This is a genomic window from Mesorhizobium sp. M1006, from assembly GCF_040318825.1.
In the GTDB taxonomy this organism is placed as follows: Bacteria; Pseudomonadota; Alphaproteobacteria; order Rhizobiales; family Rhizobiaceae; genus Mesorhizobium.
Map to the genome: position 1 here is coordinate 1 of NZ_JAMYMZ010000033.1, position 56,565 is coordinate 56,565.

50 protein-coding genes, 1 tRNA gene and 2 pseudogenes (1 of these 53 only partly in view) are annotated in these 56,565 nt (G+C 63.3%); 32 read left to right on the forward strand and 21 right to left on the reverse strand.

Features of this window, described 5'->3' with window-relative positions; all coding sequences use genetic code 11:
• Nucleotides 1–76 precede the first annotated feature (76 nt).
• Nucleotides 77–445: a four helix bundle protein gene (locus tag NKH60_RS24715; RefSeq protein ID WP_352616662.1), complete on the reverse strand. Its 369-nt coding sequence runs from the start codon at nt 443–445 to the stop codon at nt 77–79.
• 34 nt (nt 446–479) lie between these two features.
• A complete protein-coding gene (locus NKH60_RS24720) occupies nt 480–1,913 on the reverse strand; it encodes a glutamine synthetase family protein (RefSeq protein WP_023677442.1) in 1,434 nt (477 codons plus the stop codon).
• Between the two features lie 169 nt (nt 1,914–2,082).
• Here NKH60_RS24720 and NKH60_RS24725 point away from each other — a divergent pair, with 169 nt between their 5' ends.
• A complete protein-coding gene (locus NKH60_RS24725) occupies nt 2,083–2,799 on the forward strand; it encodes an HAD family hydrolase (RefSeq protein WP_352616665.1) in 717 nt (238 codons plus the stop codon).
• A 32-nt stretch (nt 2,800–2,831) separates the two neighbouring features.
• Here the strand turns inward: NKH60_RS24725 and NKH60_RS24730 are convergent, their stop codons facing one another.
• Entirely contained in the window at nt 2,832–3,221 is a 390-nt protein-coding gene (locus NKH60_RS24730; RefSeq protein WP_352616668.1) for an ANTAR domain-containing protein, read from the reverse strand.
• Between the two features lie 425 nt (nt 3,222–3,646).
• On the opposite strand from NKH60_RS24730, the gene NKH60_RS24735 reads away from it, so the two are divergent.
• Complete coding sequence (locus NKH60_RS24735; RefSeq protein WP_352616670.1) at nt 3,647–4,114, forward strand: RidA family protein; 468 nt, start codon at nt 3,647–3,649, stop codon at nt 4,112–4,114.
• A 65-nt stretch (nt 4,115–4,179) separates the two neighbouring features.
• Here the strand turns inward: NKH60_RS24735 and NKH60_RS24740 are convergent, their stop codons facing one another.
• On the reverse strand, nt 4,180–4,422 hold the full coding sequence (locus NKH60_RS24740; protein ID WP_023719402.1) for an SMc00767 family acetate metabolism repressor: 243 nt from the start codon (nt 4,420–4,422) through the stop codon (nt 4,180–4,182).
• Nucleotides 4,423–4,500: 78 nt separating this feature from the next.
• On the reverse strand, nt 4,501–5,790 hold the full coding sequence (gene aceA, locus NKH60_RS24745; RefSeq protein ID WP_352616673.1) for an isocitrate lyase: 1,290 nt from the start codon (nt 5,788–5,790) through the stop codon (nt 4,501–4,503).
• Nucleotides 5,791–6,028: 238 nt separating this feature from the next.
• On the opposite strand from aceA, the gene NKH60_RS24750 reads away from it, so the two are divergent.
• The 8 genes and pseudogenes from NKH60_RS24750 (at nt 6,029) to NKH60_RS24785 (ending at nt 14,168) form a co-directional block, all read left to right on the forward strand.
• Entirely contained in the window at nt 6,029–7,480 is a 1,452-nt protein-coding gene (locus tag NKH60_RS24750; protein ID WP_352472710.1) for a helix-turn-helix domain-containing protein, read from the forward strand.
• A gap of 253 nt (nt 7,481–7,733) precedes the next feature.
• Complete coding sequence (locus NKH60_RS24755; RefSeq protein ID WP_352873664.1) at nt 7,734–7,889, forward strand: hypothetical protein; 156 nt, start codon at nt 7,734–7,736, stop codon at nt 7,887–7,889.
• Nucleotides 7,890–7,904: 15 nt separating this feature from the next.
• Nucleotides 7,905–8,576, forward strand: a pseudogene (locus NKH60_RS24760) (DUF2167 domain-containing protein); the annotation flags it as partial.
• A gap of 182 nt (nt 8,577–8,758) precedes the next feature.
• Nucleotides 8,759–9,712: a DMT family transporter gene (locus tag NKH60_RS24765; RefSeq protein WP_352472708.1), complete on the forward strand. Its 954-nt coding sequence runs from the start codon at nt 8,759–8,761 to the stop codon at nt 9,710–9,712.
• 352 nt (nt 9,713–10,064) lie between these two features.
• Entirely contained in the window at nt 10,065–11,162 is a 1,098-nt protein-coding gene (locus tag NKH60_RS24770; protein WP_352472707.1) for a polyamine ABC transporter substrate-binding protein, read from the forward strand.
• 73 nt (nt 11,163–11,235) lie between these two features.
• On the forward strand, nt 11,236–12,375 hold the full coding sequence (locus NKH60_RS24775; protein WP_023677452.1) for an ABC transporter ATP-binding protein: 1,140 nt from the start codon (nt 11,236–11,238) through the stop codon (nt 12,373–12,375).
• 9 nt (nt 12,376–12,384) lie between these two features.
• Nucleotides 12,385–13,353 (forward strand): ABC transporter permease subunit, encoded by a 969-nt coding sequence (locus tag NKH60_RS24780; protein ID WP_352450936.1) that lies wholly within the window; start codon nt 12,385–12,387, stop codon nt 13,351–13,353.
• The gene (locus tag NKH60_RS24785) at nt 13,350–14,168 is read left to right on the forward strand and encodes an ABC transporter permease (RefSeq protein ID WP_023677454.1); all 819 of its coding nucleotides are present in this window, start codon (nt 13,350–13,352) and stop codon (nt 14,166–14,168) included. Before NKH60_RS24780 ends, NKH60_RS24785 begins: the two co-directional genes overlap by 4 nt.
• Nucleotides 14,169–14,180: 12 nt before the next feature.
• Here the strand turns inward: NKH60_RS24785 and NKH60_RS24790 are convergent, their stop codons facing one another.
• On the reverse strand, nt 14,181–16,031 hold the full coding sequence (locus NKH60_RS24790) for an AsmA family protein (RefSeq protein ID WP_352472706.1): 1,851 nt from the start codon (nt 16,029–16,031) through the stop codon (nt 14,181–14,183).
• Nucleotides 16,032–16,213: 182 nt separating this feature from the next.
• Here NKH60_RS24790 and NKH60_RS24795 point away from each other — a divergent pair, with 182 nt between their 5' ends.
• Nucleotides 16,214–18,172: an acetoacetate--CoA ligase gene (locus tag NKH60_RS24795; RefSeq protein ID WP_352616684.1), complete on the forward strand. Its 1,959-nt coding sequence runs from the start codon at nt 16,214–16,216 to the stop codon at nt 18,170–18,172.
• Nucleotides 18,173–18,453: 281 nt separating this feature from the next.
• On the opposite strand, the gene NKH60_RS24800 is transcribed toward NKH60_RS24795, so the two are convergent.
• A complete protein-coding gene (locus NKH60_RS24800) occupies nt 18,454–22,200 on the reverse strand; it encodes a PAS domain S-box protein (protein ID WP_352873668.1) in 3,747 nt (1,248 codons plus the stop codon).
• Between the two features lie 253 nt (nt 22,201–22,453).
• Here NKH60_RS24800 and NKH60_RS24805 point away from each other — a divergent pair, with 253 nt between their 5' ends.
• Together NKH60_RS24805 and NKH60_RS24810 are read left to right on the forward strand one after the other, a co-directional pair.
• Nucleotides 22,454–22,912: a phasin gene (locus tag NKH60_RS24805; RefSeq protein ID WP_254819298.1), complete on the forward strand. Its 459-nt coding sequence runs from the start codon at nt 22,454–22,456 to the stop codon at nt 22,910–22,912.
• Between the two features lie 339 nt (nt 22,913–23,251).
• Nucleotides 23,252–23,328: transfer RNA gene (locus tag NKH60_RS24810), tRNA-His, on the forward strand.
• Nucleotides 23,329–23,389: 61 nt separating this feature from the next.
• Here NKH60_RS24810 and NKH60_RS24815 read toward each other — a convergent pair.
• A complete protein-coding gene (locus NKH60_RS24815) occupies nt 23,390–24,298 on the reverse strand; it encodes a LysR family transcriptional regulator (RefSeq protein ID WP_352616690.1) in 909 nt (302 codons plus the stop codon).
• A 137-nt stretch (nt 24,299–24,435) separates the two neighbouring features.
• On the opposite strand from NKH60_RS24815, the gene NKH60_RS24820 reads away from it, so the two are divergent.
• From NKH60_RS24820 to NKH60_RS24835, 4 genes and pseudogenes are all read left to right on the forward strand, one after another.
• Nucleotides 24,436–25,188 carry an SDR family NAD(P)-dependent oxidoreductase gene (locus tag NKH60_RS24820; protein WP_352616693.1) on the forward strand — a complete coding sequence of 251 codons (753 nt, stop codon included), beginning with the start codon at nt 24,436–24,438 and terminating at the stop codon, nt 25,186–25,188.
• A gap of 92 nt (nt 25,189–25,280) precedes the next feature.
• Nucleotides 25,281–26,010 (forward strand): annotated as a pseudogene (locus NKH60_RS24825) (SDR family oxidoreductase).
• A complete protein-coding gene (locus NKH60_RS24830) occupies nt 26,010–26,354 on the forward strand; it encodes an Atu4866 domain-containing protein (protein ID WP_352472700.1) in 345 nt (114 codons plus the stop codon). The pseudogene NKH60_RS24825 and the gene NKH60_RS24830 overlap by 1 nt, the downstream one beginning before the upstream one ends.
• 511 nt (nt 26,355–26,865) lie before the next feature.
• Entirely contained in the window at nt 26,866–27,120 is a 255-nt protein-coding gene (locus tag NKH60_RS24835) for a DUF768 domain-containing protein (RefSeq protein ID WP_023719384.1), read from the forward strand.
• A gap of 62 nt (nt 27,121–27,182) precedes the next feature.
• On the opposite strand, the gene NKH60_RS24840 is transcribed toward NKH60_RS24835, so the two are convergent.
• From NKH60_RS24840 to NKH60_RS24850, 3 genes are all read right to left on the reverse strand, one after another.
• On the reverse strand, nt 27,183–28,310 hold the full coding sequence (locus NKH60_RS24840) for a DmpA family aminopeptidase (RefSeq protein WP_352616697.1): 1,128 nt from the start codon (nt 28,308–28,310) through the stop codon (nt 27,183–27,185).
• A 28-nt stretch (nt 28,311–28,338) separates the two neighbouring features.
• Nucleotides 28,339–29,904 carry an exodeoxyribonuclease VII large subunit gene (xseA, locus tag NKH60_RS24845; RefSeq protein WP_352616699.1) on the reverse strand — a complete coding sequence of 522 codons (1,566 nt, stop codon included), beginning with the start codon at nt 29,902–29,904 and terminating at the stop codon, nt 28,339–28,341.
• 70 nt (nt 29,905–29,974) lie between these two features.
• A complete protein-coding gene (locus tag NKH60_RS24850; protein WP_023680469.1) occupies nt 29,975–30,931 on the reverse strand; it encodes a LysR substrate-binding domain-containing protein in 957 nt (318 codons plus the stop codon).
• 234 nt (nt 30,932–31,165) lie between these two features.
• On the opposite strand from NKH60_RS24850, the gene NKH60_RS24855 reads away from it, so the two are divergent.
• Entirely contained in the window at nt 31,166–31,456 is a 291-nt protein-coding gene (locus NKH60_RS24855) for a DUF1127 domain-containing protein (protein WP_352616701.1), read from the forward strand.
• A 176-nt stretch (nt 31,457–31,632) separates the two neighbouring features.
• On the opposite strand, the gene NKH60_RS24860 is transcribed toward NKH60_RS24855, so the two are convergent.
• From NKH60_RS24860 to NKH60_RS24875, 4 genes are all read right to left on the reverse strand, one after another.
• Complete coding sequence (locus NKH60_RS24860) at nt 31,633–32,694, reverse strand: DUF937 domain-containing protein (RefSeq protein WP_352873672.1); 1,062 nt, start codon at nt 32,692–32,694, stop codon at nt 31,633–31,635.
• Nucleotides 32,695–32,796: 102 nt separating this feature from the next.
• Nucleotides 32,797–34,170 carry a glutamate--cysteine ligase gene (locus NKH60_RS24865; RefSeq protein WP_352541776.1) on the reverse strand — a complete coding sequence of 458 codons (1,374 nt, stop codon included), beginning with the start codon at nt 34,168–34,170 and terminating at the stop codon, nt 32,797–32,799.
• 185 nt (nt 34,171–34,355) lie between these two features.
• Nucleotides 34,356–35,090 carry a 16S rRNA (uracil(1498)-N(3))-methyltransferase gene (locus NKH60_RS24870; RefSeq protein ID WP_352472734.1) on the reverse strand — a complete coding sequence of 245 codons (735 nt, stop codon included), beginning with the start codon at nt 35,088–35,090 and terminating at the stop codon, nt 34,356–34,358.
• A 32-nt stretch (nt 35,091–35,122) separates the two neighbouring features.
• On the reverse strand, nt 35,123–35,770 hold the full coding sequence (locus NKH60_RS24875; RefSeq protein ID WP_352616707.1) for a hypothetical protein: 648 nt from the start codon (nt 35,768–35,770) through the stop codon (nt 35,123–35,125).
• Between the two features lie 74 nt (nt 35,771–35,844).
• Here NKH60_RS24875 and NKH60_RS24880 point away from each other — a divergent pair, with 74 nt between their 5' ends.
• Together NKH60_RS24880 and NKH60_RS24885 are read left to right on the forward strand one after the other, a co-directional pair.
• A complete protein-coding gene (locus tag NKH60_RS24880; RefSeq protein WP_352472693.1) occupies nt 35,845–36,543 on the forward strand; it encodes a type 1 glutamine amidotransferase in 699 nt (232 codons plus the stop codon).
• Between the two features lie 287 nt (nt 36,544–36,830).
• Nucleotides 36,831–36,971: a hypothetical protein gene (locus tag NKH60_RS24885; protein WP_292664785.1), complete on the forward strand. Its 141-nt coding sequence runs from the start codon at nt 36,831–36,833 to the stop codon at nt 36,969–36,971.
• A 28-nt stretch (nt 36,972–36,999) separates the two neighbouring features.
• Here the strand turns inward: NKH60_RS24885 and NKH60_RS24890 are convergent, their stop codons facing one another.
• The 3 genes from NKH60_RS24890 to NKH60_RS24900 are packed head-to-tail and all read right to left on the reverse strand — an operon-like array spanning nt 37,000 to nt 39,805.
• Complete coding sequence (locus NKH60_RS24890; RefSeq protein WP_352616719.1) at nt 37,000–37,770, reverse strand: metallophosphoesterase; 771 nt, start codon at nt 37,768–37,770, stop codon at nt 37,000–37,002.
• Between the two features lie 38 nt (nt 37,771–37,808).
• Complete coding sequence (locus NKH60_RS24895; RefSeq protein WP_352773966.1) at nt 37,809–38,945, reverse strand: alpha-hydroxy acid oxidase; 1,137 nt, start codon at nt 38,943–38,945, stop codon at nt 37,809–37,811.
• Nucleotides 38,946–39,001: 56 nt separating this feature from the next.
• Nucleotides 39,002–39,805, reverse strand: coding sequence for a FadR/GntR family transcriptional regulator (locus NKH60_RS24900; RefSeq protein WP_352616712.1), 804 nt, complete (start codon nt 39,803–39,805; stop codon nt 39,002–39,004).
• A 212-nt stretch (nt 39,806–40,017) separates the two neighbouring features.
• Between NKH60_RS24900 and NKH60_RS24905 the strand changes: the two genes are divergently transcribed.
• The 6 genes from NKH60_RS24905 to NKH60_RS24930 all read left to right on the forward strand — a co-directional run bounded on the left by NKH60_RS24905 (nt 40,018) and on the right by NKH60_RS24930 (nt 47,255).
• Nucleotides 40,018–41,352: a DUF3422 family protein gene (locus tag NKH60_RS24905; protein ID WP_352472690.1), complete on the forward strand. Its 1,335-nt coding sequence runs from the start codon at nt 40,018–40,020 to the stop codon at nt 41,350–41,352.
• 136 nt (nt 41,353–41,488) lie between these two features.
• Complete coding sequence (locus NKH60_RS24910) at nt 41,489–42,985, forward strand: FAD-linked oxidase C-terminal domain-containing protein (RefSeq protein ID WP_352472689.1); 1,497 nt, start codon at nt 41,489–41,491, stop codon at nt 42,983–42,985.
• Nucleotides 42,986–43,209: 224 nt separating this feature from the next.
• Nucleotides 43,210–44,466, forward strand: a complete 1,257-nt coding sequence (locus tag NKH60_RS24915; protein WP_352472688.1) for an FAD-binding protein — start codon at nt 43,210–43,212, stop codon at nt 44,464–44,466.
• Nucleotides 44,463–44,846 (forward strand): DUF4870 family protein, encoded by a 384-nt coding sequence (locus NKH60_RS24920; protein WP_352472687.1) that lies wholly within the window; start codon nt 44,463–44,465, stop codon nt 44,844–44,846. The genes NKH60_RS24915 and NKH60_RS24920 overlap by 4 nt, the downstream gene beginning before the upstream one ends.
• 68 nt (nt 44,847–44,914) lie before the next feature.
• Entirely contained in the window at nt 44,915–46,216 is a 1,302-nt protein-coding gene (gene glcF, locus NKH60_RS24925; protein WP_352472686.1) for a glycolate oxidase subunit GlcF, read from the forward strand.
• Complete coding sequence (locus NKH60_RS24930) at nt 46,188–47,255, forward strand: hypothetical protein (protein WP_352618475.1); 1,068 nt, start codon at nt 46,188–46,190, stop codon at nt 47,253–47,255. The genes glcF and NKH60_RS24930 overlap by 29 nt, the downstream gene beginning before the upstream one ends.
• A 9-nt stretch (nt 47,256–47,264) precedes the next feature.
• On the opposite strand, the gene NKH60_RS24935 is transcribed toward NKH60_RS24930, so the two are convergent.
• Together NKH60_RS24935 and NKH60_RS24940 are read right to left on the reverse strand one after the other, a co-directional pair.
• Complete coding sequence (locus NKH60_RS24935) at nt 47,265–48,185, reverse strand: bifunctional 5,10-methylenetetrahydrofolate dehydrogenase/5,10-methenyltetrahydrofolate cyclohydrolase (RefSeq protein WP_352618472.1); 921 nt, start codon at nt 48,183–48,185, stop codon at nt 47,265–47,267.
• Between the two features lie 261 nt (nt 48,186–48,446).
• Entirely contained in the window at nt 48,447–49,181 is a 735-nt protein-coding gene (locus tag NKH60_RS24940) for a L,D-transpeptidase (RefSeq protein WP_352472683.1), read from the reverse strand.
• 222 nt (nt 49,182–49,403) lie between these two features.
• On the opposite strand from NKH60_RS24940, the gene NKH60_RS24945 reads away from it, so the two are divergent.
• A complete protein-coding gene (locus NKH60_RS24945; RefSeq protein ID WP_352472682.1) occupies nt 49,404–50,039 on the forward strand; it encodes a DNA-3-methyladenine glycosylase I in 636 nt (211 codons plus the stop codon).
• A gap of 4 nt (nt 50,040–50,043) precedes the next feature.
• Here NKH60_RS24945 and NKH60_RS24950 read toward each other — a convergent pair whose 3' ends face one another.
• Nucleotides 50,044–50,295 (reverse strand): hypothetical protein, encoded by a 252-nt coding sequence (locus tag NKH60_RS24950; protein WP_352472681.1) that lies wholly within the window; start codon nt 50,293–50,295, stop codon nt 50,044–50,046.
• Between the two features lie 432 nt (nt 50,296–50,727).
• Between NKH60_RS24950 and hisS the strand changes: the two genes are divergently transcribed.
• The 5 genes from hisS to NKH60_RS24975 form a co-directional block, all read left to right on the forward strand.
• On the forward strand, nt 50,728–52,287 hold the full coding sequence (gene hisS / locus NKH60_RS24955; RefSeq protein ID WP_352472680.1) for a histidine--tRNA ligase: 1,560 nt from the start codon (nt 50,728–50,730) through the stop codon (nt 52,285–52,287).
• Between the two features lie 171 nt (nt 52,288–52,458).
• Nucleotides 52,459–53,577 (forward strand): ATP phosphoribosyltransferase regulatory subunit, encoded by a 1,119-nt coding sequence (locus tag NKH60_RS24960; RefSeq protein WP_352618468.1) that lies wholly within the window; start codon nt 52,459–52,461, stop codon nt 53,575–53,577.
• On the forward strand, nt 53,574–54,275 hold the full coding sequence (gene hisG, locus NKH60_RS24965) for an ATP phosphoribosyltransferase (protein ID WP_352618466.1): 702 nt from the start codon (nt 53,574–53,576) through the stop codon (nt 54,273–54,275). Before NKH60_RS24960 ends, hisG begins: the two co-directional genes overlap by 4 nt.
• A gap of 408 nt (nt 54,276–54,683) precedes the next feature.
• Nucleotides 54,684–56,450, forward strand: a complete 1,767-nt coding sequence (locus NKH60_RS24970) for an AMP-binding protein (RefSeq protein WP_352618464.1) — start codon at nt 54,684–54,686, stop codon at nt 56,448–56,450.
• 85 nt (nt 56,451–56,535) lie between these two features.
• Nucleotides 56,536–56,565 carry the 5' portion of a calcium:cation antiporter gene (locus NKH60_RS24975; RefSeq protein ID WP_352472676.1) on the forward strand. It continues 1,074 nt past the right edge of the window, so 30 of the gene's 1,104 nt are visible here — the first part of the coding sequence; it begins with the start codon at nt 56,536–56,538; its stop codon lies off the right edge, out of view.

The window sequence follows — 56,565 nt, forward strand, 5'->3', positions numbered from 1 at the left end:
GCTCGTTTGCGAGAAGGCTCGTAGTCGAGTAGGGGAGTAGGGGAGTAGGGCAGTAGGGCAGTAGGGCAGTAGGTGTCTATTCAGCCGACAGCTTGCGGATCAGAAGCCGCAAGAGCTTTCCTACGCTCTCGCTGTGGGGCATCAATGACTCGACCGCCTCGCGAGAGGTAATTCCAACCCTTTGCGCGATTAAAAGGTGTGTCTCCAGTTCCTTGAGTGATCCCTGGGCGATCCTGAGAAACTGCTGGTAGGAAGCTCGGCTTTCTCGGCCGTAACGCTCGGCGATGTTGGCGGGCACCGACGTTGCTGCCCGACGCACCTGACCCGTCAGCCCGTAGATCTCGTCTTTCGGCCAAGTCCTTGTCACCTGGTAGATTGCAACTGTTAGGTCCATGGCTTGCTGCCAAACGATCAGATCCCTGTACGATGCGATCTTGTCCGTCATCCTTGCCCTACTCCCCTACTGCCCTACTCCCCTACTACACATTCAGCAGCAAATACTCCCTCTCCCACGGGCTGATCACTTCCATGAAGGTTTCGAATTCCGCTCGCTTGATCGCCGCATAGGTGGCGGCAAATGACTTGCCGAGCAGCGCGCCGAGTTCTTCGTCTGCCTCGAACAGGTCGACGGCTTCGAGCAGGCTGCGCGGCAGGTCGATCTGGTCCTCGTTGGCGGTCGTCAGAACCGGCGGCTCGGCCTTGATCTTGTTGGTCATGCCGATCAGTCCGCAGGCAAGCGATGCCGCCAGCGCCAGATAGGGGTTGGCGTCGGAGGAGGGGATGCGGTTTTCGACGCGCCGCGCCGCCGGGTCGGAGCGGGGCACGCGGAAGGCCGTGGTGCGGTTGTCGTAGCCCCATTTGTTGTTGACCGGCGCCGAGGCCGACTGCGTCAGCCGCCGGTAGGAATTGACATAGGGCGCAAACATTACCAGCGCGTTGGGCACATGTTTCTGCATGCCGCCGATGAAGTGGAAGAAGGCGTCGGTCTCCGAGCCGTCCTCCGCCGAAAAGACGTTCTTGCCGGTCTTCTTGTCGATGATCGACTGATGGATATGCATGGCCGAACCGGGCTGCCCTTGGATCGGCTTGGCCATAAACGTGGCGTAGATCTCGTGCTTGAGCGCCGCCTCGCGGATGGTTCGCTTGAACATGAACACCTGATCGGCGAGCTCGATCGGATCGCCGTGACGCAGATTGATTTCGAGCTGGCCGGCGCCCTCCTCGTGGATCAGCGTGTCGATCTCCAGGCCCTGGCTTTCGGAGAAATGGTAGATGTCGTCGATCAATTCGTCGAATTCGTTAACCCCGGCGATCGAATAGCCGGCGCCGCCGCCGATCGGCCGCCCCGATCGACCTACCGGCGGGGTCAGCGGATAGTCCGGATCGGGGTTCTTGCGCACCAGGTAGAACTCGATCTCGGGTGCCACGACCGGCCTCAGTCCACGCTTGTCATAGGCGGCAAGCACGCGCTTCAGCACGTTGCGCGGCGTGAACTCGACCGAGCGGCCGTCCTGATGGACGAGGTCGCAGATAACCGCCGCAGTAGGGTCCTCCTCCCACGGCACCACCGTCAGCGTCGAGAGGTCAGGCATCAGCTTGAGGTCGCCGTCGTCCTCCGGATAGTGGAAGCCGTTGCCGTCCTCCGGATAGCCGCCGGAAATCGTTGTCATGAACACCGCCGAAGGCAGCGCCAGCGAGGTGTTGGAGGTGAACTTCTTCGATGGCATCATCTTGCCGCGCGCAACCCCGGCCTGGTCGGGTGTGATGCATTCGATATCTTCGATGCCGCGCCATTCCAGCCAGGCGCTGACTTCCTTCCAGTTCTTGACGCCACGTTGGTTTTTCACGAAGGCAGGCGTGCGGGCGCGTCCTCCGCGGCTCGACGGACGGACTTCCTTTTTTGCAGGCGGCATCAATCACCAGATTTGTTGCAGATTGTGGAGTATAGCCGTTGCCGGCGACGAAAGGGAAGGGGAGCCGGCTGGCGTCCGCCTCGACTAGCCGGGGAAACACAACGACTTCCGGATAAAAACATCCTGGTCTAGGGTCGGCGTCCCGCAACGCCGCAATTGAAGACGTCGAATGCAACACAGCCGCAAACTGACAACGATCGGCTTCGATGCCGACGACACGCTGTGGCAGAACGAACAGTTCTTCCGCGTGACCGAGAAGCGCTTTGCCGCACTGCTCGCCGATCACGCCGAGGAGGACCGGATTTCAGCAAGATTGCTGGAGGCCGAGAAGCGCAACCTCGCGGTCTACGGCTTCGGCATCAAGGGGTTCACGCTGTCGATGATCGAGACGGCGATCGACGTCACCGACGGCCAGGTGCGGGCCTCGACTATCGCCGAAATTCTCGCCGCGGGCCGCGAGATGCTCAGCCATCCGATCGAGCCGCTTCCGCATGCGCGCGAAACCGTGGAAAAGCTGGCCGGCGCCTACCGCCTGGTGCTGATCACCAAGGGCGACCTGTTCGACCAGGAACGCAAGCTCGCGCAATCCGGGCTGGGCGAGCTGTTTGATGCCGTCGAGATCGTCAGCGACAAGAGCGCGGCCACCTATAGCCGCATCTTCAGCCGCCACGGCGACGGCCCGGAAAAGGGCATGATGGTCGGCAACTCGCTCAAATCGGACGTCGTGCCGGCCATCGAAGCCGGCAGTTGGGGCATCCACGTTCCGCATGATCTGACCTGGGTGCTGGAACATGTCGAGCCGCCGGTCTCGGCACCACGCTTTCGCCAGATAGCCAATCTCGGTGAACTGCCGGGCTTGATCGAGCGTATCGGCGAGATTGATTGATCAGATCGGCAGCCGAGGCATCACGGTAGGCGTCAATTGCGGCTAATTGCGATCAGCCGGTCGATCACCGGCTGCAGCCGTTCGGTGGTGATCGGCTTGACGACCACTGCATCGATGACGCTGGACAGGCCCAGGCTCTCCGGCGTGCCGGTCTTGACTGAAAGCAGGATCACCGACGGAAGCGATCTGCCTGACGCCCTTCGCAGTGCATCGATACCCGACAGCAAGGCGTCGCAGTCCCCATTCTCCGCACCGCCGTCGAGAACGACAGCCCCGGGAATCAGCGCGTGCAAGGCCTTTGCCGCGCTTTCGGGAGATTCCGAGATCGGTTTGAGGCCGGACCGCTCCACGATTTTTGAAACCACGATGCGGTTGATCGGTGATTTTCCGACCACCAGCACCCGCGAGAAATCCGGGAGCATCCGCGTCTCCACGTCCCGGCTGACGAAAGGCAGCTGTTTTGCAGTCTCGATGTCGCGATTCGCAGGGCACATGGCGGGGCAGGCCGTTGTTCAATGTTTCAATGCAGGGTTGAAACTCGAGAGGTAATTGGCGTGAGATCACTGCTCATGTCAAGCTCAAATGGCGTATCAGGAGAATATCGCAAGAAATATTAAAATTAAAATTAAATGCTTTTCTTTGCCGCCGCTCGAAAGGAGAAGTCGCCACCACAACCGGGCAGGCTCAGCTAAGTTTGGCTGTGCAGCGCGAACGCGTCAACTAGCAGCTATAGCCAGATTGACGAAAGGTTGGATGAAGTCGAGGCAAGTCTGTCGCAAGCTTGTCGCATCGCCTCGCCGGACTACCCTTCCTCGTTGGCTACGCACGTCTCTTTGATCGACGGGAGATGACAATGGAACTCGTGACTCACAAGAAATTCAAAAATGGCCGGTTGATGCCATGGGGAAAGGGTACGGTCGTTACCGGCGCGAAGGGGTTTGTCCACCTTTCCGGAAACACCGCGACGGCCGAGGACTACGATCCGATCGGCAAAAGCGGCGGCGGCGCCATTGGCGATGCAGCGGCACAGTGGCGCACAATTCTCACCAATATCAAATCAGACCTGGAGGAGCTTGGCAGTGCGCTCGAGCATCTCATCAGGCTGACCTTCTTCGTTAAGGGACCGTTTCCCGATGGCGGCGTTCTGAGCTCTCCCAATTTTCGCCTGGACGTCTTGGACGAATTCTTTGCGGTGCACTGCCCGAAGCACTGCAGCTACAACAACCCGCCGCCCTCGGAAGTTATTGGCGTTGCAGCGCTTGCGCAGCCTGATCTTGTCATTGAAATCGTTGCACTAGCGGCTCTGCCGGATTAGGCAGGGCCGCTGCCTGCGAGGTGCGATAGCCCGCGTTCAAAAAAGGCGCGGTGCGGTAGAATTCATCAGTCGTGGCTCCGCTGCGTGACGATGACCGGGATCAGCAGATCGCCCCAATTGCCGTCGCCGCCATGGTGCCGTGCCGAGCGCACCAGTTCGACCGAGACGCCGGCCTCGACCGCCTTCATCACCGACTGATTGAGCCTGTGCAGATCGTTCGCCAGCATGCGGATGGTCGCCTGCTGGTCGACATTCATGCTGGTGGCCTGCTCTTCGGCCCGTTCCTTGACGCGGCTTATCGATGCCATTGGTCTTCTCCCTGTGTTGCCATGCCTGTTGTGTTGCCATGCCCGCTTGGGCGTTCCCTCTGTTTGTCTGCTGTCCCGCTATTCCGCCGCCGGCCTGAATTGGGCGTGCTCGGTCGATCCATGCATGGCCGTGGTCGAAGAACGGCCACCGGTGATCGCCATCGAGACGGCGTCGAAATAGCCGGTGCCGACCTCGCGCTGGTGCTTGGTGGCGGTGTAGCCATTGGCTTCCGCGGCGAATTCCGCCTCCTGCAGTTCCGCATAGGCTGCCATCTGCCGCTCCTTGTAGCCGCGAGCGAGCTCGAACATGCCGAAATTGAGCTGGTGGAAGCCGGCCAGCGTAATGAACTGGAACTTGTAGCCCATGGCGCCGAGTTCCTTCTGGAACTTCGCTATCGTCGCGTCGTCGAGATTCTTCTTCCAGTTGAAAGACGGCGAGCAATTATAGGCAAGCAGCTTGCCTGGATGATGCTTGCGCACACCCTCGGCAAACGTCCTGGCCTGCGCCAGATCTGGCTTTGAAGTCTCACACCAGATCAGGTCCGCATAGGGCGCATAGGCGACGGCGCGGGCGATGCAGGGCTCGATGCCGTTGCTGACATGGTAGAAGCCCTCCGCAGTGCGGCCGGCGCCATAATCGACGAAAGGTCGGTCGCGTTCGTCGATGTCGGAGGTCAAGAGCTTCGCCGCTTCAGCGTCGGTGCGCGCCACGACCAGCGTCGGCGTGCCCATGACGTCGGCGGCAAGCCGCGCCGCGTTGAGGTTGCGGATGTGTGCGGCGGTCGGGATCAGCACCTTGCCGCCGAGATGGCCGCATTTCTTCTCCGAAGCCAGCTGGTCCTCGTAGTGGACACCGGCCGCACCCGCCTCGATGAATGCCTTCATGATCTCGAAGGCGTTGAGCGGCCCGCCGAAGCCGGCTTCGGCATCGGCGACGATCGGCGCGAACCAGGTGTCGACCGACAGCCCCTTGCCTTCCGAAGTCTCGATCTGGTCGGCGCGCTGTAAGGTGCGGTTGATGCGCTTGACCAGCTCGGGCGCGGCATTGGCGGGATAAAGCGACTGGTCCGGGTACATGGCGGAAGCGGTGTTGGCATCGGCGGCGACCTGCCATCCCGACAGATAGATCGCTTTCAGCCCCGCCCGCACCTGCTGCATCGCCTGGTTGCCCGACATGGCACCCAGCGCGTTGACGAAATCTTCTTCATGGATGAGCTGCCACAGCCGGTTTGCCCCCATTTCGGCGAGGCTCTGCCGGATCTGCACCGAGCCGCGCAGCCGCTTCACCTCCTCCGGCCAATAGGGCCGTTCGATGCCATCAAAGCGACCTTGCGGCGCCGACGGGACAAGGTTGTAAAAGTCGGTCATTGGTCACTCCAGGCGGTTTTGATGCCGGTTTTCGGAAGGCGTCGCAGAGGAAAAATGCGTGCCCCATGTGTGACATCATTTACATGCCGGCACGACGCAAGCGAGGTAAACCTCCAGGTTAGCCAGAAAATAAGAGAAAACCTGTGTTGTGTTTGACGGATGAGAGCTGTAAATTTGTCATGATTGTAAAACGCCGCCATGCCATCAGCGGATGTAAATTTCTGTCAAGGGCAGTCGATTGGCCGACCACAAAATCTTTGCCGGGCCGCGCATTCGTCGCATCCGCAACGCCAAGGGGCTGACCCAGACGGCGATGGCCGAAGGGCTCGGCATCTCGCCGTCCTATCTCAATCTCATCGAGCGCAACCAGCGGCCGCTGACGGTGCAACTGATCCTGAGGCTGGCAACCGTCTACAAGGTCGACCCACATGAATTGCAGGGCGAGGCGAGGGGGTCGGTCGCCGATTTGAAGGAAGTGTTTTCAGATCCGTTGCTGGCCGGCGAACTGCCGGGCGACCAGGAACTCATCGAGCTTGCCGAGGCGGCGCCAAATGCTTCCGCCGCTGTCATAAAGCTGTTTCGCGCCTATCGCGAGCAGGCCGAGCGATTGTCGGATATCAACGAGCTGCTCGCGCGTGAGGGCAAGGCCACCGCCCTCTCCGGTGCCAGGCTGCCGATCGACGAGGTGCATGAGATTTTCGAACGCCGGCCGAACCATTTTGCCGCGCTCGAAGAGGAAGCCGAGGCATTCACGTCGGTGCTCGATCCCGGCGACGATCTGTTCAGTGCGTTGAAGGCTTGGCTGCGGCGTGAATTCGGCATCGTCGTCAAGGTACTGCCGGTCGCCACCATGCCCAACTGGCGGCGTCGCTATGACCGTCACTCGCAGCGCCTGTTCCTGTCCGAGCGGCTGTCGCCATTCGATCAACTGCGCGAGGTGGCGATGGAGGCCTGCCTGATCCGCATGAGCGTCGCTGTCGCCGCCGAGATCCAGGTGCTGAAGCTGACCACCGACGAAGCCCGCCGGCTGGCGCGTTTCGAGCTCGGCCGCTATGCCGCGCACGCGCTGATGATGCCCTATCAGCCTTTTCATGCGGCGGCGGTCCGCGCCCGCTATGACATCGACATGTTGCGGTCGCGCTTCGGCGTTTCGTTCGAGCAGGCGGCCAACCGGCTGACCACCCTGCAGCGGCCGGGTGCGCTGGCTGTGCCGTTCTTCATGCTCGAGGTCGACAATGCCGGCAATCGCTTCCGCAAGGCGGGCAGCCACGGCTTTCCGCAAAGCCGCTTCGGCGGCGGCTGTCCGAAGCTGCCGGTCCATGCCGCCTTCGCTCAGCCCGGCCAGATCCTGGTCGAGGCAGTGGAAATGCCAGATGGCGCAGCGTTTCTCTGCATTGCCCGCACGCTCGAGGGGCCGCAGGGCTCGTTTGCCGAGCGCCCGCGGCGCACGGCGCTGTTGCTCGGCTGCGACATCGGTTTTCGCGACGAGGTCGTCTATGGAGCGGCATTGCCGGGGCCGGCCGCCATCGGCAAGACCGGACAGAGCGCCGCTGCGCTGGCTACGCCGGTCGGCCCTGCCTGCCGGCTGTGCGAACGCATCGGCTGCCTCGCCCGCGCCGAGCCACCCGTTACACGTCCGCTCGGCCTCGACGAGATGGTCACGGGACTGTCGGCGTTCGATTTCCAGTGATTCGGCTCCAGCAATATTGCGGCTGAATCTTCGACCAAAGGACCTCATCTGTTCCTGCGGCGGCAACCAGTAAGCTGGTTCGCGGTTGCCGGCCAAAATATTGGTTCGGCCAAAATATTGATTCAGCCGAATATTGATTCAGCATTGACGGTACGGTATCAAAAAAAAGAACTGCGCAACGGTCGGGGGATCAATGATGGGCAGGACAGTTTTTTGGCTTGGCTTGGCGCTCGCGTTTTCCCCCGATCCCGCATTGGCTGAAAAGTCCTCGGATTTCTTCAAGTCCTATCAACAGTATAATGATGCCGGCAAGGCGTTCCTGGACAAGATCGATCCGAAGACCGGCGCGATAAATCTTGCCGAAGGCATCCATCTCGACCTCAAGGACAAGTTCTATTTTCTGGACTAGAAGGACACGCTCTCCGTCCTCACCGAAGCCTGGGGCAATCCGCCCGACTCTGGTTCCGATGCCCTCGGCATGATCTTTCCAGTCTCCCATGATCCCATTGCCGACAACAATTGGGGGATAGAGCTGCGCTGGGAAAAGATCGGTTACGTCGACGACAGCGACGCCGCGTCCATCGATTACAATGAACTGCTGCGCAACATGCAGTCAGACACTCTGTCCGGCAACGATCAGAGGGTAAAGGATGGCTATGCGCCCATTACGCTGATCGGCTGGGCGTCGCCGCCGGTTTATGACGCGGCCCACAAGCGCCTGCACTGGGCCAAGGAGCTGCAATTTGGCAACGATGCCGCCCATACGCTCAACTACGACGTCCGTTTCCTTGGCAGGGAGGGCGTCTTCGTGATGAGCTATATCGCGACGGTGGAACAATTGCCGGAGATAAGGCAAAGCCTGGATGAAGTGCTTGGCCTCGCGGACTTCAATACCGGCAAGACATACGCTGATTTCGTGCCGGGCGTCGATACTGTTGCGGCGATTGGCGTCGGTGGCCTGATTGCCGGCAAGCTGGCGGCGAAAGCAGGTTTTCTGGTCGTGGCGCTGATCGCGCTGAAAAAGTTTGGCCTGCTCCTGCTGGTTCCGCTGGCCGGTCTCTGGCGCTTTATCCGCGGCAATAGGGGCACGTCGTAAAGCCATCGTCGACCGGTCGCCTCGGATCATCGCCGGGCGAGGGCGATGCGCCCTCATCAGTGCGCCAAACGGAACATCGAACTGGATCACGCCCGGCCTTCTGCTTTGCGTTACGCGAATGAGGCACGTCTCTGTCGTCCATTGCACATCGTGCTGCTCCGAATTCGCCGACAGTCATACCCATGACCGATACCGCATCATCTCCGGTTGCCGCTTCGCCGATCGTGTCGCCGCAAGGCGAACGCGTCGGCTTCCTGCTGGTATTCCTGTCGGCGTTGATGTGGAGCTTCGGCGGCAGCATTGCGCGCTTCATCGACAACGCCGACAGCTGGACGGTGGTGTTCTGGCGCTCGGTCTGGGCCGCCGCCTTCCTGCTCTGCTTCATGGTCTGGCGCGATGGCTGGCGTGGCACGCTGAAGCTGTTTCGCGGCATGGGCCTGGCCGGCCTTGCGGTGGCGTTCTGCTTCGCCACGGCGTCGACCTCTTTCGTCGTGGCGCTTGCCTATACCACCGTCGCCAACATCCTGTTGATGCAGGCCGGCGTGCCGCTTCTGGCGGCGCTGTTTGCCTGGGCGCTGTTTCGCGAACGGGTGGCGGTGGCGACCTGGGTGGCGATCGCCGCCGTTATTGTCGGCGTCGCCATCATGGTGTCGGAATCGCTCGATGGCGCGGTGTCGCCAATCGGCGACGGGCTGGCGCTGCTCATCGCTGTCATGTTCTCGATCGCCACCGTCATCACGCGCCGCTTTGCCCATGTGCGCATGACGCCGGCGACCTGCCTCGGCACGATGCTGGCGGCCGCCTTTGCGGCATCGCAGGCGTTGGCGCTGGGCGTCTCCAGCCACGATATGGGCTTCCTCTTTGCCTTTGGCGTGATCAATCTGGGACTCGGTCTCGCCTTCTTCGCCACCGGTGCCCGGCTTGTTCCGGCCGCTGTGGCGGCGCTGCTCGGCACGTTCGAACCGATCCTTGGCCCGATCTGGGTCTGGCTCATTCATTCCGAGGTGCCGTCGGCGCGGACCATCGTCGGCGGTGCCGTCGTCGTCACCGCGCTCCTCGTCCATATCGGGCTCGAGTTCAAGCGCCAGACGCGGCCCGCGCGAGCGGGCGTCATCGGTGTGCCGTCACCTAATTGATGCAGTGCGCGCGTCAAAGCGAGATGAACCATTGACAACGTCGCAGCCGCGCGGGCAGGCTGCGATCACGGCAACAACAAGACAGGCGTATCTTGCCAAGTCTCCATGCCGGCCGCATTGAGGCCGGACAATATCGTCGTCTCCCTGCCCGCGCCGTAGCGAAAGCTTCCGACGGCGTCGGAACACCACCAACGCCACGCCAGGTCTTCGCTGTCGGCTCGCCGCCGAACCATAATGGCGCCGGCAATTCGCGCTTGTCGCCTGCCTGCAAGCCCAATACCTTGAAGCAAATGCCCAGCCGCGCGGACGCCGCGACGAGCTGGCGACGGAACACTCATCAAAGGAGAATAGCATGACCCGCAAAGCGCTCTGGCTTTCGGCGACTTCGGCGTTTCTGGCAGTTTTTACCTTTGGCGCGCATGCCGAGGATCGCGTCGTCAACGTCTTCAACTGGTCGGACTATATCGACAGTTCGATCATCGACGACTTCACCAAGGAAACCGGCATCAAGGTCGTCTACGACACTTTCGATTCCAACGAGATCCTGGAAACGAAACTGCTCGCCGGCGGCAGCGGCTACGATGTCGTCGTGCCCAGCGGCAATTTCCTTGCACGCCAGATCCAGGCGGGTGTGTTCCAGAAGCTCGACAAGTCGAAACTGCCGAACATTTCAAATATGTGGGACACGGTCATGGAACGGACCGCCAAATATGATCCCGGCAACGAATATTCGATCAACTACATGTGGGGTACGGTCGGCATCGGCTACAACATCAAGAAGGTGCAGGCAGCGCTCGGCACCGACAAGATCGACAGCTGGGACGTGTTCTTCAATCCCGAAAGCCTGGCCAAATTGAAGGACTGCGGCGTCTATGTACTGGATTCGCCGGCCGACATCATACCGGCGGCACTGAAATATCTGGGCCTCGATCCGAACAGCACGTCGCCCGATGAGATTGCCAAGGCCGAAGAAACCTTGCTGAAGGTCCGGCCCTATATCCGCAAGTTCCACTCCTCCGAATACATCAACGCCCTGGCCAATGGCGACATCTGCCTGGCGGTCGGCTGGTCGGGTGACGTCTTCCAGGCCCGCAACCGCGCGGACGAAGCCAAGCAGGGTGTCGAGATCGGCTACTCCGTGCCGAAGGAAGGTGCCCAGATGTGGTTCGACCAGATGGCGATCCCGGCCGGTGCAGCGCATGTCGCCGAAGCGCATGAGTTCCTGAACTACATGATGAAGCCCGAAGTGATCGCCAAATCGTCGAACTATGTGCTCTATGCCAACGGCAACAAGGCTTCGCAGCAGTTCATCGACAAGGCGATCCTGGAAGATCCGGCGATCTATCCGGATGCAGCCACCTTGCAGAAGCTCTACACCGTATCGCCTTACGATCCCAAGACCCAGCGCATCATCACCCGCACCTGGACCAAGATCGTCACCGGCCAATAGCAATCTGACCAGGCTCCGGCAGCCGTTGCCGGAGCCGCTTTCTCATGGGGCAAGCAGCAGGACGGAGTGGGACATGAAATCGCTTGGCAGCATCCGCAGGGATTTTGCGCCATGGAACGATCCGAACGCCAAGCCATACATCCAGTTCGACAACGTCACCAAGAAATTCGGTGAGTTCACAGCGGTCAACAACCTGTCGCTGACCATTTTCGAACGCGAATTCTTTGCCTTGCTGGGGGCCTCAGGCTGCGGGAAATCGACACTGCTCAGGATGCTTGCGGGCTTCGAGGAGCCGACCGCCGGCCGCATCCTGCTCGACGGCCAGGATCTGCGCGGCATTCCGCCCTACCGGCGGCCGGTCAACATGATGTTCCAGTCCTACGCCTTGTTTCCGCACATGACGGTCGAGAACAATATCGCCTTCGGCCTCAAGCAGGAAGGCATGGCCAAGGCCGACATCGACAAGCGCGTCGCCGAGATGCTGAAGCTGGTCAAGCTCGAGCAGTTCGCCAAGCGCAAACCGCACCAATTGTCGGGCGGCCAGCGCCAGCGCGTCGCACTCGCGCGCTCGGTGGCCAAGCGGCCGAAAGTCCTGCTGCTCGACGAGCCGCTTGGCGCGCTGGACAAGAAGCTGCGCGAGGAGACCCAGTTCGAGCTGATGGACCTGCAGCAGAACCTCGGCCTCACCTTCGTCGTCGTCACCCATGATCAGGAAGAGGCGATGACGATGGCCGACCGCATCGCCATCATCGACAAGGGCGAGGTGATGCAGGTGGCGACGCCGGCCGAGGTCTACGAAGCGCCGGGTTCCCGCTTCGTCGCCGGCTTCGTCGGCAATGTGAATATGTTCGACGGCAAGATCGCGGCTGGCGAGGCCGGCAGCGCGAGCATCGATGCCGGCAACGGCATCACCATCCGGACCGAAAATGCCGGCAGTGCCGCCGCCGGAACATCGGTTACCTTCGCCATCAGGCCGGAGAAGATAAAGGTGTCCTCCACGAAACCGGCCGGTGCCGTCAACGCCATCGAGGGCGAGGTCTACGATATAGCCTATCTCGGCGACATGACCGTCTATCACGTCAGGCTGGACGACGGTCAGGTGGTGCGGGCGAGCACCATGAACGCGGCACGCCTCACCGAGGACCCATTGACCTGGAACGACCGCGCCTGGGTTTCTTTCCGCCCCGACGCCGGCGTCGTCCTGACACGGTAGAGACTGATCATGTCCGCTGTCACCGCCGCAACAAGCTCTCCGGCAAGCGCTGCCGGCAAATCCGCCTTGGTCAGGCTGGGAGCGGCGTTCGTTAGCCGGCTCGTCATCATCATCCCCTACCTCTGGCTGCTGTTCTTCTTTCTCGTCCCTTTCATCATCGTCTTCAAGATTTCGCTGTCGCAGACGGCGATCGCCATGCCTCCCTACACGCCGGTGCTCGATTTCCGCGGCGGCATTTCCGGGGTTATCGCGTGGTTTGGCACCCTCAATTTCGACAACTACATCTTGCTGACGCAGGATGCGCTCTACTTCAACGCCTATGTGACGAGCGTCATCGTCGCCGCCATTTCGACCGTCCTGACATTGCTGATCGGCTATCCCATAGCCTATGGCATGGCACGCGCCCCGGCGACGATCCGTCCGACCTTGCTGATGCTGGTGATCCTGCCGTTCTGGACCTCGTTCCTGATTCGTGTCTATGCCTGGATCGGCATTCTCAAGCCCGAGGGCCTGCTCAACGAGCTGCTGCTCGCCACCGGCATCATCAGCCATCGGCTGATCATCCTCAACACCTACACGGCGATCTTCATCGGCATCGTCTACTCCTATCTGCCGTTCATGGTGCTGCCGCTCTATTCGGCCTTGGAGAAGATGGACAATTCGCTGATCGAGGCCGCCAAGGATCTCGGCTGTCCGCCGACCAGCGCCTTCTGGAAGATCACCTTCCCGCTGTCGCTGCCCGGCGTCATCGCCGGCTGCCTTCTGGTGTTCATTCCCGCCGTCGGCGAGTTCGTCATTCCCGATCTGCTCGGCGGCTCGCAGACGCTGATGATCGGCAGGACGCTGTGGAACGAGTTCTTCGGCAACCGCGACTGGCCGGTGTCGTCCGCCGTCGCCGTCATCTTGCTGCTGCTGCTGATCGTGCCGATCATGCTCTTCCAGCGAGCCCAGGCGCGCACCCAGGAGCAGGACCAATGAACGCGACCTGGAGCCGCTTCAACATCATTTCGATCGTGCTCGGCTTTGCCTTTCTTTACCTGCCGATCGTCCTGCTCGTTGTGTTCTCTTTCAACGAATCGAAGCTGGTCACCGTCTGGGGTGGCTTCTCGACGAAATGGTACGTGTCGCTGTTCCACAACCGGGGTCTTATGGACGCCACCTGGGTGACGGCCCGCGTCGGCGTCATCTCGGCAAGCGTGGCGACCGTGCTCGGCACGCTGGCGGCGCTCACCTTGACACGCTACACGCGCTTTCGCGGCCGGCTGCTGTTTTCCGGCATGGTGTTTGCGCCGCTGGTCATGCCGGAAGTCATCACCGGCCTGTCGCTGCTGCTGCTCTTCGTCGCCGTCGGCCTCGACCGCGGCTTTCTGACGGTGACGCTTGCCCACACCACGCTAACCATGTGCTTCGTTGCGGTGGTGGTTCAGTCACGCCTGATCACTTTTGATCGTTCGCTGGAAGAGGCCGCGATGGACCTCGGCGCGCCACCGGTGAAGACCTTCTTCCAGATCACGCTGCCGGTCATCATGCCGGCTATCGTCTCCGGCTGGATGCTGGCCTTCACGCTGTCGCTCGACGATTTGGTTATTGCCAGCTTCACCTCGGGACCCGGCGCCACGACGCTGCCGATGAAGATCTACAGCCAGGTCCGCCTTGGCGTGACGCCGGAAATCAACGCAGCCTGCACCATCTTGATCGCGGTCGTCGCAGTTGGCGTGATCATCGCTTCGCTCGCAAACAAACGCCGCGAGGTGCAGCGCCAACGCGACGAGCAGGCCGCGCAGCGCGGTTGATGCTGCTGCTGCTTACTCTCCCGAAACGCCGCGGCTTATCGGCGAGATGAACGGCGTGCTCCACGTGCCGCCGACGAAGAACGACGACTGATTGGGTCCCTGGCCGTTCGTCTGCGTGGCAGCCTGGCTCGGCTGGACGATGCCGCCGGACAGCGCCAGCCCGCGTCCGGCATAGGATGCGATGCCGGAAAGCCAGATCTTGTATTGCGCGGAATTCACCTCGGCCTTGTCGATGCGCGCCACGCCGTTCGAAATGCTCGCCTTGAGCTCGGCCCCGTCGATCGGCAGCGTTCCGTCCGAGACGTCGTCCAGCGCGAAGAATCCGCCCTGTTCGGTGTGCTTGAGGAACGCCGGCAGGTTAAGCCGGCTCAGCGCACCCGCGCCGAACGTCGCCGACAGCGAGCCATTGGCGTTTTCGAAAATCGAGTCCCAGGTTCTGCCAGGCCCCTTGAGGATGACCGAAACGGTTCCAGTGCCGATCGGCACCAGCCGTGTCATCCCGGCCGCGGTGCCGAAAGCGCCGCCGTCGATATCGGAAGCAAGCAGCCGGATCTCGACTTCCGTGCCGGCGGGCTTGCGGTCGAAACGGACGCTGCTCTGGACGTTGCCGCCAAAGGCGGATGCATCCGAGATGTCGAAGACGGCAAGGCCGTTCTTGACCTGGGCAGTGGCAGCGACGTCGGCAAGCTGGATGGCGCCGGCGGTGGCATGCGCCGCCGACAGCCTGAGATCGAGATTGATCCGGTCGGCGAAGCTCGTATCGATTTCGCCCGGGCCGGTGCCGCCGGCGGATGGTACCGGCGTAAAGGCGGAGAGAAATGATCTGAGGTCGAGCGTATCGAAGGCAAGTGTGCCGGAGATCACCGGCAGTGCCTCACCATAGGTGAAGTCCAGCGCACCCATTCCCGGGTTGTTGTCGAGGGTCAGTGCCGTGTTTTCAAATTTGACTCGCCCGGCCGTCGCCGTGATCTTGCTTGAAACCGAGATCGAGCCGATTGCGGCACCGGGCGCGATGCCGGCCTGCGACCATTCGAGCACGCGTCGGAGCGAAGGTGCGGCGAATTTTGCCTGGCCGTCGAAATAGCCGTTCTCCGACATGCTGGCGCGGCCGTCGAACGAAAAACTGGCCGGTGCCGCCTTGAAGGAAAATGTGGCCGGTGCTGTGCCGCCACCAAACAGCACGAGCGGGTTCGGCGATGCGGCGTCGATGGCAACACTTTCGCCGCGCCATATCCCGGTCGCCGACAGCGTCGCATTGCTGTTCATCGCGGCCCAGTTCGCCTGGCCGCTCAGGCTGCTCAATATCTCCTGGTCCTTGCCGCCGATGGCAGCCACTACGCGGCCGTCCCTGAACTCGACTGTGCCGAACGGATCTGTCGGCAGCTTGCCGAGATCCGGCTTGGCGGGATTTGTGTTGATCACCGCGCGGGCAGCATCGATCGAACGCGTAATGCGCCCGCCGCTGGGAATCGCAGGCAGGAAAAACCCGCTCGCGGTACGCTGAACCCGGATCGTCGGTCGTACCAGCCGCGCCGTCGAAAACACCACATCGCCACGCAGCGCCGCCATCGCTGAGAGGTCGACCTCGACCCGTTCGGCCTCGACCACGGGCGGCGCATCCGTCTCTGTCCATTGCGACAGCGTCACGTCGCTCAGGATCGCCCGGAAATTCGGCCAGACCTCGATACGCGGCGCGCCGTCGATGGTGACCCGGAAACCGCTCCACGCGCTCATTTCCCACGCGATACGGTCGCGTACGATGCGGGTCGAGGCGATCAACGGCAAGGCTGCGACAACCAGCGCGATGACGATGACGGCTGCGCCGATCGCCCATATTCCGCGTCGGATCAAAGGTGATGGCATATCGCCCCGTATGCTTCCATTCCGACAAAATCGCCCGACGGGTGTAACCGACGGCTGACGCATTTCAAGTCTTTATGGCCCGGCGATGGCATTTGCGCACACCCTGACCGGCGCGGTCCAACAAAATCTTGCTCTGCTGCATCGCGATATGCATAAGCGATGCAGCCTACGGAGAAACAATGATGGCTGACGACGCACCGCTCTGGATCCCGACGCAAGAGCAGATCGACGCGGCGCCGATGACCGCCTTCATGAACGCCGCGGCGAACTTAGCCGGCGAGGCTTTCTCCTCCTATACCGACCTGCATCGCTGGTCGATCGATCACCGCGAGACCTTCTGGAGCCTGGTCTGGGACTTTTGTGGCATCGTCGGCGACAAGGGCGAACGCGTGCTAGTCGATGGCGACAAGATGCCCGGCGCGACCTTCTTCCCTGATGCGAAGCTGAACTTCGCCGAGAATCTCCTCAAGAAAACCGGGCTTGGCGACGCAATCGTCTTTCGCGGCGAGGACAAGGTCGAGCGGCGGCTGTCCTGGAACGAGCTGCATGCGCTGACCTCGCGCCTGCAGCAGCTTTTCCTGTCACTCAAGGTGAAGAAGGGCGACCGCATCGCCGCGATGATGCCCAACATGCCGGAGACCGTTGCTGCGATGCTGGCGGCCGCCTCGATCGGCGCGGTCTGGTCGTCCTGCTCCCCAGATTTCGGCGAGCAGGGGGTTCTCGACCGGTTCGGCCAGATCGAGCCTGTCGTGTTCATCGCGCCGGACGGCTACTGGTACAATGGCAAGGCGATCGAAGTCGCCGACAAGATCGCGGCCGTGGCGGGCAAGCTCGCCACCGTCCGCAAAGTCCTCATTGTCGACTATCTCGGCACCTCGCTCGACGTCGCCGCGACCATCGGCAAGGCGGCTGCGCTGGAAGAGGCGCTGTCACCCTTTGCCGCAAGGCCTGTCGCCTACGAAAGGCTGCCGTTTTCGCATCCGCTGTACATCCTGTTTTCATCGGGCACGACCGGCATTCCCAAATGCATTGTCCATTCGGCCGGCGGAACGCTGATCCAGCACGTCAAGGAAGAACGGCTGCATGCCGGCCTGCTCGACGGCGACCGCTTCTTCTACTTCACCACCTGCGGCTGGATGATGTGGAACTGGCTGGTGTCGGGCCTGGCATCGGGCGCCACCTTGCTGCTCTACGACGGCTCGCCGTTCTACCCGGACGGCAATGCGCTGTTCGACTTCGCCGATGCCGAAAAGATGACCTATTTCGGCACCTCGGCCAAATTCATCGATTCCGTGCGCAAGGCCGGCCTGAAGCCGATCCGCACGCATGATCTTTCCAGCGTGCGCACCATCTCATCGACCGGCTCGCCGCTATCGCCGGAAGATTTCCGCTTCGTCTATGAAGGCATCAAGAAGGACGTGCATCTGGCTTCGATTTCCGGCGGCACCGATATCGTCTCCTGCTTCGTGCTCGGCGTGCCGATCGAACCGGTATGGACCGGCGAGATCCAAGGGCCCGGGCTCGGCCTTGCCGTCGATGTCTGGGACGATGACGGCCGCCCGCTCCGCCAGGAGAAGGGCGAGCTCGTCTGCACCAAGGCGTTTCCGGCAATGCCGATCGGCTTCTGGAACGACCCTGACGGCAGGAAATACAAAGCCGCCTATTTCGAACGTTTCGACGATGTCTGGTGCCACGGCGATTTCGCCGAATGGACCGCCCATGGCGGCCTGATCATCCATGGCCGTTCCGACGCCACGCTCAATCCGGGCGGTGTCAGGATCGGCACGGCGGAGATCTACAATCAGGTCGAGCAGATGCCGGAAATCCTCGAAGCGCTGTGCATCGGCCAGGATTTCGACAATGACGTGCGTGTCGTGCTGTTCGTGCGGCTGGCGGCCGGCGTTGAGCTCGACGCCGAGCTGGAAAAACGCATCCGCGCGAAAATCCGCACCGGGGCGAGCCCGCGCCATGTGCCGGCCAAGATCGTCGCCGTCAGCGATATTCCACGAACCAAATCGGGCAAGATCACCGAGCTCGCGGTACGCGACATGGTGCACGGCCGCGCCATCAAGAACAAGGAAGCGCTCGCCAATCCCGAAGCGCTCGAGCTGTTCCGCAGCCTGCCGCAGCTTGCCGACTGACCCCGGGATCCAAGGTGGCGCCGTTTTGAGGTCCCAGGTATCGTTAACAAATTATCTCTTCGGAATTTACCTAGATTTCATGAGTGGTACACATTGGTAAATTTTCCGGCGTGCCGGTAAGGATTTGTTAAGGCCCGGCATCAATAGTCGTGCGTAACTTGAGGGAGAAATCCCGTTCCTCTTAGCCCCGAGAGGATCTGATTCGCTCAAGCCCCGTTGTGACAGCAATTCCAATTTCTCAAGGCGTCCTGTTGGACGCCTTTTTTCTTGCGCAACCATAGCTAACCGGCGAGCACGCGGGTCGAGGGAAAGGCGACTTCGACCAGGGTTCCCTCGCCGGGCGTCGAGTTGATGGTGAACCGGGCCCGGTTCGCTTCGACCATCGCCTTGGTCAGCGGCAGCCCAAGACCCGTGCCGTCGCCACGGCCGCGCTTCAGCGCGTTGATCTGCTTGAACGGCTTCAGCGCCTGCTCGATCTCGGACTGGCTCATGCCGATGCCGGTATCGCGCACGCGCATGACGACATCGCCGGAGATCTCGTAAGCCGTCGACACGATCACCTGGCCGCCAGCCTGCGTGTAGCGGACGGCATTCGACAGGATGTTGAGCGCGATCTGCCGCACGCTGCGCAGATCGGCCACCACTTCCGGCAGCCGCGAGGCGAAGCTGGAGCGGATGATGACGCGTTCCCGGTTGGCTTGCGGCTGCATCATCGCCACGGTTTCGGCCAGCGTGTCGTTAAGCGACACCGCCTCATAGGCCATCTCCTGCTGGCCGGCCTCGATTTTCGAAATGTCGAGCAGGTCGTTGACCAGGTCGAGAACGTGGTTGCCCGAACGGTTGATGTCGCGCAGATAGTCGCGATAACGGTCATTGGCCACCGGCCCGAATTTCTCGTCGACCATTAGCTCGGAAAAGCCGATTATGGCGTTGAGCGGCGTGCGGATCTCGTGGCTAATGCGGGCCAGAAAATCGGTCTTCTGCGACGAAGCGCGTTCGGCGACTGCGCGCGCCTGGGTCAAGTCCTCTTCGGCCCGCTTCCACTGGGTGATATCGCGCACCACCGCACAGAAGCCGCTGTCGTTGGGCAGCCTGCCGATAGTCATGAACAGCGGAATGAAACGCCCCTGCGCCTCGCGCCCGATCACCTCGCGGCCATCGTTCATCACGCTTGCAACGCCGGGCTCCGACAACCCCTCGAGATAGTCACGCGCCGCGCGCTGGCTTTCGATCGCAAACAGCGAGACGAACGGTTTGCCGGTCACCTCGTCGCTGTCGAAGCCGAACAGCGCTTCCGCCGGACGGCTAATTGAACGGATCGTTCCGTTGCGGCCGATCAGCACGACGCCGTCGGTGGCGGTGTCGATGATAGTGCGCATTTCGGCAATACGTGCCTTGAGCTCGGAAACATCCGGCTGCGTTTGGTCTTCGGCGGCGCCATGTGGAATGGCTGCTGCCTCGTCGTCGCCGGAACGACGTACGACCAGCATCAGCGCCTTGCCGTTTCCCCAGGGCACGGAGCGTAAAATCGCATCGATCGGAAACTCCTGACCTTCGCGCGTTTTCAGCCGCAGAGCGCGGTCGCCGCCGTCCGAACTGCCGTCGTCGGCATAAGGGTCGGCAAACAGCGCGCCGAGCCCGCCAGCCTCGTCCAGGGCATTGAGCGTCGCATAGCCGGTCAATCTGAGGAATTCGTCGTTCGCGTAATGCAGCTGGTCGCCGGAATGGATAAGCACCGGCACTGGCAGCTTGCCGAGGATCGAGGTATCCGGCCCCGTGTTGTCCTCTCCGGCAAACGCCGACGGCACGAAGCCGTCGAGTTTGAGCGGTGGTGCCTGCGGCCGCTCGACGGGCGGCACATGGCCGGCAGCGTCGGCTGCGGCTGCGCTGTCCTCGGACCAATCCTCGCTGTCCTCGGCGTCACGGAAGTCTTCGGCCGTCATGCTGTCGTCGTCGCCATCCCGCGGCGCTTCGGCGACGATCGTTCGACGGTTCGTGCTGGGCTCAACGCCTTCCTGCGCCTCATCTCTGGGTTCGCGGTCGGCATAGTCGAGCAGCGATCCGGAAACAGGGCGTGTGACGGGTTCGCCGGCTTGCGCCTCTGCTACCGCCTCATCCGGCTGCTCGCCGTCAAGTCGGGCGAGGTCCTTCTGGTCTTCGGTATCGGCCTCGGGCGGTTCGGCGGCAGCCGCCTCGCTTTCCGGACCTGGTTCCGGCATCTCACCCTTGTCCGTCGGGCCGGCTTCTTTCAGCTTTGGCTCGTCGGCCTTGCCGGCTGCCTCGACTTTCTCAACCGGCTTCTGCTTTCCGGCGCTGGGCTGTTCTTCGGCCGGGGTGCTGTCCTTCTTGAGACGCTCGCCAATCTCGCGAAACGCGCTGCGTTCCAGCGTCGACAGGCCCTTGTCGTTGGCCGGCTGCCGGTGCTCGGCCAGCCGGATCACCTTGTCGGCAAAACGCCGCTCGGGTTTTGGCACGATGGTCAATGCCGGCACTTCGCCCCTGAACGGATCGGCGGGTTTAGGTGTCTCGGGGAGAGGTTCGACGGCTTTCGGCCCGATGGTCGCGGCAGGTTTCTCCTCAGCGACAAGGGCCATGCCGACGGCATCCGGATCGACCACCGCATCGCCGCTCCTGGCCACGCCGAAACCGCGAAAACCTTCGAAAACGCGGCTGCGGCTGTAAACCGGGAGCGCCGCCAGATCGACGGGTATCTTCAGATCGGTGCCGGCGACCGGCCACAGCACGGAGCGGCCGGACCAGGTGTCGCGCCGTTCGAGCAGGCCGGCGATCTCGCCAGAAGCATCGAGGCCATAGGCGGCCGAAACATCCTCGAAGCGGCGGCCGATCACGTCGGCGGCAGGCTTGCCGACGAGTTCGGCAAATTCCGGCGACAGGGCGCTGAAATGGCCCTCCGCGTCGGTACGCCAGACGAAACGCATGGGCGCGGCGGTGCGATCGATCGCCGAAGCGCGGTGTTCGGCCGGCGAGGCGGCTTTGGTGGCTTTTGCGGCGCTTTCCGGCGAAGTATCCGGGCTGGCCTGCGAAGCGTCCGGGCTGGTCTCGACTTCGCCGGACGCAGCTGCCCCGGGCGGGACCTGCGTGTCGTCGCCGGCATTGAAGTACCAATGGTCATGCTGCGTCGGCGTTTCGCCAACCGTGCGGTGATCGTCGGCCGCGTCGGCAGGTTCGTGCTCCGCCGATGCTGAGGTGCCTTCCATCGCTGCAAGGTCGATCTCCGCCGCGCCGCTGCTGGCGATCGGCTGCTCGTTGTCCTGGTCCGTTGGCTGGGGAAGATCGCCACCGCTCGGTGCCGCTGCCGCCTCGGTTTCCCCGCCGGCGCGTTCGCCATCGGGAGCCTCGCCGTCAAGCCGGTCCTCGTCGATCACCACCAGCAGGTGCCGCTCTTCCGTCAGCCGGGCAAGGCCCGCGGGATAGGAGCTGGACCCACCCGGAACCAGGCGCTTGACGATGCGGTCGCTCTCGTTCGCCACGTCGGCGACAAGCGCGGCCAGCGTCTCAGGCCGGATGCCGAGCGCCGAAAAGCCGTCCGATGCGGCGGCGATATTGCCCTTGGCATCGACAAAGGCGATGTAGTGGCCGTCTTCCGTAAAGCCACCGATGGCGCGGTCGGCGATCTCGGCCGCGCTGCGCGAGCCGGTCTGCGCCGCCGGCAAGGCCAGCATGATGGCTTCCTCGCCATCGGGCATGGTCACTGCGCTGGCCAGGAAGCCGACCGCGCGGCTGGTCAGGCCGGTCGCCAGCCGGACCATGATGGCACGGTCGCGGCCGATCTGCGGAAAACCGCTGGTTGCCATGATCTGGCGCCGGGCGATCAGCGGCAACCCTGCCGAGGCGCCGATGATAGCGCCGATGTCCGGATAGCCGAATACCGCCGCGCCGGGCCCGTTGGCCCAGATCACCTGCTCGAGATCTGCCGACAGAATGGCGATCGCGTCGCCTGCGGCGAAGCGCAGGCGGACGGCGTCGAGCACGGCGACGTCAAGGAAGGAGTAGTTTTCAGCCGGCATGCGCTTGGCGACCCTCACAGAGCGGGCAATTTGCGGTTAACGCTTTGTTAATAAAAGCCGACGGCGCGAAGGTCCACAAGTCATAGCGTGCAACCAGCGGAATCTCTAGGCGCGTGGTTAACGCCGCGAACCAAATATTTTATGGTGCGATGCAACAAACATGTTGCAATGCACAAAATTTGCCTTTATATTGCCATGATAGATGAACGAGACGGCATTTTGTCAAAGCCGCTGCCGCTGAAAAGGATGGAAAATGTCCAGGACCAAGACCGCTGAAACGATCGAAAACGTAGAATTCCCGAGCTTCGACGCTTCGAAGGCCACCGACCAGATCCGTGCCTTCGCCGAAAAGGGCGTCGAGCAGTCGAAAGAGGCCTACGCCAAGCTGAAGACCGGCGCCGAGGAGACCCAGAAGGCTCTGGAGTCGACCTACGAGACCGCCAAGTCCGTTTCCAGCGACCTGTCGCTCAAGACCATCGCCGCCCTGCGCGCCAATGCCGAAGCCGGCTTCTCGCATTTCGAAGCGCTGATCGGCGCCAAGTCGCTGTCGGAAGTCGTCGAGTTGCAGACCGCTTTCCTGCGCAAGCGCGTCGAAATGACCGTCGAGCAGGCTAAGGACTTCCAGGCGGTTGCTGCCAAGGCGGCCGAGGACGTATCCAAGCCGATCAAGACCGCCTTCGAGAAGGCCGTGAAAGAAATCAAGATCGCCTAATATTTGCGCACAGTTTGACGATGCATCAAAAGGTCGCATTTCGTCAGACAAATAGATGTGCGATATAGTGGTTCAAGTGAATACCCGGCGGGTGGAACCTCCTCCCTCTGCTCACCGGGGTGACCAGCCAGCACCTCCTCCCGCTGGCTCGTAACAGGAAAAGGCCGGCACCTCCTCCCGCCGGCCTTTTCTTTTGTCCGGCGGAAAATGACTCGATGCCGGAGCGAGCTTTTGCCTTGCCAAAAGCCTTGAATTAAACTCCGATAGCCCGTATGGACGCATCGCCGAACGACAGAGCGGGTCCCGAACGTTTCATCTCGATCCCGCTCAGGCAAACGTGCCGTTGTAGCTCAGATGGTTAGAGCGCCGGATTGTGGATCCGGAGGTCGCTGGTTCGATCCCAGCCAACGGTACCATTCAGCTTTCAGCCAGGTTTCTGACCAATAGCGCCGAGCGTTCACTACGATCCCGTAGCGCTCACCCGCGGTCCCGCGCCTGACGCGCGCCGCGCAGGTGATCCACGAGGGCTCTCAGCTTCGGCGCGATATTTCGTCGGCTTGGGAAATAGAGATAGAAACCCGCAAACGGCGGAAGATAGCCGTCGAGGATTGGCACGAGCTCGCCGCGGTCGAGCCAGGGGCGGAATGTATCGGCCATGCCGAACGTGATCCCGGCGCCCGCAACGGCCAGCCGGATCATCAGCCACATGTCGTTGGTCGTGATCTCGGGCGCGACTGCCACGTCGAACTCGCGCCCGTCCTCGCCGAACTCCCAGCGATAGGGCGAAACTCCCGGCGCCGGCCGCCAGCCGATGCATCGACGTGCCACAAGCTCGCGCGGATGGGCGGGTGCTCCGAACTTTTCGAGATAGCGCGGGGCGCAGACGGCCATCTGTCGCTGATCGCCCGATACCGGCACGGCAATCATGTCCTGCTCGATCACTTCGCCGAGCCTCACTCCCGCATCATAGCCTTCGGCAACGATGTCGAATTCCTCGTCGGTGACCACAATATCCAGATGCACCTCGGGAAATCTTTCTGCAAAGGACGCCAGCAATGGTCCTGACAGAAAGGCCTCTGCGATAGACGAAACCGCGATCCGCAGGCGGCCGCGCGGGCGGTCCAGCAACTCCGTGGTGGCTTCGATTGCCGCGTTCACGTCGGCGATCGCCGGTGCGACGCTCGCCAGCAGGCGCTCGCCCGCTTCGGTCAGGTTGACGCTGCGTGTCGTGCGCTGCAGCAATGCGATGCCAAGGCGCTGTTCAAGCCTGAGGATGCTCTGGCTGACCGCTGAGCGCGTCACGCCCAACCGGTCTGCCGCAGCGCGAAAATTGCGTTCCTCGGCCACGGTGACGAAGACGGCAATTGCATTGAGATCGATGTCCATTGGTTAGCCAAACTTACCATAGAGATTAACGGCGGGCGGCTTATCGCGACAATGCCATGGCTCTATCTCTGTCGCAACGGCAAGAAAGGCTTGATCCCCCGATCCAGGTCGATGCCGGCTGACCAAGGAGATACCCCATGACATCACTGCCTTCCTCCTGGAACCTGGATGGAAAGGTCGCTCTCGTGACCGGCGCGGCACGCGGAATCGGTCGTTGCACGGCGGAGCTGCTGCGTGCGCGCGGGGCCCGGATCGTGGCAAGCGATCTCAGCGACAGCGTACGCGAATTGGAAGCCGAGGATGTGGCAACGCTGGTCGGCGATGTCGCCGACGAGGACCTGGCCAGACGCTCGGTCGAACTCGCCGCGAAGCGCTTCGGACGACTGGATATCGTCGTGAACAACGCCGGTCGCACGCTCAACAAACGACTGACTGAGACCTCGGTCGACGACTATGACCGCATTCTGCAGATCAACGCGCGCGGCAGCTTCGTCACTGCCCGTGCCGCTGTGGAACTGATGGCCGCCGGCGGTGGCGGCGCGATCGTCAATGTCTCGTCGATCTCGGCGGTTGCGGCCTTCGAGACGCAGGCGGCCTATGCCTCGTCCAAGGCGGCTGTCGCACAGCTGACCAAGGTGATCGCGATCGAATACGGGCGCATGGGCATTCGCTGCAACGCCGTTGCCCCTGGCGTGATCGAAACCGACATCATGGAAGGCGTGGTGGAGAATGGCCGGGAGATGCTGCGCAGCTTCGGCGGCGCGCATCCAATCGGCCGGATCGGCCAGCCGCAAGAAGTTGCCGAGGCCATCGCCTTTCTTGCCTCGCCGGCGTCCAGCTTCATCACCGGGGCCTTGCTTCTGGTCGATGGCGGCTACACCGCCCAGTGAGCCCCCCAATAGGGCCGGCGCGCCGCGGGAGCTCACCCGCACCCAATCCCTTCACATCGTGAAAATAATCACAGACCAAAAGGATCATCTCGATGACCATGAACAGAGTTGTTCTGATCACCGGTGCCTCCAGCGGCATCGGCGCTGGCATTGCCCGCGAGCTTGGCGCGGCAGGTGCGAAGCTGATGCTCGGCGCACGCCGCACCGACCGCCTTGAAGCGCTTGCGGCCGAAATCGAGGCATCTGGTGGAACGGTTCGCGTGCGAGCGCTCGACGTCACCAGGAGGGCGGATGTCGCAGCATTCGCCGACGCAGCCCGGGCCGAATGGGGCCAGGTCGATGTCATCGTCAACAATGCGGGCGTCATGCCGCTGTCGGCCATGGCAGCCATGAAGGTCGACGAGTGGGAGCTGATGGTGGACGTCAACATCAAGGGTGTTCTGTACGGCGTCGCGGCGGTTCTGCCCGAGATGACGGCACGCGGCTCCGGTCACATCATCAATATCGGTTCCATTGGCGCACTGGCCGTCTCGCCCACGGCTGCCGTCTATTGCGCAACGAAATTACGCTGTCCGCGCGATTTCCGATGGGCTCCGCCAGGAGAGTGACGATATCCGCGTAACCTGCATTCATCCTGGCGTGGTGGAAAGCGAGCTGGCGAACACGATCTCCGACGAAGCCGCTGCCGCCGCCATGAAAAGCTGGCGTGCTATTGCACTGAAACCCGATGCCGTCGCCAGGGCAGTGCGCTATGCAATCGAACAGCCCGACGATGTCGACGTCAACGAGATAGTCGTGCGTCCGACGAAGGCGGCGCATTGATGCGATCCACTTTGGCCGCAGTGCTTACGGGTATTGCCGTTGCTGTAGCTCCAACCGGCCTGACCCTTCCTGCAACTCCAATCCTTGCGGAGGAACCAATGACGCACCAAGCTCATCCCTATGTCGGAATGTGGGTCACCGAGGATCGCCATATCAGGCACGAACTCCTGGCGAACGGCCGTTATGACGAAGCGCGCGGTGACCGCGAAAGCGCCTACCGGGGACGCTATGAAGTGCACGGCAACCACATAGAATACTGGGACGATACGGGCTTCACCGCGGATGGTGAGTTCGTCGAAGGCGTCCTCTATCATGCCGGCATGATCCTTTACCGCCAGCGGTAGAGAGCCACCCTGAGACAAGCACTTCAGGGTTTCCACAAGACGCTATTGCATGCCTTGCATGAGGCGCTCGGCAGCTTGCACGGCAAGGCCCGTCACACCACATATCTCCCAGCAAGCGCGGCGGAAAGAAGCAGGACCGCAAGCAGAGTCGACATTGCAAATGGTTATCACTATATAGCGGCGGCTTTGACGGCTCGCCTCTTACATGGTGCCGGCGAGAGCGCGGTAAATGTGCTAGTCATTGCGACATCTATTGTGATCTAAAACGGCTTGAAAACCGACAAAAAGCAAATAGAAACAATAGCGCGGGTCGAACGAGTTTCCTCGAGAGAATCAGTCCTCAAGAACTAGAACGTGCTCCTTGAACCCTCCATTCCCTTCGGCTCTGTGGACCTCGGACAAGTTCGGCTTGCCGGGCGAAGCCGACTCGGCTCGAATGGCAGCACGCATCTTTTCGAAGATGCCGACGTTTATGATTACCAACCGGCATAGCCGCTAGGGAAACAGCAGTATGAGTGAACACGCAATCGAGTTCTTGCGCGGGTGGATTGGCGAAAAAGTCCACTGCCAGCCCTCGCCAGCCAGGATCGAGAAGCAGGCCGAGACCCTCGCCAGGGAATGTGCGGCCAAGGCCGCCGAAGCCGGCATACCCCTGGAGGATATCCAGGAAGAGGTCGGCGACATTCAGGAGCTCATTGCTTCGAGGCTCGAAGAGGCGGCCGAGGCCGACCAGGACGAGCAGAATTCCAACAAGCCTGCCGGCTGACGGACCGCCCCCCGGCAAAACCTGCCGGGCGAACATTGCCTGTCTGATGCAGTTGCGCGGTCTTATCGCCGCGCAGCTTTGCCAAATCTCTCCTCGAGCCATGCTTCCGGCAACGCTGGCACGAAATTGTCGTCGCGCCCGGTCATGTCTTCATTGGCGACCAGAGCATTGAGGATTGCCTCTTCCACGCTCTGAACGACGGCGTCGAAGAACGGGTTGATGTCGGCATCCGGTATATAGCCGGCGCTGACCAGCTTGCCGGCCGCGCCGCGCGCCGCATCGGCATTGGCCGTGCTGAAGGCCAGAAAAATATCGCCGGATGAATTGTATCCATAGCCGCCGGTCAGCGCGACGCCGAGCGGCAGGCGTTTCGCCAGCCGTTTCAACTGGTGCGGCATGAATGGCGCGTCGGTGGCGACGATCGCGATGATCGAGCTCTTTTCCGCTCGCGGCGTGTTGTCCCGGGTCGCCGGTTCGGCGAGTTCCGCTCCGGCTCTGATGCCACGGATCACGAGGTTCCGCCGTGCACCGAAATTCGACTGGACGAAGCAGCCGATCGTGAAACGCTCTCCATTCCAGTCGACGCTGCGCGAGGATGTGCCGGACCCTGCCTTGAAGCCGAAGGTGATCATGCCTGCGCCGCCGCCGACGCTGCCCTCTTCGATCGGCCCGCTTTCAGCCGTTTCGAGCGCGGAAAACACGTGCTCGAAGCTCACATGGTGGCCGTTGATATCGTTCAGGAAGCCGTCGTAAGTCTCGCCCGCCACCGGCAGCGCCCAGGCGCTGTCGAGCGATTGCGGCAGCACCGCCTGCATCCAGCGCAACGTTGCGTCGCGGCTGACGCCGCAGGAATGCGTGTTGGTGATGGTGATGGGAAGATTGAACGCTCCAAGTTCCTCTATCAGATGCGAGCCGGTCAGTTCGCCATTGCCATTGGCGCTGAACATCCCGGCGAACGCCGGGACGGCCAACTCGCCTCTGGGCCGTGGCAGGATCGCGGTCACGCCGGTGCGTACCGGACCCTTGCCGACGACGAGCGGCCCATCCCCTGAGATCAGTGTCGTATAGCCCACCGTCACGCCAGGCACATCGGTGATGGCGTTGAAGCGGCCCGGCGTTCCATCGAATGGGATCGCGAAGGCGCGGGCGCGCAGTTTGCCCGAGGGCATTGCAAGGTGCGGGTCGGTCATTTCACCCTCAAAGAAGTCTTGGTCACCCTCAGAAGAGCGAACCTTGGCCGCCCGGCGCCTTGAGCTTGGCCGCGGGCTTCGCAACCGTCTTCGGCCGCATCGTGCCACTGATGGCGACTGCATCGGCGGTGCCGTCGGCGAACTCCAGTGAAAGCGCCATCCCCGACACAACTTCTGCCGCGTGCTTGACCACGGCGCCGTCCACATCCTTGACCAGCGCGAAGCCTCGCGCCAGCACGGCCTTGTGCGAGAGCGTCGCCAGCAGCCGGTCGGCCTGCGTCAGTTTTCCACGCAGGCGGTCCAGCCGTCTTGAAATCGCCTGGTCCTGCCGCCGTGTCAGTGCCAGCAGTGCATCGCCTTGCAGTTTCTGCCGTCTGGCGATGGGCGCCGGTGACAGTCTGGTCGCCGTGCGTGAAAACCGCGCCCGACGCTCGCGCACGATGGCGAAGAAAGCCGCTTGCGCACGGGCGAGGTCGCGGCGGGTCAGCGTGCGGGCTTCGTTCATGCGCCGCGACAAGGTCGCCGGCGTCAGCCGCTGCCCCAGAAGCCTGGCTCGCTTGCGCTCGACGCTGACCGACAGCGCCCGGCCGAGCCGGCTCGTCGCCTCGTCGAAACGCCGCCGCGGCAGCGCCAGCAACTGGTCGGGCGAGGGCAGCGCCCGGGCGGCCGCGCGTGCCGCCTGCCGCTTGCGTTCGAAATTGCGCGACAGTGCGGTCTTCAACCGCGCGCCAAGGCCGGCAAGCGTCGCTTCGAGGTCGACCTTGACCGGCACGGCGATCTCGGCGGCGCCTGTCGGCGTCGGCGCCCGCACATCCGCAGCCAGATCGATCAATGTCCAGTCGGTCTCGTGGCCGACCGCGGAAATCACCGGAATACCCGAAGCGGCGACGGCCCGGGCGAGCGCTTCGTCGTTGAAGCCCCACAGATCCTCCAGGCTGCCGCCGCCGCGTGCCACGATCAACAGATCGGGCCGCGCGATGGCGCCGTCCCATGGCAGTGCGTTGAAGCCGTTGACGGCAGCGGTCACTTCCGCACCCGCCGTCTCGCCCTGCACCCGCACCGGCCAGACCAGCACGTGCAGTGGAAACCGATCCTTGATGCGGTGGATGATGTCGCGGATGACGGCGCCTGTCGGCGAGGTGACGACGCCGATGACGCAGGGCATGAACGGCAGCCTGCGCTTGCGCGCCGCATCGAACAGGCCTTCGGCCTGCAGCCGGCGCTTGCGCTCGTCCAGCAGCGCCATCAGCGCACCGGCACCGGCCGGCTCGAGATTGTCGATAACGATCTGGTAGTTCGACTTTCCGGGATAGGTGGTGAGCCGGCCGGTGGCGATCACCTCCATGCCTTCCTCCGGACGGAATTTCAGCCGGCTCATTGTGGTCTTCCACACCACGGCGTCGAGCCGCGCGCGATCGTCCTTCAGGCAGAAATAGGCATGGCCGGAGGAATGCGGTCCGCGATAGCCGGAAATCTCGCCGCGCACCCGTACATTGCCGAAGACGTCCTCGACCGTACGCTTCAGCGCGCCGGAAATCTCGCTCACCGTATATTCGGTAGCGTTGGTGCGTGATTCGGATGCTGCGTCGCTCATCGGCCGATTGGGGGACGATTGCTGGCCGGCGTCAAGGCGGCCGTGTTCGATGTCCGCCCCAATCGCGCGATCACCAGCCCGGCAGGATCTGGTTCGGCTTGGTCCGCTTCATCTTGGCGAAGGCGAGGGCGGCGAAGTCGAACGTGCCGGTCTCCTCGCCGAGTGGCACGGAAATATTGTCGAGGCTCTCCGAAATGTGGCGCGCAAGCGCGTCGACGATCTCCGGCCGCGAGGTCTGACCGCGCATGATGCCGATGCGGCAATCGGGCAGGGCGCCGAAACCATCGGCCTCGCCCAGCACCCGCATGCCGGGCCGCAGGGCGCATTCCGGCAGCACCGAGATCGCCAGGCCGGAAAGCACCGCGGCGGCGATGACGGTGGCAGAGAAGCTGGTGAACAGGATGCGATAGTCGCGGCTCTGCTGATCGAGCACGTCGGCGGCGGCCCGCCGCCAGATGCAGTTCGGCCGGCCGAAGGCCATCGGCAGGATCGGCTGCTCATGCGTCGCATGGTTGGCCGAGGTAACCCACAGCAGCGGTTCGCGCCGCACCACTTCCGACTGGCCGCGCGCGTCGTTGTGCGTCACCAGCGCCAGGTCGAGATTGCCTCGCTTGATGTGCTCGACCAGTCCCGGCGTCGGTTCGCAGATAACGGTCAGTTCGACATGCGGGTTAGAACGGGCAAACCGCGCCATGATCTCTGGCAAGAAGCGATCGGCATAATCGTCCGGCGTGCCGATGCGGATGGTGCCTTCGAGCCGGCGGTCGTCGAAGGCGGCCAGTGTTTCCTTGTTGAGATAGAGCAGCCGCCTTGCGTAGGAGAGCAGTCTGTCGCCTTCCTCGGTCAGCCTGTTGGTGCGGCCGTCTTTTTCGAACAGCGGCTTGCCGATCCGTTCCTCCAGCCGCCGCATCTGCATCGACACCGCAGACTGGGTCCGATGCACCGCTTCCGCCGCGCGGGTAAAGCTGCCGGTGTCGACAATCGAGATGAAGGTCTGCAACTGATCGAGATCGAGCGGCGCTTTCATTGGCCTAATCCATCATTGATGCTGATGCTAAAGATTAGAAACATTCGTTGGATTAATCAATCGCGCCATGGCAAATTCCGATTGTCCACATGAAGCGAATGCATGTCGCCCAAAAGTGGGCACCGGTTTTGGGGCGACGACATGCATCATCTTAGATGAATCGAAGCCGGAATGGCCGCTGTCGCCAGCGCCCGATCGACCGGTTTCGCCCGTTCGAATGTGAAGGAGACCGACATGGCTACGTTTGATTTCGCTACCGAGACCTCGCGCATCACCTCGCGTCCGGCCGTTGCGACGCGCGTGGCCAATGCCGCTGCCAATGTTTACCGCGCCTGGAAAAACCGCCGCGCCTTTTATCGCCTCGGCGAGATGTCGGATGCCGAGCTCGCCGACATCGGCCTGACCCGCGCCGACCTGCACGTCGCTGTCGGTGTACCCTTTGGCCGCGATCCGACAGAGAGGCTTCGCGTCATCGCCGTCGAGCGCGCCGAAACGATCGAGGATATTGCCCGCAAGGTCGTGTGATCGCGTGGGTTTCGCCGTTCGGGCGCGTTGAACCTTTTTGAGGCACGACGCCACCAAGTTGCGCAGGCTCCCCACTCCCTGCCGGATCCCCCCGGCCAGCCTGCGCGCTGCCCGGTCCTCCCAGGACCGGGCTTTCTTTTTTGGGCGGCACTGATGATTGGTTGCCGGTATCTGGTCTAGCGCCGGCCCATGCCCTGCTTGAACTGGTCGAAGATCGACTCCATGCCTTTCTGGTAGTCGTCGCGCTGCTGGGCGCCTGTCTCGAACATCTTGCCGAACAGGTCGTCAAACGGATTTCTCGGCCTGCCGCTCGGATTGGCCTGCGGCTGCGGCGCCTGGGGTTGCTGCGGCGCCTGACGCGGCTGAGACTGCGGTGCGCCACCGCCGAACATGTCCTGCAGTACCTTGCCGAGCGGATTGTCACCATAAGGGTTCTGTGTTTGCTGGGGTTGGTTCTGCGGCTGCTGTGGCTGTGGTGCACCGCCGCCGAACATATCCTGCAGCACCTTGCCGAGCGGATTGTCACCATAAGGGTTCTGCGTCTGCTGCGGCCGACTTTGCGGCTGCTGCCCGCCGCCGAACATGTCCTGCAGCACTTTGCCCAGCGGGTTGTCGCCGTAAGGGCTCTGCGTCTGTTGCGGCTGCTGTGCGCCGCCGAACATGTCCTGCAACACCTTGCCGAGCGGGTTATCCGTGGGGCCTGCAGGCTGAGGGGCCGGCACCTGGCCGCCGCCGCCCGCCTGCCGCATCATCTGCTCGATGAGCTCGCCAAGCGGATTACCGCCACCGCCTGCCGCATGCGTCTGCCCGCCTAGCTGGTTGGTGGTCTGCTTGAACAGCCCGCCCATCATCATCGAGGCGATTGCCGGCAGCATCTGCTGCAACACCTGCTGGCTGACGCCGCTCGCCTGCGCGGCCTGGTTGGCGACGGCCCGCGACAGGTCCTTCGAGCCGAACAAATGGCCGAGAATGCCGTTGCCTTCATTGAGGCCCTGCGGCGAGAAGGCCCGGCTTGCATCGTCGAAATATTTGGCGTGCTGGCCGCTGGCCATCGCCGTCATGAAGGAGCCGAGCCCGTAAGGGTCCGCCGTGTTGCGCTTCAGCCCCTGCGAAAAGGCCGGCAGCAGCGCCGCGACCGCCGCCTGCGTCTGTTGCTGCGAAAGCCCGAACTGCTGGGCCAGCGCCTGCATGCCGTTGCCGTTCTGGGCCTGCGCCAGAATATCGAACAAGGAAGGCATTGATTTCTCCTCCGGGAAAATCCTCGTTGGAGAAGCCTAGTTCGTTTCCATCAGCGATTGAAGCGAATTTGCCGGACCATCGGCCAAGCGGATAGCGAAGCGTTAATACGCGTATTCCATGAACACCGGCTCGATCGAGCCGCCCCAGCGTGTGTGGTAGGCCGAGAGCATCTCTTCGGCGCTGGTGGTGCCGCGCGCGACGACCTCGTCCAGCGTGTTGAGGAACGAGGTCTCGTCATAGCCGTCGCGGTTCTTGCGGCCGCGGTTCTTCAGTCCCATGCGCGAGATGACGAGCACGTCGCGGGCGATCTCGCGCAATGTCGTGTTGCGGAAGGGCGCCGAGATGCCCTGTTCCGGCACCGCGTTGCGCATTGCCAGCACTTCGTCGTAGCTCCAGCTCGAGGTCAGCGCCTCGGCCGCGTCGAGCGCAGCCGCATCGTAGAGCAGCCCGACCCAGAAGGCCGGCAGCGCGCAGATGCGCCGCCACGGCCCGCCATCGGCGCCGCGCATTTCGAGAAAGCGCTTCAGCCGCACGTCGGGGAACAGCGTTGACAGATGGTTCGCCCAGTCGCCCATCGTCGGCAGCCCGTCCGGCAGGTCGTTGCGGGCAGCACCCGCCATGAACTGGCGGAAGGTGATGTGCGTCATGTCATGGTACTGGCCGTCGCGGATGACGAAATACATCGGCACGTCGAGCGCCCATTCGACATAATCGGCAAAGCCGAAATCGGGCGAGAAGCAGAATTCGAGCAGGCCGGAGCGCTGATTGTCGGTGTCGCGCCAGATCTCGCCGCGCCAGCTCTGCAGGCCGTTCGGCCGGCTTTCGGTGAAGGGCGAGTTGGCAAACAGCGCCGTCGACAGCGGCTGCAGCTTCAGCGACACCTGCATCTTGCGGCGCATGTCGGCTTCGCTTTCGAAGTCGAGGTTCACCTGGATCGTGCAGGTCCGGTACATCATGTCGAGACCTTTGGTGCCGACCTTGGGCATGTAGCGGGTCATGATCTCGTAGCGCGATTTCGGCATCTTCGGCGTCTCGGCCAGTGACCATTTCGGGCTGCCGCCAAGGCCGAGAAAACGAATGCCCATCGGTTCGGCGATCTCGCGCACCTGCGCCAGATGCGCATTGCCTTCGCGGCAGGTCTGGTGGATCGTCTCCAGCGGCGCGCCGGACAGCTCGAACTGGCCGCCGGGCTCCAGCGAGATCGCGCCCTGGCCGGTCGGCTCGACCAGGCCGATGATGCGGCCGGCATCCATGATCGGGTCCCAGCCGAGTTTGTCCTGCATGCCTTCGAGGATGGCGCGGATGCCGCGCTCGCCGCCATAGGGCACCGGCGCATTGCCGTCGACATAGAACGGGAATTTCTCGTGCTCGGTGCCGATGCGCCATTTGTCGCGCGGCTTGTTGCCTTCGGCCAGATGCTCGACGAGTTCGTCGACGCTTTCTATCGGCCGGAAGTCGGTTGTATCGCGCGCCATAGGAGCCCTCCGCACATGACCCTGAAAATCGGCTTCGATTTTCGGAAGGGATCAGGTGCCCAATCAAATGCTACAGCGTCCTTTACGCGCCCGAAAGGACACGCGGCCACTGCCGGCGCTAGATGGACGAAATGTCAGTAGCCGATCAAGCGAAAAATCCTGAGCCAGCGGGTAATTGGAATTGATCACCAATCGCCGATTGTCGCCTGGATCAGCGCCAGTGCCGCCACCGCCGCCGTATCCGCTCGCAGGATGCGCGGCCCGAGCGGAATCGCGGTAACGAAAGGCAGCGCTCTCAGCATCTTGCGTTCCTCGTCGGAAAAGCCGCCCTCCGGTCCGACCAGCAGACCGAGCTTTCTCTCCCGCACCACCTGCAATGCCGGCAGGGGATTGTTGGTCGATGCATCCTCGTCGCAGAAGATCAGCCGCCGCTCCCGGTCCCAGCCTGCCAGCAGGCGTTCGAATTTTTCCGCTTCGCGCAGCTCCGGCACCGCCAATATGCCGCATTGCTCGGCCGCCTCGACGACATTGGCGCGCAGGCGCTCGATGCCGGGTTTTGCCACTTGTGTATGCTGGGTGATGACCGGCTGCAGGATGCCGGCGCCCATCTCCACCGCCTTTTGCACGAGGTAGTCGAGCCGCCCTTGCTTCAGTGGCGCGAAGCAATAGACGAGATCGGGCAACGGCGGCTGCGGCCGCTGCAATGCCAGCAACTTCAGGCGCAACGCCTTCTTCGACTTCGCCGCGATCGCCGCCGACCATTCGCCGTCGCGCCCGTTGAAGACCAGAATTTCGGCGCCTTCGCCGAGCCGCAGCACGTGCGAGAGATAATGGCTCTGCTGCGGGCCGACGTCGAACTCGATGTCCGGTCCAAGCCCGTCCGGCACGAACAGCCGCTGCATCTTGTAATTGGCGCGCATCGCCGAGGAATGCGGCAACGTCACCCTCGGCGTCAAGCCTCGGCGGAAGGATGCCAGACAGGCTCGTAGCCTTCCTGCAGCACCGAAACAGTTGTCGCTGGCGTGACCAGGCGGATTGGACTGTCGGTAAAACCGCCGAACCCCACCGGTTCGCCATAACCGCCGAAACTCCAGGGCAGCGCGGCGCCGTCAAACAGGACGTACGCCCTGTTTCCTGACGAGATCATCGTGCCGTCCGGCAAGTCCGCAAGCGCTTCCGGTTCCAGTCTCGTCGCCCGCCCGCCCGATGCCAGCCGCTCCTTGTGCAGGCGCTTGTCGAGCTGCGGCGCACGTGGCTCGGCAATGCCGAAGGCGTCGCCGAAACGCCGGACAAAATCCCTGGCCCGCTCGCGCCGGCAGAAGAAGCAGGGACGGTGGCCGGCGGCAAGCGCCGTCACCTCGTCGAGGAAAAACAGCTCGGTCCAGCCGGCCTTGCCGCCAGCCCGGTTGCGCCCCATCGGCTCGCGCCGCACGTTGCCGAATTCGCAGACGCAGATGATCCAGGCTTGCAGCGCCCAGCGCTTCTTCAACAGCGTTCTCGTCTCGGGGTCGTGAATGATGCCGCGATTGCCCATGAACAGGCCGCGCTCCGGCACGGCATGGATGGTGCCGAACGGGTCGATCCGGTTTTGCAGTGGCATAGGCGTTCCCTGTTGGCTGCAATGCTGGCGCCATGATATCGCTCGTTGCATCAATTTCATGTCAGCAGGTTTCGATGCGGGTCTTGGTTGTCCAGAACTTCGACAATGAGGGCCTTGGCCAGATCGGCGCGGCGCTTGTCGAGGCGGGTGCCGCTATCGACCTGCGCCGTCCCTACCGCGGCGACGCGCTGCCGCAAGATAGCGGCGGGCATGACGCCATGGTGGTGCTCGGCGGCGCGCAGAATGCGCTGGACGACGAGCTCTGTCCTTATTTTCCGGGCCTGCTCGACCTGACGCGCGACTTTGCCGAGAGGGATCGCGCGGTGCTTGGTATCTGCCTCGGCAGCCAGTTGGTCGCGCGCGCCTTTGGCGGCGAGAACCAGATCGGCGGCGCATCGGAGTTCGGCTGGCACGAAGTCGCGCTCACCGCGGCGGCGCAGGCCGATCCGGTGCTCGCTGCCTTGCCTGAAAAATTCCCGATCTTCGAATGGCACGACGACACCTTTGTCTTGCCCGAGACTGCCGTGCGGCTGGCCGGCAACGCCGTCGCCGAGAACCAGGCGTTCCGCATCGGCCGCGCCGTCTACGGCTTCCAGTTTCATTTCGAGGCCGACCGGCCGATGGTTCGCGACTGGAGCACGTCCTTCGCACCGCTGATCGCCGAACGCCATCCGGATTGGGCCGTCCGGCTCGACGACGAAATGGCCCGCAACGGACCGCAAGCCGATGCCGCCGGCCTGGCCATCGCCCGCGCCTGGGTGGCGACGATCTGACGGCCCATATAGTCAACGTATTTGGCGACGTTGCATATTTGGCACGCGGCGGCAAATCCGCCGGGGATAACGCGTTTCATCCTTGGCCTGTGTCTGTCCGCCAGCCTAAAAGGCGCGCGCTCTGCATCTTGCGTGCAACCGCGATGAACCTTTCCTGTGACCCGCGCGACACACCGCCGATACAGAACATGCCTAGAAGCGCGAAACCGTCCGACATTTGCGACGTATTTTGCGTTTCAACGCATTGGTAACCCGCTCGTGCATAGATGCAGGAAGCTCAACAAGAGATGACGTCCGTGAAAGCAGCCTTTTTGTCCTTTGTCATGTTGTCGGCTATCGTCTTGTGCGGCCTCGGCATTTATTCCGCCGACGCGGCCAACGACCACAATGCCGTTGACGGCTACGGCGTCACCGCCGCGCTTCGCTAGCCTCTCTGCTCATAATCCGACGCGTTTCCTACGCCCGCTCACCCGTCACTGTCAGGACATGCTTGTCCGCGCCGTCCACCACGAGCGCGGTGAGGTGTCCCGACTGCCAGGCGAGGGTGTCGACATTGACGCGGTTGCCGGTGATTTCGGCCTTGGGCACCGGCGTATGACCGTGCACCACGATCTTCGGATGAAGGCCGGTGTGATCGTGGAAGACCTCGCGGATCCAGATCAGGTCCTGCCGGCTCTGGCTTTCCAGCGCAACGCCGGGCCGGATGCCGGCATGGCAGAAGAAGAAGTCGCCGAACGTCACTGAGAAGGGCAGCGAGCGCAGGAACTCGACATGGTTCTGCGGCACCGCCTCGACCAGTGCGGCGTGCCCTTGCCGCAGTGCCGCATCGGCGCGGCCAAACCAGGCGCTGCTCCCACCGAGCGAGACACCATACGATAGCGCAGTCTGGATGCCGCCATAGCGCATGAACAGCCCGTCCGGATCGGGGACATCGAGAAAATCGAGAAAGCCGAGATCATGATTTCCGGCGAGCATCAGGTGACGCGGATCGCGTCTTTGCGCGTCGATCAGGAAATCGATGACGCCCCTGGAGTCCGGGCCGCGATCGACATAGTCGCCGAGATGGATCACGCGCCAATCGGCCGACAGCCTTTGACCGAGCTCCGCCTCGATCCGCCGGTGCATGGCGGTCAGCAAATCGAGCCGGCCGTGCACATCGCCGATCGCATAGAGGCGCATGCCTTGCGGTCCGCGCGCCTCGTAGAAACTGATGCCGGGCTCCGTCAATGCCTGCGTCGCCTCCATCATCATGCCGTCACGGGACTTTAGCGCCGAAGCTGATCCTTGCCCATGTCGGTGACCAGACGCTTTCCGCACAGAGCCAGCGTTATGTCCATCTCCTTGCGGATGATTTCCAGCGCCTTGGTAACGCCTTCCTTGCCGAGTGCGCCGAGGCCGTACAGGAAAGGCCGGCCGATATAGGTGCCCTTGGCGCCGAGGCACAGTGCCTTGAGCACGTCTTGGCCGGAGCGGATGCCGCCGTCCATATGCACCTCGATCGTGTCGCCGACGGCGTCGGCGATCTCTTCCAGCGCCATGATCGACGACGAGGCGCCGTCGAGCTGGCGGCCGCCATGGTTGGAAACGATGATCGCGTCGGCGCCCGTTCTGGCCGCCATCAGCGCATCTTCCCTGTCGAGTATGCCTTTCAGGATCAGCTTGCCGCCCCAGCGCTCCTTGATCCAGGCGACGTCCTTCCACGACAGATGTGGATCGAACTGCTCCTTCGTCCACGACGACAGCGAGGCGAGGTCGCCGACGCCCTTGGCATGGCCGACGATGTTGCGGAAGCTCCGGCGCTTGGTCCCGGCCATGCCGACGCACCAGCGTGGCCTGGTCGCCATCTGCCAGATGTGCTTCGGCGTCATCCGCGGCGGTGCCGAAAGCCCGTTGCGGATATCCTTGTGGCGCTGACCGAGGATCTGCAGGTCGAGCGTCAGCACCAGCGCCGAACATTTCGCCGCTTTTGCGCGATCGATCAAATCGAAGACGAAGTCCTTGTCGCGTAGCACATAGAGCTGGAACCAGAACGGCTTCCTGGTCACCGACGCGACATCCTCGATCGAGCAGATGCTCATTGTCGACAGCGTGAACGGCACACCGAATTCTTCCGCCGCCTGGGCCGCCAGCATCTCGCCGTCCGGATGCTGCATGCCGGTCATGCCGGTCGGCGCCAGCGCCACGGGCATCGTCACCTTCTCGCCGATCATGGTCGATTCCAGCGAGCGGTTGTCCATGTCGACAAGCACGCGCTGGCGGAACTTGATCTTCTGGAAATCCTCTTCGTTGGCGCGGTAGGTGCTTTCGGTCCAGGCGCCGGAATCGGCATAGTCGAAGAACATCTTCGGCACGCGGCGGCGCGCCAGGTCCTTGAGGTCGGCGATGGTGAGAATGCTGCTCATGGATCTTTTTTCCGCTGGTTCTTCGCTGGTTCGTCGTTGAATTTTCTGGGCGGTGCCTACGGCTGTTTTCTTGCCGGCTCGCCGCCACCGGGCTCGGAGCGCTGCCTGAGCCTCAGCCGCGACACGCGCTGCCAGTCGCCGCTGCGCTCGGCCTCGGCCATCGATCGTTCGACGTAGGAGATGTGGTCCATCGCCGCCTGCCGCGCCGCAGCCGGATCGCCGCCCTTGACCGCGGTGTAGATCGCCCGGTGCTGCGAAAGCAGCGCCTCGCGCGCGCCCGGCACGTTGAACACCAGCCGCCGGTTCTGGAACACGCCTTCCGACAGCAGCCGATAACAGGAGCGCAGCGTGTGCAGCAGGATGATGTTGTGCGCGCATTCGCAGATCGCGTGATGGAACTCGACGTCGATTTCCGCCTCGTCGTCGAAATTGCCGGTCCGGTGCGCCTCGTCCATACGTGCCATGATGCGGTCGAGCAGCGCCAGATCGTCCGATGTGGCACGCCGCGCCGCATATTCGGCCGCCACCGCCTCGATCTCCCGGCGGTACTCCAGATAGTCGGTCACCGCCTTGCGATGCATCGAGATCAGGTCGGTCACCGGCTTGGTGAACAGCTGGCCGATGACATCGGCGACATGGGTGCCGCCGCCTGGCCGTGTCGTCAACAGCCCGCGCCCTTCCAAGGTTTTCAAGGCATCGCGCAGGATCGGCCGCGACACCTCGAACTGGCGCGCCAGTTCGCGCTCGCCCGGCAGCCGGTCGCCGGTGCGCAGGACGCCTTCGAGGATCAGGCTCTCGATCTGCTGCACCACCTCGTCGGCGGTGCGCGAATGCTCGATCCGGGAGAAAATGTCGCTCAAACGGGATGCCTGGGGGTTGAACCGATGTCGCGCAAGATAAAGCCGGCGTCGCCAACTGGTCAAATTATTTATCCAATTCGCCGGGGGCCGGGTCCGTTTCACAGCCGCGGCGCCATATCATCTTCAGCTAAATTGGGCGTTTGCGTCCCCTGGCGATTGCCTCTAGAGGGACATCATTGCCAAAGGGCTCACAGAAGCCCGGGGGACCAGCCGTGCCAGACGCCGACCCTTCCAACCTCGAATTCCAGCTGCGCGCCAAAGCCGTGGGCGGCACCGTCATGGGCTTTCCGGCGCATGAAGGTCGGCCGGGCGCGCTCGGCGAGGTCCACGCCCGGCCGCAGCCGCTGGTCGAAAAGCCGCGCGTGCTGGTGCAGCTTTCCTTCATGACCGAAGCTGGATCCGGGATCGATCAGGCCGTGCTTTCCGAATTGTCGCGACGCCTCGGCATCGCCGCGCCCGACCCTCACGCCCGCCACCACGCGATGAAATGGGGCAAGGGCTCGCTGCGCTGGGAACGCCACACGGAATTCTCGACCTATCTCTGGGAAGGCCCGCTCGCCGAAAACGGCAGGGGGCAAGAAGACACACCCTTCGGCAACGGGTTTTCGCCGCCGGGCACGGTGATTTCCGGCATCAGGCTGGAGATCCGCAAATGGACGCCGGCGAACGAAAAACTGATCGCCGGCTTCGATCCGACCAGCCTGTGCTATTCGCTGGTCGAGCGCGGCAACGCGGCCATCGTCACCGATTTCCGTCAGGATGGCGACGGCTTGACCCGCATGCTGGTGCTCGACCGCGGCCTGACCCCGGCGCGCACCGGGGCACTGTCGCAGCGGCTGATCGACATCGAGACCTACCGCACGCTGGCCATGCTTGGGCTGCCGCTGGCCCTGACGCTGTCCGGTCGCGCCCGCCGCATCGAAGACAGGCTGGCCCAGACCACGTTGGAAATGAAGGTCGCCGAGACCCGCGACAGCCAGACGCTGCTTGCCGACTTGACCGAACTGGCCGCCGAGCTGGAGGCCGATGCCGCCTCCAGCCTCTACCGCTTCGGCGCCAGCCGCGCCTATGACGGCATCGTGCGCGAACGGCTGGAGGCGCTCGACGAAGAAGCGGTGCCCGGCTACGACACCTGGGGCGGTTTTCTGCAGCGCCGCGTGGCGCCGGCGATGCGTACCTGCCGTTCGGTCGAGGAGCGTCAGGCCAACCTGTCGACGAAGCTCACCCGTGCCACCACACTGCTGCGCACCTGGGTCGACGTCGAGGTCGAGAAGCAGAACCGCGATCTTTTGGCATCGATGAACAATCGCGCCCGCCTGCAATTGCGGCTGCAGCAGACGGTGGAGGGGCTCTCGGTCGCCGCGGTTTCCTACTATGTCGTCGGCCTCATCGGCTACGTCGCCAAGGGCGCCTCGATCTTCGGCCATGCCTTCGCGCCGGAAATGGTCACCGCCGCCTCGGTGCCGCTCGCGGTCGTGCTCGTCTGGTGGGGCGTGCGCCGCGTCCGCCGCATGCACTCCGAACCAGGCAAGCAGCCGGGCGAGTAGTGTGGGGCGCAGCGGCAGATTGCCGCTGCGGAAGGCTGTCTCGGCCATAGGCCTCTCATCCCGGCCAAAGCGGCATTTGCAAGCGACCACCGTCGCTGGTAAAAGATTTTTACCAGTCGATCGAAGGAGGCTGTCGATGTCCGGCCTTGCCATGCCGAAACCAGACGACGCCACGATGCGCCGGCGCGACGAGATCGTCGCCGATATGCGCATCATGGTGCCGGGCGAGGGCGTCGTCGACGCCGCCAATGCCATGCGCGCCTTCGAGAGCGACGGGCTCACCGCATACCGGCAATTGCCGCTCGTCGTTGTACTGCCGCAAACCGTGGCCCAGGTCTCGCGGGTGCTGAAATATTGCAGCGACCGCAACATCCGCGTCGTGCCGCGCGGCTCCGGCACCTCGCTCTCCGGCGGTGCGCTGCCGCTCGAAGACGCGGTGCTGCTGGTGATGAGCCGCTTCAACCGCATCCTCGAGATCGATTTTCAGAACCGCGTCGTCGTCGCCCAGCCCGGCGTCACCAATCTCGGCATCACCACCGCCGTCGAGCAGGAGGGCTTCTATTACGCCCCCGATCCATCCTCCCAGATCGCCTGCTCGATCGGCGGCAATGTCGCGGAAAATTCCGGCGGCGTGCACTGCCTGAAATACGGTCTCACCGCCAACAATGTGCTCGGCATCGAGATGGTGCTGATGAATGGCGAGGTGGTGCGCCTCGGCGGCAGCCATCTCGACGCGGAAGGCTACGACCTGCTCGGCGTCATGACCGGCTCCGAAGGACTGCTCGGCGTCGTAACCGAGGTCACCGTACGCATCCTGAAGAAGCCGGAGACGGCGCGTGCCCTGCTGATCGGTTTCCCGACCAGCGAGCAGGCCGGCCAATGCGTTGCCGACATCATCGGCGCCGGCATCATTCCGGGCGGCATGGAGATGATGGACCGTCCGGCCATCCACGCCGCCGAGGATTTCGTCCAGGCCGGCTATCCGCTCGATGTCGAGGCGCTGCTGATCGTCGAGCTGGACGGGCCGGGTGTCGAGGTCGACCATCTGATCGGCCTGGTCGAAGCCATTGCTTTTAGGAACGGCTCGACCACATGCCGCACGTCGCAGTCGGAACAGGAGCGGCTGAGCTTCTGGGCCGGCCGCAAGGCGGCGTTCCCGGCGGTCGGCCGCATCTCGCCCGACTACTACTGCATGGACGGCACCATCCCGCGCAAGGAACTGCCGCGCGTGCTCGCCGGCATGCGCGAACTGTCGCAGAAATACGGGCTCGGCGTCGCCAATGTCTTCCACGCCGGCGACGGCAATCTGCACCCGCTCATCCTCTATGACGCCAACGTGCCGGGCGAACTCGACAAGGCGGAGAGTTTCGGCGCTGACATATTGCGGCTCTGCGTCAAGGTCGGTGGCGTGCTGACCGGAGAGCACGGGGTCGGCATCGAGAAGCGCGACCTGATGCCGGAAATGTTCAACCAGATCGACCTCGACCAGCAGATGCGCGTCAAATGCGCCTTCGACCCCAACCATCTTTTGAATCCCGGCAAGGTCTTCCCGCAATTGAGGCGATGCGCCGAGCTCGGGCGGATGCACGTGCATCGCGGGAAAGTGGCGTTTCCGGACATTCCGAGGTTTTGAGCGCGTATGTTAGCGCTTGAACACCCCCCTCTGTCCTGCCGGACTTCTCCCCCTCAAGGGGGGAGATTGGCAGCTTCGGCGCCTCGCCCTCCCGTTAACACTGGAGATTGGCGAAGCCCGACGCAGCATCCGATCTCCCCCCTTGAGGGGGAGATGTCCGGCAAGACAGAGGGGGGCGCGAAGGAACACGACGTTCCCGCATTTGCAAATGCCGCGTCCGTCCCATGACCACCTTCACCCCGTCAACAGCCGCGGAAACCCTATCCACCGTCGCTTGGGCAGCCGCCGAAGACTCGCCGCTCGAAATCCTCGGCCACGGCTCCAAGCGCGGTATCGGCCGGCCGCAGCAGAGCGAGCATACGCTCGACCTTTCCAAACTCTCCGGCGTCATGCTTTACGAGCCGGCCGAACTGGTGCTGTCGGCAAAAGCCGGCACGCCGCTGGCCGAAATCGAAAGCCTGCTTGCCGAAAACGGCCAGCAACTTGCCTTCGAACCGATGGATTACGGCCCGCTGCTCGGCGGTGAGCCAGCGCGAGGCACGATCGGCGGCGCACTCGCCGCGAACCTTTCCGGCCCGCGCCGGCTGAAGGTGGGTGCTGCGCGCGACCATATCCTTGGCATAGCGGCCGTTTCCGGGCGCGGCGAGGCCTTCAAGTCCGGCGGCCGCGTCGTCAAGAACGTCACCGGCTATGATCTGTCCAAGCTGATGGCCAACAGCTGGGGCACGCTGGCGGTGCTCACCGACGTCACCTTCAAGGTGCTGCCTGCTGCCGAGACCGAAGTCACGCTTGCCATCCGCGGCCTGCTCGACGATCACGCCGCCGCCGCCATGGCGCTGGCGCTGGGTTCCAGCGCCGAAGTGTCGAGCGCTGCCCATCTTCCCGAACGGGTCGCAGCCAGGGTCGCCGGCGGCAGTCTCGGCAGCGATGCCGCGACGCTGCTGCGCATCGAGGGCTTCGGCCCGTCGGTCGCTTACCGCATTGCCGCGCTGAAAGACCTGCTGAAAAACGCTGGGCCGCTGCAGGAGATTTCCGGTTCGGTCTCGTACTCGGTCTGGCGCAATGTCCGCGACTGCGCGCCGTTCGCCGATGGCAGCGAAAGGCCGGTGTGGCGCGTCTCGATGGCGCCGTCGCGGGGCCACCAGATGGTGCTGGCGCTGCGCATGCAGGCCCCGGTCGATGCCTTCTATGATTGGCAGGGCGGGCTGATCTGGCTGCGCATGCAGCAGGACGATCCCGAGGCAGGCCTGTTGCGCAGCCTGATCAGAAAACACGGCGGCGGCCATGCGACGCTGGTGCGCGCAACCCCTTCGCACCGCGCCGCCGTACCGGTGTTCGAACCGCAAGCGCCGCAACTGGCAGCACTGTCGGCGCGGCTGAAGGCCGAATTCGACCCGAAGAATATCCTCAATCCCGGCCGTATGGCGCCGGGCGCAAGCTCTGCTACTCTCGCGCCGGCAACCGAGGGAGGAGCACAATGAGCGATCCAGGCCAAAACGGTACGTCACGCCAGACCGACCGCTGGCTGGAGCCCGGCCCGACCAACGCGCTGGTCATCTACATCCTCTATCTCGCCGGCCTGGCCATCGGCGTCAGCGGCATTGTCGGCATCGTCCTGGCCTATATCAATCGGGGCAAGGCCGGCGGCTTCGTCGAAGGCCACTACACATTCCTGATCCGCACCTTCTGGATCGGCCTGCTCTATGCACTGATCTCGGCGCTGCTGATGATCGTGGTCATCGGTGTCGTGCTGATGGTTGCCGTTGCCGTCTGGTTCATCGCCCGCTGCATTCTCGGCCTGCAGGCGCTGCAGCGCGGCGAGGCGGTCAAGAACCCGGAAAGCTGGTTTCTGGGATTATGAGCATGATCCCCAAAACTGGGTACCGGTTTTGGGAAAAGATCATGCTCAAACGGTAGGGATTCGTTTACGTGCAGACCAATTTCTCAGCTGCCCAGCTCGCCGATCCGCATGTCGCGGAATCGGAGAAGATCCTGCGCAAATGTGTGCATTGCGGCTTCTGCACCGCCACCTGCCCGACCTATGTGACGCTCGGCAACGAACTGGATTCGCCGCGCGGCCGGATTTATCTGATCAAGGACATGCTGGAAAACGGACGGCCGGCCGACAAGCAGATCGTCACCCATATCGACCGCTGCCTGTCCTGCCTCGCCTGCATGACCACCTGCCCGTCGGGCGTCAACTACATGCATCTGGTCGACCACGCCCGCGTCCATATCGAGCAAACCTACAAGCGTCCGCTGGCCGATCGCCTGACACGCGCCATGCTGGCCTTCGTGCTGCCCTACCCCTCGCGTTTCCGCGCGGCGCTCAAGCTGGCGAAGCTCGGCCAGCCATTCGCCGGCCTGTTTGAGAAAATCCAGGCATTGAAGCCTTTGGGCGCGATGTTGAAGCTGGCCCCGGCGTCGGTCCCGGCAGTCTCGCCGATGGCCTCGCCGGGCGTCCATGCCGGGCAGGGCGCGAAGAAAAATGGCCGTGTCGCCATCCTCACCGGCTGCGCGCAATCCGTGCTCGATCCCGGCATCAACGACACGACGATTTCGCTGCTGACCCGGCTTGGCGTTGAGGTCGTGGTGGCCGCGGGCGAGGGCTGCTGCGGCGCGCTGGTGCATCATATGGGGCGCGAGGACGCTGCCTTGGCGTCGGCCCGACGGAACGTCGACGCCTGGACGCGCGCCATCGAGCAGGGCGGACTCGACGCCATCGTCATCACCGCATCCGGGTGCGGCACCACCATCAAGGATTACGGCTTCATGCTGCGCCTCGATCCGGCCTATGCCGACAAGGCTGCGCGGGTCTCGGCGCTGGCCAGGGACATCACCGAATATCTGGCAAGCCTCGACCTGCCCGAGCCGGTCCGCAAGCCGGGCACCATCGTCGCCTATCACTCAGCCTGCTCGATGCAGCACGGCCAGAAGATCACCCGCCAGCCGAAGGAGCTTCTGGTCCGTGCCGGCTTCGTCGTGCGCGAGCCGCGCGAAGGGCATCTTTGCTGCGGTTCGGCCGGCACCTACAACATCCTGCAGCCCGAGATTTCGGCGACGTTGCGCGACCGCAAGCTCAGGAATATCGAGGCGACCGGTGCTGAAATCGTCGCCACCGGCAATATCGGCTGCATCACCCAGATCGCTTCCGCCGCCAAGCTGCCGGTGGTGCATACGATAAAGCTGCTGGACTGGGCCTATGGCGGCGAGCCGCCAAAATTGGTTTGATTGCTGCGCACCCGCCGATGAGACTGCCGAGATGCCCAACCCAAAGTCCGAAGAGATTGGAACCGTCGTTCGGCTGCTGTCGGACAGATCGCCGGCGACGTTCCAGGCCAGCTATGGCGAATGCCAGACAATCATCGCTCGTCATCTCAAGGATGGGTCCGAATTCCTGTTTGCGCTCATAAGGGCAGCGGTACAAGCCGACGTCCAGCAAGACAATCTGATTATCGACGCCGTTTCGTTTCTCGACGACGCGCATTTGGCTCGTCTGGCATTTTTCCTGCAAGAGGAAGTGAAACGCGGAATAGACGTGGAGGATCTGCTGGCTCACGTCGCCTTGCAGGCGCCGGAATTGTTTCCAGACAGTACCTTGGGCGACATTCCCGATTTCGCAGACTGGCTGACGCATGATGATCCTCGTTCGTCCCCGGCATGTCATCATTTCAGCTTTGAGGAAGGCGCTCCGAGCGACATGTCTTTTCCGACGCATCGCAATCATCCTACCTGGCATCTGCCGGCGACTGGCAGGCCACTTACGGTCGGCGGCGAAGGATCGGCAGTGTGCCCGACCTGTCGAGAGCGACTGATACATCTGATTACGCTGGACGATCTTGGGAATGAGCTGACGATGCCTCTTCCCAGACTCCGTATCGAGACCTGTGCGAATTCTCTCGAACCGACCTATTATTCCCACGACGCTGCCGGTGTGCCGACGCCGATCGCGCCTCTGCATTCGCCCTACATTGAGAGGCTTGCAAAGGCCGCCGAGAAAAGAACTGTTCGGTTGGCACCGACCCCTGAACGGTGGCTCAGGCAGTCGTACGGGATAAGCAATTCAAGGCAAAACCTGTTTCGGCTTGGTGGGCTGCCGTCATGGATTCAGGGACCGCAGTTTCCAGTCGTTCCCGGAACGGACCGGGAAATGAAATTTCTTCTTCAGTTCGATTCACTCGCCGGTTTCTTCTGGGGTAGCGGCGGCGTGCTCTACGTCTTCTGGGATGACGAGTCCCGGATCACCTGCCATGTGCCGCAATACACGTGACGAAGGCGCCTACTCCGCCGCCAGCCGGTCTGCCGTGCCGTAGGTTGCCTGATAGCGGGCACGCTGCCGGCTGAGGGCCACCATCGTGTTGCGCAGCAGGATCGCCACCGTGATCGGGCCGACGCCGCCCGGCACCGGCGTGATCCACGACGCGACATGCCTGACGCTCTCGGCATCGACGTCGCCGACGATGCGGCTCTCGCCGTCCGGCCCGATTTCCGAATTGATGCCGATATCGATGACGGCGGCGCCCGGCTTGACCATGTCGGCCTTGATCAGCCGCGGTTTGCCGACCGCGACGAACAGTGCGTCGGCGCGGCGTGCGTGTGCCGCCACCGAACGCGTCATGTGGTGACAGACGGTCACCGTCGCGCCTTCGCTCATCAAGAGGAACGCGATCGGCTTGCCGACGATCTCGGAATGGCCGACGACCACCACCTCGAGCCCCTTGAGGTCGAGGCCGGTTTCCCTGAGCAGTTCGACCGAAGCGGCGGCGGTGCAGGGCGCCAGGTCGAGCTGGTTGTAGACGATGTTGCCGATCGAGGCCGGATGCATGCCCTCGACATCCTTGAGCGGATGCACCGCCGCCTGCAGCGTCTTGATCGGAATGTGCACCGGCACCGGCCGCTGGATGATGATGCCGGTGACGCGCGGGTCGGCGTTAAGCCCGTGGATTGCCGCTTCCAGCTCGCCGGCGGTGATGTCGGCGCGAAAGCGCCTTTCCTCGAAGCCGATGCCGGCCAACCCGGCCTTGGCGCGCTGGTTGCGGACATAGACATCGACCGCGGCGGTATCGCCGACGGTGACCGACACCAGCTTGGGCGGAAAGCCTTCGGCGGTGGCGATCGCCGCGTCCTCGCGCACGCCGGCGATGATGCGTTGAGCAACCGGGCCGCCTCTGAGATAGCGGCTGTCGTCGGAAAGGGACATCGGGATGGGGCCTTTATCTGGATTTTAGCCGCCACATAGCAAAGCAACCGCGAAAAGGCAGCGCGAAAAGCGAACCGCCATGCCGGTCGCGCGACGTGCCGGCAAAATCTTCCCGTCAATTCCTGCTGGCGGAAACAAAAAGGGCAGCACGGCTTGCCGCGCTGCCCTTTCGTGACTGGCCGCATCCCCACACGGCCCGTCCCCCGTTATTCAATGCTCCCGAGGCTTCTGAGCAGAATCATCGATGAGGTCAACCGCAGATTACATGACTACAACCGTCGTGCCAACATTGACCCGCTCGTAAAGGTCGACCACGTCCTCGTTGCGCATGCGGATGCAGCCCGACGACACCGCGCCGCCGATCGTCCAGGGCTGATTGGTGCCGTGGATACGGTACTCAGTCGAGCCGAGATAGAGCGCGCGTGCGCCGAGCGGGTTTTCCATGCCGCCGGCGAGATAGGTCGGCAGATAACGGCCCTTGGCGGCTTCGCGGGCGATCATCACCGCCGGCGGCCGCCAATCCGGCCAGACGCGCTTGTTGGTGATCTTGTGGGTGCCGGACCATTCGAAGCCCGGCTTGCCGGTGCCGACGCCATAACGCCGCGCCTTACCGTTCTTCCCGACCAGATAGAGGAAATTCTCTCGCGTATCGATGACGATCGTGCCCGGCTTCTGCGGGCCGTCATAGGCGACTTCCTGCGGCAGATAGATCGGGTCGATCTGCGGCCGCATCACCATGCGCTTGGCCGGCGCCTGCACCGCTGCGGTGCGCAGCTGATCGGGTTCGGCCAGCCGCCGGTAGCGCCGTTGCGGCTGCGCCTCTTGCCGGCTCTGCCGCACGATGCCCGGGGCATGGCCGAGCTGCAGCACCCAGGGTGCCGAAAGATCCGGGCTGACCACCACCGGCGGCCTCTCCGCATAGCGGTCGTTGGCATTGGCGGCGCCGGCAGCAAGTACGGCCGCGGCGCCGAACAGTGGGAACAAGAATGTCTTCATCGCAACGCACCTTGATCGTCGAACATGCCGGGGTGCAAAGCCTCCCCGATTTCGCCGACATTGGGCGCGAAGCGGCAACCGAAACATGAATCGGAATGTGTAAAATGCCGATCTGTCAGTAAAGCTTTTGGTGTGGTTACCGCCCGGTTCAGGAATCTGGTAAAGCCGCGGTAAAGGCCGCGTCAAAACGCGTTAACGCCAAGACACGAACGGAATTCCGCCATGGATGAAAAGACAGGTCTGCTTGCCGGTCCCGACGGCATCGCCCGCTGCTTCTGGCACGGCAACCTGCCGGATTATCTGCACTACCACGACCACGAATGGGGCCGGCCGGTCGCCGACGACCGCCGCCTGTTCGAGAAGATCTGCCTCGAAGGTTTTCAGTCGGGCCTGTCCTGGCTGACCATATTGCGCAAGCGCGACAATTTCCGCGAGGCGTTTGCCGGCTTCGATGTCGACAAGATCGCCGCCTTCACCGACGCCGATGTCGATCGCCTGCTCGGCAATGCCGGCATCATCCGCCATCGCGGCAAGATCGTCTCGACCATCAACAACGCCAAGCGCGCCCGCGAACTCATCGACGAGGCCGGCTCGCTGGCCGCCTGGTTCTGGAAGTTCGAGCCCGGCCCGCACGAGCGGCCCGAGATCGTCGACCTCGCGCATTTGCGCGCCAATCCGACGACGGCCGTCTCGGTCCGCATTTCGAAAGAGCTGAAGAAGCGCGGCTGGAGCTTTGTCGGCCCGACCACCGTCTACGCCTTCATGCAGGCGATGGGGCTGGTCAACGACCATCTCGAGGGCTGCGTCTGCCGCGAGCCGGTCGAGGCGGAACGGAAAGCGTTCAAGCGGCCGAAATAGCGGCTCAGGCGCCGCCGGCGCCGGCCAGGAAAAACCCGGCAAGGATGGCCGCCAGCGCGGCGAACACCGGATAGATCACCAGCAGTCCGGTCATCAGCACGTCGCGCATGGTCGGTCCACTGCGCTGTTGCGCCGCGACCTCGAACGGTCCGGCGATTTGCTTCGTATTCGGGGCATAACCATCGGCCGGCCGCAGCCGGACCGAGGCGTCGCGTGCCCGGCTATCGATGATGTCGAACTTCTGTAGCGTGGCCATGGCCCCGAACCCCTTGTTTCGGCGCGCTTATCGGCCCGGATTGTGTCGGCACGATGCCGCGCGCATGGCACAATTGTTTCATTTGTGACGCGGTTTGTTTCGATCGCCCTGCCTGATGGCTTTGCGCTGCCCCTCATTGCCCTGCCGGGCATTTCTCCCCGTATAGTGACGGGGAGAAAGGACGCCTCCGCCGGTGGTTTCGCCAATCACAGCGTTGCACAAGTAGCGCCGAGGCTGCGACAACTCCCCTTCTCCCCGTCACTATACGGGGAGAAGGTGCCGGCAGGCGGATGAGGGGCGGCGCGACATTTGCGAACCAACTGGTCCCGCGACATCGCGGAAAAGCCGCAAACCCTTGCCTTCTCCGGGCTGCATCGGTAGGACACGCCGACCCGAAATAAGTCACCGTTTACATAGCAAAGTACCCATCCCATGGCCGACAAATCCGAAAAGATGAAAGCGCGGCTGCCGCGCGGCTTTGTCGACCGCGGCGCCGACGATCTGCGCACCGTCGAGAAGATGATGGCGACGATCCGCTCGGTCTTTGAGCTCTACGGTTTCGAGCCGGTCGACCAGCCGCTGATCGAATACACCGATGCGCTCGGCAAGTTCCTGCCCGACCAGGACCGGCCGAACGAGGGCGTGTTCTCGTTCCAGGACGACGACGATCAATGGCTGTCGCTGCGCTACGACCTGACCGCGCCGATGGCGCGCTTTGTCGCCGAGAATTTCGAGCGCCTGCCGAAACCCTATCGCAGCTATCGCTCCGGCTGGGTGTTCCGCAACGAGAAGCCCGGTCCCGGCCGCTTCCGCCAGTTCATGCAGTTCGACGCCGACACGGTAGGCACGCCGGGTGTCGCGGCCGATGCCGAGATGGCGATGATGATGGCCGACGTGATGGAGGCGCTCGGCATCAAGCGCGGCGACTACGTCGTCCGCGTCAACAATCGCAAGGTGCTCGACGGCGTGCTCGAGGCGATCGGCCTCGGCGGCGACGAGAACGCTGGCCGCCGGCTGCAGGTGCTGCGGGCGATCGACAAGCTGGACAAGCTGGGCGTCGAGGGCGTGCGCCTGCTTTTGGGCGCCGGGCGCAAGGACGAGAGCGGTGATTTTACCAAGGGCGCCGGGCTGGGTAACGCGCAAATCGATGTTGTGATCAGCTATTTCACGGTCATGGCGCAGCATGATCCCGAACAAATTGTCCAGACACTGGGATCTATCACCCCGGGGCTCAGCAATCTTGTCGAGGAAAGGAAACTCGAACATCTCGGCATAACGAATGCCTCGTTTGTCGAGGGTCTTGCAGAGCTGGAGCAGATAAGAACCATGGTCGCACAAAGCGGCTACGGTGAGGATCGCATTCGCATCGACCCATCCGTCGTCCGTGGCCTCGAATATTACACCGGCCCGGTCTACGAGGCCGAGCTGCTGGCCGAGATCCCCAACGAGGACGGCCAGATCGTGCGCTTCGGCTCGGTTGGCGGCGGCGGACGTTATGACGGCCTCGTCTCGCGCTTCCGTAGCGAGCCGGTGCCGGCGACCGGTTTTTCCATCGGCGTCTCGCGCCTTATGACGGCGCTGAAGAACCTCGGCAAGCTCGACACTTCCGATGTCATCGCGCCGGTCGTCGTGCTGACCATGGACAAGGATACGGAAAGCCTCGGCCGCTACCAGAAGATGGTGGCCGAGCTGCGCGCCGCCGGCATCCGCTCGGAAATGTATCTCGGCGGCGCCGGCATGAAGGCGCAGCTGAAATATGCCGACCGCCGCGGTAGCCCGGTCGCCGTCATCCAGGGCGGCGACGAGCGCGCCAAGGGCGAGGTGCAGATCAAGGACCTGATCGAAGGCGCGAAGATGTCGGCCGAGATCGCCGACAACGCCGAATGGCGCGCCGCGCGACCGGCGCAGGTGACCGTGGCGGAAGGCGATCTGGTCGCCGAGGTGAAGAAGATACTGGCGGCGCAGGCCGAGGAGCGGGCGCGTGGCAAGTAGGGCGCCGCTTCCTTCTCCCCTTGTGGGAGAAGGTGGCCGAGCGAAGCTCGGTCGGATGAGGGGTGTTCCAGGGAACGCCGACGCCTCATTTCTTCCGGCACCCCTCATCCGTCTTGGCGCTTCGCGCCAATCCACCTTCTCCCACAGGGGGAGAAGGGAAGGGCGCCTGCCGTGACCTCGCGCCCCGCCATCGCATCCGACATCACCAGCCTCTTCGCCGCGCGAAATACGCATGCGGTCGAAGTCGCGGTGCTGCAGCCGGCCGACCCGTTCCTCGACATGGCCGGCGAGGATTTGCGGCGCCGCATCTTTCTCACCGAGAGCGAGACCGGACAGACGCTTTGCCTGCGGCCGGAATTCACCATTCCGGTCTGCCTCGACCACATCGCCAGCCAGGCCGGCACGCCGCGCCGCTATTCCTATCTCGGCGAGGTGTTTCGCCAGCGCCGCGAGGGCGGCAACGAGTTCTTCCAGGCCGGCATCGAGGATCTCGGCGACCGCGACACGGCGGCCGCCGACGCCCGTTCGCTGGCCGATGCGCATGCGCTGCTGTCGCTGGTCCTGCCCGGCCGGGAACTGGCGGTGACGCTCGGCGACCAGACCATCTTCGAGGCGGTGCTGGCAGCACTTGGCCTGCCGCGCGGCTGGCGCATGCGGCTGGCCCGCGCCTTCGGCTCGGCGCCGATGCTTGAGGCCGCCCTTGCCGATCTGGCCAATCCACCGCGCAACAGCCAGCTTGCCGGCGCGGTCGCCGCGCTTGTCCTTGATGGCGATCTCGACGGTCTTTCGGCGCATGTCGCCGGCGGCATGGAAGAGGCTGGCCTGTCGGCAACGGCCGGGCGTTCGCCGTCCGAGATTGCGCGGCGCCTGATCGAGAAGGCCGAACTGCGCAGCGTGCGGCTGTCGAACGAGGCATTCGCGGCGCTAAAGAGTTTCCTGGCAATCGACGTGCCGCTCGACAGCGCCGCCGGAGCGCTCCAACGTTTTGCAGCCGATGCCGGGCTTTCACTGGGGGCTGCGCTGGAGAATTTCGCAGCCCGCGCCGCGGCCATCGAAAGCCTCGGCCTGCCGATGTCTGAAATCAGCTACGACGCCGCCTTCGGCCGGCCGCTCGATTACTACACCGGCCTGGTCTTCGAGATCGCGGCGCAGGATGGCGACCGGCCGCTCGCCGGTGGCGGCCGCTACGACCGGCTGCTGACGCTGCTCGGCGCCAAAACGCCGATCCCCGGCGTCGGTTTTTCCGTCTGGCTCGACCGCATCGAGGCGCTGCGGGAGACGGCGCCATGATCACGCTGGCGATCCCGTCGAAAGGCCGGCTCAAGGAGCAGGCGCTGGAGGTGCTGGCCAAGGCCGGGCTTGCCGTCAGCCTGCCCGGCGACGAGCGCAAATATCGCGCCCGCATCGACGGCCTTGACGGCGTCGAGATAGCATTCCTGTCTGCCTCGGAGATATCAGGCGAAATCGGCCAGGGGTCGGTCGATCTCGGCATCACCGGCGAGGACCTTTTGCGCGAAAACCTCGCCGATTGCGAGACGCGCGCCGAAATCATCGCCCGCCTCGGTTTCGGCAATGCCGATGTCGTCGTCGCCGTGCCCGACATCTGGCTCGATGTCGACACCATGGCCGACCTCGACGACGTCGCCGCCGATTTCCGCCAGCGCCACGGCCGCCGGCTCAGGATCGCCACCAAATACTGGCGCCTGACCCAGCAGTTCTTTTCGCAAAAGCACGGCATCCAGGTCTACCGCATTGTCGAAAGCCTTGGCGCCACCGAAGGCGCGCCGGCGGCCGGATTGGCCGATATCGTCGTCGACATCACCACGTCAGGCGCGACGCTGCGCGCCAACCATCTCAAGGTGCTGGCCGACGGCGTCATCCTGCGCTCGCAGGCCTGCCTCGTGGCGTCGAGGAAGATGCGTTCGGCGACGGACGAGGCCGTGTTGCGCGATATTGCGGGCAGGATGGCATCGGTGAACGCAGGCTGACGACCAGCCGATCTCCCCCCTTGAGGGGGAGATGTCGCCGAAGGCGACAGAGGGGGTCGGTACGTCTTGACGCGACTCTCCTAACCGACAGAACAGGCTGGAGCTCCGCGCGCGGCGACCCCCTCTGGCCTGCCGGCCATCTCCCCCTCAAGGAGGGAGATTGGCAGCTTGGCCGCAGTGCCAACCTGACGCGATTTTCTTGACGTACAGCAATTTTGTTCTTGCTTTGTGCCGGCAGCTATGCTACTAATCTCGCTATGGTGCCAATTGGCCCCGAAGACCCGCCCGCCGAGGCGGGTTTTTTATTTTCGGCCCTTACAGGCGAGTTCCCACCCAGCCCCACCATGGACGGGATTTCCACCACCCTGCCGGGCTGATAGGCTCGGCCTGTCTGCGGAGGACACGGCGATGCCGATCAATCTCGACGAGTTGAAGAATGCAACCAACCTGCGCTCCAAGCGCGATGGCGGTTCGTTCATTGCGCCGGTCGACGGCACGGCGCATGTCTCGGGCGAGCGCAGCGTGCCGCTGCTCAACCTGACCATCCCGGCGCTGTTTGCCGATACGGTCGGCAAATATGGCACGCTCGATGCCGCCGTCTTCGTCGAGCAGCATAAGCGCTTTACCTGGGACGAACTGTCCGACACGGTCGATGCGCTCGCCGCCGGCTTCCTGGCGCTCGGCCTCGAGAAAGGCGACCGCGTCGGCATCTGGTCGCCGAACCGCTGGGAATGGCTGGTGACGCAATTCGCCACCGCCCGCATCGGCCTGGTCCTGGTCAACATCAACCCGGCCTACCGGCTGGTCGAGCTGGAATATGCCTTGAACAAGGTCGCTTGCCGAGCGCTCGTCACCGCCGCCACATTCAAGAGTTCCGACTATCTCGGCATGATCGAAACGCTGGCGCCGGAGATCGCCAAGGCCACCCCCGGCAAGCTCGACGCCAACAGACTGCCGGCGCTGAAGACCGTCATCCGCATGGACGAGGACAATTCGCCGGGCATGTTCAATTTCGCCGACGTGCTGGCGATGGCCGGCCGCGACGAGCATGACCGGCTCGACCGGATTTCAGCGGGGCTGAAACCGGACGACGCCATCAATATCCAGTTCACCAGCGGCACGACCGGCGCGCCCAAGGGCGCGACGCTGACCCACAACAACATCGTCAACAACGGCAATTTCGTCACCGCGGCAATCCGGCTCACCGTCGACGACCTGCTGTGCATCCCGGTGCCGCTCTATCATTGCTTCGGCATGTCGATGGGCACGATGGGCTGCGTCACCAAGGGCGCGACCATGGTTTTCCCCAGCGAGGGGTTCGATGCCGGCGCCACGCTGAGGGCGGTGGCAACGGAACGCTGCACCGCGCTCTACGGCGTGCCGACCATGTTCGTCGGCCTGCTCGACCATCCGGAGTTCGCCTCCTTCGATCTCACCAGCCTGCGCACCGGCATCATGGCCGGCTCGCCATGCCCGATCGAGGTGATGAAGAAGGTGGTGTCGCTGATGCATATGGCTGAGGTGACCATCGCCTACGGCATGACCGAGACCAGCCCGGTGTCGTTCCAGAGCAGCGTCGACGATCCCCTGGAAAAGCGCGTCTCGACCGTCGGCCGCGTCCATCCGCATGTCGAGGTCAAGGCCATCGACGCCGAAGGCGCCACCGTCGCGGTCGGCGCGCCGGGCGAGCTGTGCACGCGCGGCTATTCCGTGATGAAGGGCTATTGGGACGACGAGCAGAAGACCCGCGAGGCCATCGACGCCGACGGCTGGATGCACACCGGCGACCTCGCCACCATCGATGCCGAGGGCTATTGCAACATCGTCGGCCGGGTCAAGGACATGGTCATCCGCGGCGGCGAGAACGTCTATCCACGCGAGGTCGAGGAGTTTCTCTATCGCAACCCGAAGGTCAAGGAGGTGCAGGTGTTCGGCATTCCCGACCCGAAATACGGCGAGGAGCTGTGCGCCTGGATCGTGCTGAAGCCCGGCCAGATCACCACCGAGCAGGAGATCAAGGCCTTCTGCGCCGGCCAGATCGCCCATTTCAAGATACCGCGCTACATCCGCTTCCGCACCGAATTGCCGATGACGGTGACCGGCAAGCCGCAGAAATTCCTGATGCGCCAGGCGATGGTCGACGAACTGGGACTGGTGACGCAGAAGACGGCTTGAGGGCGCGCTTCGGGCTTTCGCAGGGTTCGCAGACGAGGCTTGCCCAGAAGAGGCTTGCAAAAGGGGCTTGCGGAAGGGGCTTGGAATGAGTGGTTTCGCAAGATCGGCGGTTTCC

Excerpts from the sequence above, each read along its gene's own strand:
- NKH60_RS24920 (WP_352472687.1), top strand. The coding sequence starts at position 44,463 with ATGAGCGATCCAGGCCAAAACGGTACGTCACGCCAGACCGACCGCTGG.
- NKH60_RS24910 (WP_352472689.1), top strand. The coding sequence starts at position 41,489 with ATGTCCGGCCTTGCCATGCCGAAACCAGACGACGCCACGATGCGCCGG.
- NKH60_RS24780 (WP_352450936.1), top strand. The coding sequence starts at position 12,385 with ATGTCCGCTGTCACCGCCGCAACAAGCTCTCCGGCAAGCGCTGCCGGC.
- NKH60_RS24855 (WP_352616701.1), top strand. The coding sequence starts at position 31,166 with ATGGCTACGTTTGATTTCGCTACCGAGACCTCGCGCATCACCTCGCGT.
- NKH60_RS24830 (WP_352472700.1), top strand. The coding sequence starts at position 26,010 with ATGCGATCCACTTTGGCCGCAGTGCTTACGGGTATTGCCGTTGCTGTA.
- NKH60_RS24770 (WP_352472707.1), top strand. The coding sequence starts at position 10,065 with ATGACCCGCAAAGCGCTCTGGCTTTCGGCGACTTCGGCGTTTCTGGCA.
- NKH60_RS24945 (WP_352472682.1), top strand. The coding sequence starts at position 49,404 with ATGGATGAAAAGACAGGTCTGCTTGCCGGTCCCGACGGCATCGCCCGC.
- NKH60_RS24820 (WP_352616693.1), top strand. The coding sequence starts at position 24,436 with ATGACATCACTGCCTTCCTCCTGGAACCTGGATGGAAAGGTCGCTCTC.
- NKH60_RS24870 (WP_352472734.1), bottom strand. The coding sequence starts at position 35,090 with ATGCGCGCCAATTACAAGATGCAGCGGCTGTTCGTGCCGGACGGGCTT.
- NKH60_RS24765 (WP_352472708.1), top strand. The coding sequence starts at position 8,759 with ATGACCGATACCGCATCATCTCCGGTTGCCGCTTCGCCGATCGTGTCG.
- NKH60_RS24730 (WP_352616668.1), bottom strand. The coding sequence starts at position 3,221 with ATGCTCCCGGATTTCTCGCGGGTGCTGGTGGTCGGAAAATCACCGATC.
- NKH60_RS24885 (WP_292664785.1), top strand. The coding sequence starts at position 36,831 with ATGACGTCCGTGAAAGCAGCCTTTTTGTCCTTTGTCATGTTGTCGGCT.
- NKH60_RS24865 (WP_352541776.1), bottom strand. The coding sequence starts at position 34,170 with ATGGCGCGCGATACAACCGACTTCCGGCCGATAGAAAGCGTCGACGAA.
- NKH60_RS24815 (WP_352616690.1), bottom strand. The coding sequence starts at position 24,298 with ATGGACATCGATCTCAATGCAATTGCCGTCTTCGTCACCGTGGCCGAG.
- NKH60_RS24735 (WP_352616670.1), top strand. The coding sequence starts at position 3,647 with ATGACAATGGAACTCGTGACTCACAAGAAATTCAAAAATGGCCGGTTG.
- NKH60_RS24970 (WP_352618464.1), top strand. The coding sequence starts at position 54,684 with ATGCCGATCAATCTCGACGAGTTGAAGAATGCAACCAACCTGCGCTCC.
- NKH60_RS24880 (WP_352472693.1), top strand. The coding sequence starts at position 35,845 with ATGCGGGTCTTGGTTGTCCAGAACTTCGACAATGAGGGCCTTGGCCAG.
- NKH60_RS24795 (WP_352616684.1), top strand. The coding sequence starts at position 16,214 with ATGGCTGACGACGCACCGCTCTGGATCCCGACGCAAGAGCAGATCGAC.
- NKH60_RS24790 (WP_352472706.1), bottom strand. The coding sequence starts at position 16,031 with ATGCCATCACCTTTGATCCGACGCGGAATATGGGCGATCGGCGCAGCC.
- NKH60_RS24800 (WP_352873668.1), bottom strand. The coding sequence starts at position 22,200 with ATGCCGGCTGAAAACTACTCCTTCCTTGACGTCGCCGTGCTCGACGCC.
- aceA (WP_352616673.1), bottom strand. The coding sequence starts at position 5,790 with ATGACCGACTTTTACAACCTTGTCCCGTCGGCGCCGCAAGGTCGCTTT.
- hisG (WP_352618466.1), top strand. The coding sequence starts at position 53,574 with ATGATCACGCTGGCGATCCCGTCGAAAGGCCGGCTCAAGGAGCAGGCG.
- NKH60_RS24915 (WP_352472688.1), top strand. The coding sequence starts at position 43,210 with ATGACCACCTTCACCCCGTCAACAGCCGCGGAAACCCTATCCACCGTC.
- NKH60_RS24940 (WP_352472683.1), bottom strand. The coding sequence starts at position 49,181 with ATGAAGACATTCTTGTTCCCACTGTTCGGCGCCGCGGCCGTACTTGCT.
- NKH60_RS24850 (WP_023680469.1), bottom strand. The coding sequence starts at position 30,931 with ATGAAAGCGCCGCTCGATCTCGATCAGTTGCAGACCTTCATCTCGATT.
- NKH60_RS24935 (WP_352618472.1), bottom strand. The coding sequence starts at position 48,185 with ATGTCCCTTTCCGACGACAGCCGCTATCTCAGAGGCGGCCCGGTTGCT.
- NKH60_RS24860 (WP_352873672.1), bottom strand. The coding sequence starts at position 32,694 with ATGCCTTCCTTGTTCGATATTCTGGCGCAGGCCCAGAACGGCAACGGC.
- xseA (WP_352616699.1), bottom strand. The coding sequence starts at position 29,904 with ATGAGCGACGCAGCATCCGAATCACGCACCAACGCTACCGAATATACG.
- NKH60_RS24835 (WP_023719384.1), top strand. The coding sequence starts at position 26,866 with ATGAGTGAACACGCAATCGAGTTCTTGCGCGGGTGGATTGGCGAAAAA.
- NKH60_RS24715 (WP_352616662.1), bottom strand. The coding sequence starts at position 445 with ATGACGGACAAGATCGCATCGTACAGGGATCTGATCGTTTGGCAGCAA.
- hisS (WP_352472680.1), top strand. The coding sequence starts at position 50,728 with ATGGCCGACAAATCCGAAAAGATGAAAGCGCGGCTGCCGCGCGGCTTT.
- NKH60_RS24875 (WP_352616707.1), bottom strand. The coding sequence starts at position 35,770 with ATGCCACTGCAAAACCGGATCGACCCGTTCGGCACCATCCATGCCGTG.
- NKH60_RS24725 (WP_352616665.1), top strand. The coding sequence starts at position 2,083 with ATGCAACACAGCCGCAAACTGACAACGATCGGCTTCGATGCCGACGAC.
- NKH60_RS24895 (WP_352773966.1), bottom strand. The coding sequence starts at position 38,945 with ATGAGCAGCATTCTCACCATCGCCGACCTCAAGGACCTGGCGCGCCGC.
- NKH60_RS24805 (WP_254819298.1), top strand. The coding sequence starts at position 22,454 with ATGTCCAGGACCAAGACCGCTGAAACGATCGAAAACGTAGAATTCCCG.
- NKH60_RS24950 (WP_352472681.1), bottom strand. The coding sequence starts at position 50,295 with ATGGCCACGCTACAGAAGTTCGACATCATCGATAGCCGGGCACGCGAC.
- NKH60_RS24785 (WP_023677454.1), top strand. The coding sequence starts at position 13,350 with ATGAACGCGACCTGGAGCCGCTTCAACATCATTTCGATCGTGCTCGGC.
- NKH60_RS24840 (WP_352616697.1), bottom strand. The coding sequence starts at position 28,310 with ATGACCGACCCGCACCTTGCAATGCCCTCGGGCAAACTGCGCGCCCGC.
- NKH60_RS24775 (WP_023677452.1), top strand. The coding sequence starts at position 11,236 with ATGAAATCGCTTGGCAGCATCCGCAGGGATTTTGCGCCATGGAACGAT.
- NKH60_RS24930 (WP_352618475.1), top strand. The coding sequence starts at position 46,188 with ATGGCGGCGAGCCGCCAAAATTGGTTTGATTGCTGCGCACCCGCCGAT.
- NKH60_RS24720 (WP_023677442.1), bottom strand. The coding sequence starts at position 1,913 with ATGCCGCCTGCAAAAAAGGAAGTCCGTCCGTCGAGCCGCGGAGGACGC.
- NKH60_RS24740 (WP_023719402.1), bottom strand. The coding sequence starts at position 4,422 with ATGGCATCGATAAGCCGCGTCAAGGAACGGGCCGAAGAGCAGGCCACC.